The organism is Streptomyces sp. NPDC005181, assembly GCF_040608395.1.
Taxonomy (GTDB): Bacteria; Actinomycetota; Actinomycetes; order Streptomycetales; family Streptomycetaceae; genus Streptomyces.
In genome coordinates this window covers 1-56,879 of the sequence record NZ_JBEXID010000044.1, presented here as the reverse complement: position 1 = coordinate 56,879, position 56,879 = coordinate 1, and the positions used below count along the sequence as shown (strand labels likewise).

45 protein-coding genes and 1 pseudogene are annotated in these 56,879 nt (G+C 70.0%); 19 read left to right on the top strand and 27 right to left on the bottom strand.

Annotation, left to right across the window (positions count from 1 at the left end):
• Nucleotides 1-392 precede the first annotated feature (392 nt).
• The 3 genes from ABZV38_RS25290 to thyX all read right to left on the bottom strand — a co-directional run bounded on the left by ABZV38_RS25290 (nt 393) and on the right by thyX (nt 3,997).
• Nucleotides 393-2,078 (bottom strand): ribonuclease J, encoded by a 1,686-nt coding sequence (locus ABZV38_RS25290; protein WP_356330497.1) that lies wholly within the window; start codon nt 2,076-2,078, stop codon nt 393-395.
• 129 nt (nt 2,079-2,207) lie between these two features.
• The gene (dapA, locus tag ABZV38_RS25285) at nt 2,208-3,107 is read right to left on the bottom strand and encodes a 4-hydroxy-tetrahydrodipicolinate synthase (protein WP_356330495.1); all 900 of its coding nucleotides are present in this window, start codon (nt 3,105-3,107) and stop codon (nt 2,208-2,210) included.
• 152 nt (nt 3,108-3,259) lie between these two features.
• Nucleotides 3,260-3,997, bottom strand: coding sequence for an FAD-dependent thymidylate synthase (thyX, locus tag ABZV38_RS25280; protein ID WP_356330494.1), 738 nt, complete (start codon nt 3,995-3,997; stop codon nt 3,260-3,262).
• A 187-nt stretch (nt 3,998-4,184) separates the two neighbouring features.
• On the opposite strand from thyX, the gene ABZV38_RS25275 reads away from it, so the two are divergent.
• Both ABZV38_RS25275 and ABZV38_RS25270 read left to right on the top strand, forming a co-directional pair.
• Nucleotides 4,185-4,424: a hypothetical protein gene (locus ABZV38_RS25275; protein ID WP_356330492.1), complete on the top strand. Its 240-nt coding sequence runs from the start codon at nt 4,185-4,187 to the stop codon at nt 4,422-4,424.
• 94 nt (nt 4,425-4,518) lie between these two features.
• Complete coding sequence (locus tag ABZV38_RS25270) at nt 4,519-5,070, top strand: hypothetical protein (RefSeq protein WP_356330490.1); 552 nt, start codon at nt 4,519-4,521, stop codon at nt 5,068-5,070.
• Between the two features lie 78 nt (nt 5,071-5,148).
• Here the strand turns inward: ABZV38_RS25270 and ABZV38_RS25265 are convergent, their stop codons facing one another.
• The 6 genes from ABZV38_RS25265 to eccD form a co-directional block, all read right to left on the bottom strand.
• On the bottom strand, nt 5,149-5,643 hold the full coding sequence (locus tag ABZV38_RS25265) for a tetratricopeptide repeat protein (protein ID WP_356330489.1): 495 nt from the start codon (nt 5,641-5,643) through the stop codon (nt 5,149-5,151).
• A 14-nt stretch (nt 5,644-5,657) separates the two neighbouring features.
• A complete protein-coding gene (gene dapB, locus ABZV38_RS25260) occupies nt 5,658-6,410 on the bottom strand; it encodes a 4-hydroxy-tetrahydrodipicolinate reductase (RefSeq protein WP_356330487.1) in 753 nt (250 codons plus the stop codon).
• A 12-nt stretch (nt 6,411-6,422) separates the two neighbouring features.
• Nucleotides 6,423-7,814 (bottom strand): pitrilysin family protein, encoded by a 1,392-nt coding sequence (locus tag ABZV38_RS25255; RefSeq protein WP_356330485.1) that lies wholly within the window; start codon nt 7,812-7,814, stop codon nt 6,423-6,425.
• Nucleotides 7,811-10,024 carry a polyribonucleotide nucleotidyltransferase gene (locus ABZV38_RS25250; protein ID WP_356330483.1) on the bottom strand — a complete coding sequence of 738 codons (2,214 nt, stop codon included), beginning with the start codon at nt 10,022-10,024 and terminating at the stop codon, nt 7,811-7,813. The genes ABZV38_RS25255 and ABZV38_RS25250 overlap by 4 nt, the downstream gene beginning before the upstream one ends.
• A 331-nt stretch (nt 10,025-10,355) precedes the next feature.
• A complete protein-coding gene (rpsO, locus tag ABZV38_RS25245; RefSeq protein WP_030933198.1) occupies nt 10,356-10,646 on the bottom strand; it encodes a 30S ribosomal protein S15 in 291 nt (96 codons plus the stop codon).
• 275 nt (nt 10,647-10,921) lie between these two features.
• Entirely contained in the window at nt 10,922-12,403 is a 1,482-nt protein-coding gene (gene eccD / locus ABZV38_RS25240; protein WP_356330481.1) for a type VII secretion integral membrane protein EccD, read from the bottom strand.
• 187 nt (nt 12,404-12,590) lie between these two features.
• Here eccD and eccCa point away from each other — a divergent pair, with 187 nt between their 5' ends.
• On the top strand, nt 12,591-16,550 hold the full coding sequence (gene eccCa, locus ABZV38_RS25235) for a type VII secretion protein EccCa (RefSeq protein ID WP_356330479.1): 3,960 nt from the start codon (nt 12,591-12,593) through the stop codon (nt 16,548-16,550).
• 281 nt (nt 16,551-16,831) lie between these two features.
• Nucleotides 16,832-17,065 carry a DUF397 domain-containing protein gene (locus ABZV38_RS25230; protein WP_123462661.1) on the top strand — a complete coding sequence of 78 codons (234 nt, stop codon included), beginning with the start codon at nt 16,832-16,834 and terminating at the stop codon, nt 17,063-17,065.
• A 69-nt stretch (nt 17,066-17,134) separates the two neighbouring features.
• On the opposite strand, the gene ABZV38_RS25225 is transcribed toward ABZV38_RS25230, so the two are convergent.
• The 4 genes from ABZV38_RS25225 to eccB form a co-directional block, all read right to left on the bottom strand.
• On the bottom strand, nt 17,135-17,440 hold the full coding sequence (locus tag ABZV38_RS25225) for a WXG100 family type VII secretion target (RefSeq protein ID WP_356330476.1): 306 nt from the start codon (nt 17,438-17,440) through the stop codon (nt 17,135-17,137).
• Nucleotides 17,441-17,493: 53 nt separating this feature from the next.
• A complete protein-coding gene (locus ABZV38_RS25220; protein ID WP_356330474.1) occupies nt 17,494-17,844 on the bottom strand; it encodes a hypothetical protein in 351 nt (116 codons plus the stop codon).
• A 260-nt stretch (nt 17,845-18,104) separates the two neighbouring features.
• Nucleotides 18,105-19,328, bottom strand: a complete 1,224-nt coding sequence (mycP, locus tag ABZV38_RS25215) for a type VII secretion-associated serine protease mycosin (RefSeq protein ID WP_356330473.1) — start codon at nt 19,326-19,328, stop codon at nt 18,105-18,107.
• A 46-nt stretch (nt 19,329-19,374) separates the two neighbouring features.
• Complete coding sequence (eccB, locus tag ABZV38_RS25210; protein ID WP_356330471.1) at nt 19,375-20,925, bottom strand: type VII secretion protein EccB; 1,551 nt, start codon at nt 20,923-20,925, stop codon at nt 19,375-19,377.
• 226 nt (nt 20,926-21,151) lie between these two features.
• Here eccB and eccE point away from each other — a divergent pair, with 226 nt between their 5' ends.
• The 8 genes from eccE to ABZV38_RS25170 all read left to right on the top strand — a co-directional run bounded on the left by eccE (nt 21,152) and on the right by ABZV38_RS25170 (nt 32,521).
• Nucleotides 21,152-22,516, top strand: coding sequence for a type VII secretion protein EccE (gene eccE / locus ABZV38_RS25205; protein WP_356330469.1), 1,365 nt, complete (start codon nt 21,152-21,154; stop codon nt 22,514-22,516).
• Nucleotides 22,516-23,238 (top strand): hypothetical protein, encoded by a 723-nt coding sequence (locus ABZV38_RS25200; RefSeq protein ID WP_356330468.1) that lies wholly within the window; start codon nt 22,516-22,518, stop codon nt 23,236-23,238. Before eccE ends, ABZV38_RS25200 begins: the two co-directional genes overlap by 1 nt.
• Before the next feature lie 335 nt (nt 23,239-23,573).
• Nucleotides 23,574-26,315 carry an SCO5717 family growth-regulating ATPase gene (locus ABZV38_RS25195; RefSeq protein WP_356330466.1) on the top strand — a complete coding sequence of 914 codons (2,742 nt, stop codon included), beginning with the start codon at nt 23,574-23,576 and terminating at the stop codon, nt 26,313-26,315.
• Nucleotides 26,316-26,512: 197 nt separating this feature from the next.
• Nucleotides 26,513-28,393, top strand: coding sequence for an ABC transporter substrate-binding protein (locus ABZV38_RS25190; protein ID WP_356330464.1), 1,881 nt, complete (start codon nt 26,513-26,515; stop codon nt 28,391-28,393).
• Between the two features lie 96 nt (nt 28,394-28,489).
• A complete protein-coding gene (locus ABZV38_RS25185) occupies nt 28,490-29,572 on the top strand; it encodes an ABC transporter permease (protein ID WP_356330462.1) in 1,083 nt (360 codons plus the stop codon).
• Nucleotides 29,569-30,504: an ABC transporter permease gene (locus tag ABZV38_RS25180; RefSeq protein WP_356330460.1), complete on the top strand. Its 936-nt coding sequence runs from the start codon at nt 29,569-29,571 to the stop codon at nt 30,502-30,504. Before ABZV38_RS25185 ends, ABZV38_RS25180 begins: the two co-directional genes overlap by 4 nt.
• Complete coding sequence (locus tag ABZV38_RS25175) at nt 30,501-31,529, top strand: ABC transporter ATP-binding protein (RefSeq protein ID WP_356330459.1); 1,029 nt, start codon at nt 30,501-30,503, stop codon at nt 31,527-31,529. The genes ABZV38_RS25180 and ABZV38_RS25175 overlap by 4 nt, the downstream gene beginning before the upstream one ends.
• Nucleotides 31,526-32,521: an ABC transporter ATP-binding protein gene (locus tag ABZV38_RS25170; RefSeq protein ID WP_356330457.1), complete on the top strand. Its 996-nt coding sequence runs from the start codon at nt 31,526-31,528 to the stop codon at nt 32,519-32,521. Before ABZV38_RS25175 ends, ABZV38_RS25170 begins: the two co-directional genes overlap by 4 nt.
• Before the next feature lie 73 nt (nt 32,522-32,594).
• Here ABZV38_RS25170 and ABZV38_RS25165 read toward each other — a convergent pair whose 3' ends face one another.
• A complete protein-coding gene (locus ABZV38_RS25165) occupies nt 32,595-33,194 on the bottom strand; it encodes a MarR family transcriptional regulator (RefSeq protein ID WP_356330455.1) in 600 nt (199 codons plus the stop codon).
• A gap of 219 nt (nt 33,195-33,413) precedes the next feature.
• Between ABZV38_RS25165 and ABZV38_RS25160 the strand changes: the two genes are divergently transcribed.
• From ABZV38_RS25160 to ABZV38_RS25145, 4 genes are all read left to right on the top strand, one after another.
• Nucleotides 33,414-34,235: an FAD binding domain-containing protein gene (locus ABZV38_RS25160; protein ID WP_356330454.1), complete on the top strand. Its 822-nt coding sequence runs from the start codon at nt 33,414-33,416 to the stop codon at nt 34,233-34,235.
• On the top strand, nt 34,232-34,765 hold the full coding sequence (locus ABZV38_RS25155) for a (2Fe-2S)-binding protein (protein WP_356330452.1): 534 nt from the start codon (nt 34,232-34,234) through the stop codon (nt 34,763-34,765). Before ABZV38_RS25160 ends, ABZV38_RS25155 begins: the two co-directional genes overlap by 4 nt.
• On the top strand, nt 34,762-37,062 hold the full coding sequence (locus tag ABZV38_RS25150) for a xanthine dehydrogenase family protein molybdopterin-binding subunit (RefSeq protein ID WP_356330451.1): 2,301 nt from the start codon (nt 34,762-34,764) through the stop codon (nt 37,060-37,062). The genes ABZV38_RS25155 and ABZV38_RS25150 overlap by 4 nt, the downstream gene beginning before the upstream one ends.
• A gap of 190 nt (nt 37,063-37,252) precedes the next feature.
• Nucleotides 37,253-38,617 carry an MFS transporter gene (locus ABZV38_RS25145; RefSeq protein WP_356330449.1) on the top strand — a complete coding sequence of 455 codons (1,365 nt, stop codon included), beginning with the start codon at nt 37,253-37,255 and terminating at the stop codon, nt 38,615-38,617.
• 77 nt (nt 38,618-38,694) lie between these two features.
• Here ABZV38_RS25145 and ABZV38_RS25140 read toward each other — a convergent pair whose 3' ends face one another.
• The 9 genes from ABZV38_RS25140 to rimP form a co-directional block, all read right to left on the bottom strand.
• Nucleotides 38,695-39,648 (bottom strand): bifunctional riboflavin kinase/FAD synthetase, encoded by a 954-nt coding sequence (locus tag ABZV38_RS25140; RefSeq protein ID WP_356330447.1) that lies wholly within the window; start codon nt 39,646-39,648, stop codon nt 38,695-38,697.
• Nucleotides 39,649-39,691: 43 nt separating this feature from the next.
• Nucleotides 39,692-43,585 (bottom strand): serine protease, encoded by a 3,894-nt coding sequence (locus tag ABZV38_RS25135; protein ID WP_356330445.1) that lies wholly within the window; start codon nt 43,583-43,585, stop codon nt 39,692-39,694.
• Between the two features lie 221 nt (nt 43,586-43,806).
• Complete coding sequence (gene truB, locus ABZV38_RS25130) at nt 43,807-44,706, bottom strand: tRNA pseudouridine(55) synthase TruB (protein WP_356330444.1); 900 nt, start codon at nt 44,704-44,706, stop codon at nt 43,807-43,809.
• Nucleotides 44,703-45,167 (bottom strand): 30S ribosome-binding factor RbfA, encoded by a 465-nt coding sequence (gene rbfA, locus ABZV38_RS25125; RefSeq protein WP_356330442.1) that lies wholly within the window; start codon nt 45,165-45,167, stop codon nt 44,703-44,705. The genes truB and rbfA overlap by 4 nt, the downstream gene beginning before the upstream one ends.
• Before the next feature lie 100 nt (nt 45,168-45,267).
• Nucleotides 45,268-45,561, bottom strand: a complete 294-nt coding sequence (locus ABZV38_RS25120; RefSeq protein WP_356330440.1) for a DUF503 domain-containing protein — start codon at nt 45,559-45,561, stop codon at nt 45,268-45,270.
• 137 nt (nt 45,562-45,698) lie between these two features.
• Nucleotides 45,699-48,818 carry a translation initiation factor IF-2 gene (gene infB, locus ABZV38_RS25115; protein WP_356330438.1) on the bottom strand — a complete coding sequence of 1,040 codons (3,120 nt, stop codon included), beginning with the start codon at nt 48,816-48,818 and terminating at the stop codon, nt 45,699-45,701.
• Between the two features lie 149 nt (nt 48,819-48,967).
• Nucleotides 48,968-49,246, bottom strand: coding sequence for a YlxR family protein (locus ABZV38_RS25110; RefSeq protein WP_356330437.1), 279 nt, complete (start codon nt 49,244-49,246; stop codon nt 48,968-48,970).
• A gap of 223 nt (nt 49,247-49,469) precedes the next feature.
• Complete coding sequence (gene nusA / locus ABZV38_RS25105; RefSeq protein ID WP_356330435.1) at nt 49,470-50,510, bottom strand: transcription termination factor NusA; 1,041 nt, start codon at nt 50,508-50,510, stop codon at nt 49,470-49,472.
• A gap of 2 nt (nt 50,511-50,512) precedes the next feature.
• Nucleotides 50,513-51,019, bottom strand: coding sequence for a ribosome maturation factor RimP (gene rimP / locus ABZV38_RS25100; RefSeq protein WP_356330433.1), 507 nt, complete (start codon nt 51,017-51,019; stop codon nt 50,513-50,515).
• A gap of 177 nt (nt 51,020-51,196) precedes the next feature.
• On the opposite strand from rimP, the gene ABZV38_RS25095 reads away from it, so the two are divergent.
• From ABZV38_RS25095 to ABZV38_RS25085, 3 genes are read left to right on the top strand one after another with little or no spacing between them, the layout of a single operon-like run.
• Nucleotides 51,197-51,715 (top strand): hypothetical protein, encoded by a 519-nt coding sequence (locus ABZV38_RS25095; RefSeq protein ID WP_356330431.1) that lies wholly within the window; start codon nt 51,197-51,199, stop codon nt 51,713-51,715.
• Complete coding sequence (locus ABZV38_RS25090; protein WP_356330430.1) at nt 51,712-52,221, top strand: ferritin-like domain-containing protein; 510 nt, start codon at nt 51,712-51,714, stop codon at nt 52,219-52,221. Before ABZV38_RS25095 ends, ABZV38_RS25090 begins: the two co-directional genes overlap by 4 nt.
• A gap of 29 nt (nt 52,222-52,250) precedes the next feature.
• Nucleotides 52,251-53,156 carry an aminoglycoside phosphotransferase family protein gene (locus tag ABZV38_RS25085; protein WP_356330428.1) on the top strand — a complete coding sequence of 302 codons (906 nt, stop codon included), beginning with the start codon at nt 52,251-52,253 and terminating at the stop codon, nt 53,154-53,156.
• A gap of 88 nt (nt 53,157-53,244) precedes the next feature.
• Here ABZV38_RS25085 and ABZV38_RS25080 read toward each other — a convergent pair whose 3' ends face one another.
• The 4 genes and pseudogenes from ABZV38_RS25080 to ABZV38_RS25065 form a co-directional block, all read right to left on the bottom strand.
• Nucleotides 53,245-54,942 carry a proline--tRNA ligase gene (locus ABZV38_RS25080; protein ID WP_356330426.1) on the bottom strand — a complete coding sequence of 566 codons (1,698 nt, stop codon included), beginning with the start codon at nt 54,940-54,942 and terminating at the stop codon, nt 53,245-53,247.
• A 79-nt stretch (nt 54,943-55,021) separates the two neighbouring features.
• Complete coding sequence (locus ABZV38_RS25075) at nt 55,022-55,591, bottom strand: GNAT family N-acetyltransferase (protein WP_356330424.1); 570 nt, start codon at nt 55,589-55,591, stop codon at nt 55,022-55,024.
• Between the two features lie 119 nt (nt 55,592-55,710).
• The gene (locus tag ABZV38_RS25070; RefSeq protein ID WP_356330423.1) at nt 55,711-56,556 is read right to left on the bottom strand and encodes a GNAT family N-acetyltransferase; all 846 of its coding nucleotides are present in this window, start codon (nt 56,554-56,556) and stop codon (nt 55,711-55,713) included.
• Nucleotides 56,557-56,730: 174 nt separating this feature from the next.
• Nucleotides 56,731-56,879 (bottom strand): annotated as a pseudogene (locus ABZV38_RS25065) (4-hydroxy-3-methylbut-2-en-1-yl diphosphate synthase); the annotation flags it as partial.

Sequence of the window (56,879 nt, the reverse complement as noted above, 5' to 3'; positions counted from 1 at the left end):
TTTCCCTTCGGTCTTGCGTTTCCGACTCTATCAGACTCTTTCGTGTCCGATTCCCGGTCGAAGCGGCCCCCCGCAGAGCAGGAGAATTTTTACTGCGCTTTCCAGTTCTTCGCTTTCGCGTTTCCCTTTCCGGCGGTTCCAACCTTACCAGACTCTTTTTCGTGCCGTTTCCGGTCCGAATTTGATTCCGGCGGCCGCTGGAGTGGCCTTTGCCTTTCGGCGCATCCGACTTTATCAGAAGTTCTGAGCCAGAATTCGCGCCTTGTTCGGGGTGACTTCTGCACACGAGCGCGCAGGCTGCTTCCCGGTCAGGCGGAGCCGTAAACGTACTGGAGCGGGGCGCCCCGACGCAAATCGGGGGCCCCGCTCCGGAGTTCGCACCTGTCGGGGGGTCAGACCTCGACGACGACGGGAAGGATCATCGGGCGCCGACGGTAGGTGTCGGAGACCCACTTGCCCATCGAGCGGCGGACGAGCTGCTGGAGCTGGTGCGGCTCCACCACACCGTCCTGGGCGGACTTATTGAGCGCCTCCTCGATCTTCGGTACGACGGCAGTGAATGCCGCGTCGTCGATACCGGAGCCCCGGGCCTGGATGTAAGGACCGCCCGTGATCTTGCCGGAGGAACTGTCGACCACGATGAAGACCGAGATGATGCCCTCGTCCCCGAGGATGCGACGGTCCTTGAGGGAGGTCTCGGTGACGTCTCCGACCGAGAGGCCGTCGACGTACACATAACCGGCCTGGACCTTGCCGACGATCTTGGCCTTGCCGTCGACGAGGTCGACGACGACGCCGTCCTCGGCGATGACGATGTGGTCCTTGGGTACGCCGGTGAGGGCACCCAGTTCGGCGTTGGCCCGGAGGTGGCGCCATTCGCCATGGACTGGCATCAGGTTCTTCGGCTTGCAGATGTTGTAGAAGTACAGCAGCTCGCCGGCCGAGGCGTGGCCCGAGACGTGGACCTTGGCGTTGCCCTTGTGGACGACGTTGGCACCCCAGCGGGTCAGGCCGTTGATCACGCGGTAGACCGCGTTCTCGTTGCCCGGGATCAGGGACGACGCGAGGATCACCGTGTCGCCCTGGACGATCCGGATCTGGTGGTCGCGGTTGGCCATGCGGGACAGTGCGGCCATCGGCTCGCCCTGGGAACCCGTGCAGACCAGCACGACCTCGTCGTCCGGCAGGTCGTCGAGCGTCTTGACGTCGACGACCAGGCCTGCGGGGACCTTCAGATAGCCGAGGTCACGCGCAATGCCCATGTTGCGGACCATCGAGCGGCCGACGAAGGCGACCCGGCGGCCGTACTCGTGTGCCGCGTCGAGGATCTGCTGAATACGGTGCACGTGGCTGGCGAAGCTCGCCACGATAATGCGCTTCGGGGCGTTCGCGAAGACCGTGCGCAGGACATTGGAGATGTCCCGCTCGGGCGGTACGAAGCCGGGAACCTCTGCGTTCGTCGAGTCGGAGAGGAGAAGGTCGATGCCTTCTTCGCTCAGCCGCGCGAAGGCGTGCAGGTCGGTGAGACGGCCGTCCAGCGGGAGCTGGTCCATCTTGAAGTCACCGGTAGCGACTGCCATGCCCGCGGGCGTGCGGATGGCGACCGCAAGAGCATCCGGGATGGAGTGGTTGACCGCGATGAACTCGCAGTCGAAGACTCCGATGCGCTCGCGCTGGCCCTCTGTGACTTCGAGGGTGTACGGACGGATGCGGTGCTCCTGGAGCTTCGCCTCGATCAGGGCGAGGGTCAGCTTGGAGCCGATGAGCGGGATGTCCGGCTTCAGCCGCAGCAGATACGGGACACCACCGATGTGGTCCTCGTGTCCGTGCGTGAGGACGATGCCCTCGACGTCGTCGAGGCGGTCCCGGATCGTGGTGAAGTCCGGCAGGATCAGGTCGATTCCGGGCTGCTCCTCCTCAGGGAAGAGCACTCCGCAGTCGACGATGAGCAGGCGGCCGCCGTACTCAAAAACCGTCATGTTGCGGCCGATTTCGCCGAGGCCGCCCAGTGGGGTGACGCGGAGGCCACCCTTTGGGAGCTTCGGCGGGGTGCCGAGTTCGGGGTGCGGATGACTCAAAAGACTCTCCTTACCACGCACGCCACGTACCGCTGAGGCACGTGGCGCGCATGTCATTCGTGCACTTGCTGTTGTCTGTGTTGTCGCTCTTGCGAGTGTTCCTCGCGTATTCAGTTGTGAAGTCTGTGGTTACAGCTGTACCCCACCGGCGGCGAGATCGATCTTGAGCTGCGCCGTTTCCTGTGCGGTGAGTTCCACCAGGGGGAGGCGCAGCGGACCGGCGGGCAGGCCCTGGAGAGCGAGCGCGGCCTTGGTGGTGATCACACCCTGGGTGCGGAACATGCCGGTGAAGACCGGCAGGAGCTTCTGGTGGATCTCCGTGGCCTTCTGGACGTCGCCGCCGAGGTACGCCTCGATGAGGGCACGCAGGTCGGGGGTGACGACGTGGCCGACGACGGAGACGAAGCCGATGGCGCCGACCGAGAGCAGCGGCAGGTTCAGCATGTCGTCGCCGGAGTACCAGGCGAGGCCGGACCGGGCGATGGCCCAGCTGGCACGGCCCAGGTCGCCCTTGGCGTCCTTGTTGGCGACGATGCGCGGGTGCTCGGCGAGGCGGACCAGCGTCTCTGTGTCGATCGGCACACCGCTGCGCCCGGGAATGTCGTAGAGCATCACCGGCAGACCGGTGGCGTCCGCGACGGCCGTGAAGTGGCGGCAGAGGCCTTCCTGCGGCGGCTTGTTGTAGTACGGCGTCACCGCGAGGAGGCCATGGGCGCCGGCGCGCTCGGCCGTGCGGGCCAGCTCGATGCTGTGACGGGTGTCGTTGGTGCCGATGCCCGCAATGACATGGGCCCGGTCCCCCACGGCTTCCAGGACAGCCCGTACGAGCTGGTCTTTCTCCGCGTCGCTGGTGGTCGGCGACTCGCCGGTGGTGCCATTGATGATCAGGCCGTCGTTGCCTGCGTCCACCAGATGGGAGGCGAGCCGCTGGGCGCCGTCGAGGTCGAGTCCGCCGTCCGCCGTGAAGGGCGTGACCATAGCGGTGAGGACCCGCCCGAAGGGGGTCTGCGGAGTGGAGATCGGAGCCATGGGTAACACGCTACTCGTTGCTCAGCGCGCGGTGTCCCCTTGGGGGGACAAGGGATAGGAGCCCGGCACTGCCTGCTCGGGGGTTCAAGCAGTGCCGGGTCCGTTTGATCAGCCTAGATGAACTTCACGAAACGCCGCAATACGGACACCGCCTACGGAGCTACGCGTCCATTCTTGTTGAAGGCTGCATGGGTGAGCGGCATGAGCTGTGCCCAGTGCTCCTCCATCTGTTCGCCGACCATTTCGATCTCCCGCTGCGGGTAGGACGGCACCTTCGCCAGCTCGTGCTGGGTGCGCAGGCCGAGGAAGTGCATCAGCGAGCGGGCATTGCACGTGGCGTACATCGACGAGAACAGCCCCACCGGAAGCACGGCGCGGGCGACCTCGCGGGCGACTCCGGCGGCGAGCATCTCCTGGTACGCCTCGTACGCCTGGCGGTACGAGTCCTCCATCACACGGCCCGTGAGCTCCTGCTGGGCCGCGGTGCCCTCGACGAACTCGTACTTGCCGGGGCGGCCCTCCTGGACGAGCTTGCGGGCCTCACCAGGCACGTAGAAAACCGGCTCCAGCTCCCTGTACCGGCCCGATTCCTCGTTGTACGACCAGCCGACCCGGTGACGCATGAACTCGCGGAACACAAAGATCGGGGCGCTGATGAAGAACGTCATCGAGTTGTGCTCGAACGGGGATCCGTGGCGGTCACGCATCAGGAAGTTGATGAGCCCCTTCGAACGCTCCGGGTCCTTGCTGACCTCCTCCAGGGACTGCTCTCCGGCCGTGGAGACACGGGCGGCGAACAGGACGTCGGAGTCGGCTGCGGAGTGCTTCACCAGCTCGACGGTGACATCGCTGCGGAAGCTGGGCTTTGCGGGCTCGGGGGTCTCGGTCACCGGCAGGGGTCCTTCCAATTGCGTCGCTCGGGCGGCGCCCACTCTACGGGCCGCTACTGACAACGAGGCGCGGAAGGCCCATCCGGGGATTTCTTCGGCCAATTCGGTGATTCGGGGCACCTAACGAGCCCACAGTGCGTCTGACTCAATAGCAGCACCCGTAACACAGATCAAGGAGACTTTCCTCATGTTCCGCCGGCGTGAAGCCGTTCCGTTCGCCTTCGTGGCCGAGGCCGACCGATTCCGCAGTAACGTCGCCCCGCCGCCGCGGGAACGCGCCACTGTCGCCCAGCTGGCGGCCCGTTCCCTCGTGGTGCTGACAGTGATCGCCGGCCTTGCCGGATCATTGATCCTCGGCCTTCCCGCTCTTGCCCCGGCCGAAGCTCCTTCGCACACTCAGCAGACCGAGGCCTCCCACGGCCACTGACTCGTACGGGGCCCCTGGGGTGGTAGGGGCAGTGGCGTGGTCGATAGCCTCACCGGGCACAGCAATCGAGCGTGCTTGTGAGTGAGGATCAGTCGTGCCCCTGCCCTTTCTGACGGCCGACCGCGCGTTTGACGCGAGCGTTGAGGACATCGCGCTGCCGTTCGACGACCACGACAGCTGGCGGCGCCCCTACCGCCCCGGGCCGTGGCGGGTCGCAGCGGCGGCCACCCTGTTGTTGCTCGCCTCGTACGTGCTGATCGCAGGCATGATCATCGCGTTCGCCGGGGCGCTGTCCGGGGCCACCGCATGTCTCGGGCTCGCCCTTGTGATGATCCTCTGCGCCCTGCGGATGCTGCGGGTCGGCGCCTGGGTGAGCCGGCGCGGGGTGCGGCGGGTGGGGTTCCTGGTCACGACGACCGTTCCGTGGAACCGGGTCACCGCCATCCGTACGGTGCAGCAGCCAGTGAAGTGGCTCGGTTTCCCGCGCGCGGTGCAGGGGCAGGCCCTGATCGTCGTACGTCAGGCTGGCGATGCCGTTCCGCCGCTGCTCACCGACAGCAACGCGGACTTCCTGGGGCGCGGCGAGGCGTTCGACCGGGCCGCGGACACGATTGAGGCCTGGGGGGACGAGTACCGGCGCAGCTAGCCGGACACCCCCTGGGGCCTCGAGCTCGTCCGGCCACCGGTTCTGTCCTCGGTGGCCGGACGAGCTCGAAGGATGCCCTCAGTCGCCGGACGGGCTCGATGTGGCGGACGAGCTCGATGCGACCGACGGGCTTGATCCTGTCGTGTGGAGGGCGATGGCGCGCTGCATGGCCTTGCGGGCGCGCGGGGTGTCCCGGGCGTCCTGGTAGGCGACGGCGAGCCGGAACCAGCAGCGCCAGTCGTCCGGGGAGTCCTCGGTCTCCTCGCGGCGCCGTTCGAAGACGGCGTCGGCGGAGTCGCGGTCGATACGGCCGGCCGGGGTACGGACCAACTCGTCGACGGGCAGGCCGCCCTCGGCGTCCAGCTCCGTGGCGAGGGCGTTGGCCCTGCGGACGAACTGGGTGTTCTTCCAGAGGAACCAGATGCCGATCACCGGCAGGATCAGCACCGCGACCCCGAAGGTGACCGTGAGCAGCGTGCCGTGCTTGATGAGCAGCAGGCCACGGCTGCCGACCAGGCCGAAGTAGAAGACCAGGACGGCAGCGGTGACAAGGTAAGTGATCTTTGCGCGCATGGCGGTGGGCTCAGTCAGTTCAGGTCGAGGAAGTGTTCCAGGCCGAAGGTGAGGCCCGGAGTGGTCACCACACGGCGTGTGCCCAGCAGGATGCCCGGCATGAAGCTGCTGTGGTGCAGGGAGTCGTGGCGAATGGTGAGGGTCTCACCCTCACCGCCCAGCAGTACTTCCTGGTGGGCGAGGAGGCCACGGAGCCTGATCGCGTGGACCGGGACCCCGTCGACGTTCGCGCCGCGCGCACCGTCGAGCGCCGTGGCCGTGGCGTCGGGCTGCGGGGCGCAGCCCGCCTTCTTCCGGGCTTCGGCGATGAGCTGGGCGGTACGGGTGGCGGTGCCGGAGGGGGCGTCGACCTTGTTGGGATGGTGCAGTTCGATGACCTCGACGGACTCGAAGTAGCGGGCGGCCTGCTCCGCGAACTTCATGGTGAGGACGGCGCCGATGGAGAAGTTCGGCGCGATGAGCACACCGGTCTCCGGGGAGCCGGAGAGCCAGGTGTTCAGCTGCGCGAGCCGTTCGTCGGTCCAGCCGGTGGTGCCGACGACCGCGTTGATTCCGTGCCGGATGCAGAAGTCGAGGTTTCCCATCACCGACGCGGGTGTGGTGAGTTCGACCGCGACCTGGGCACCGGTTTCCGCGAGCGTCTCCAGCTTGTCGCCGCGGCCGAGTGCGGCCACCAGTTCCATGTCGTCGGCGGCCTCGACGGCTCGTACCGCTTCGGATCCGATACGGCCCTTGGCGCCGAGAACGGCCACGCGCAGCTTGCTCATTGCTCTGCTTCCTTACGGGTGGGTTGAGGAGACCGCTTCGTCGAGGCGGTCGGCCTGCTTGTCCTTGAGCGGGCCGATGACGGAGAGCGAGGGGCGCTGTCCGAGTACCTCGCCGGCCACTGCCCGGACGTCGTCCGGGGTCACCTGCGCTATCCGGCTCAGCATGTCGTCGACCGACATCTGCTCGCCCCAGCACAACTCGCTCTTGCCGATCCGGTTCATCAGGGCGCCGGTGTCCTCCAGGCCGAGGACGGTGGAGCCGGACAGCTGGCCGATGGCGCGGCCGATCTCCTCGTCGCTCAGTCCGTCGGACGCTACCCGGTCGAGCTCGTCGCGGCAGATCTTCAGCACATCGTGGACCTGGCTGGGCCGGCACCCCGCGTACACGCCGAAGAGTCCGCAGTCGGCGAAGCCCGAGGTGTACGAGTACACGCTGTAGGCAAGGCCGCGCTTCTCCCGTACCTCCTGGAAGAGGCGGGAGCTCATCCCGCCACCGAGGGCGGTGTTGAGTACGCCGAGTGCCCAGCGGCGGTCGTCGGTACGGGCGAGGCCGGGGACGCCGAGGACGACATGGGCCTGCTCGGTCTTGCGGTTCAGCAGCTCGACCCGGCCCGCGGTGCGCAGGGCGCGGGAGCCTTCGCGCGGTGCGACCGGGACGGCGTCGGTACGGGACAGCGCGCCGGCGCGCTCGAAGGCCTTGCGGACCTGGCGTACGACCGTGGCGTGGTCGACGTTGCCGGCGGCGGCGACGACCAGGTGGGTGGGGTCGTAGTGCTTCTTGTAGAAGCGGGCGATCTGGCCGCGGTTCAGTGCGTTGATCGTGTCGACGGTACCGAGGACCGGGCGGCCCAGGGGCGTGTCGCCGAGCATCGTGTGCGCGAACAGGTCGTGCACGCAGTCGCCCGGGTCGTCCTCGGTCATCGCGATCTCTTCGAGGATGACGCCACGCTCGGCGTCGACGTCCTCGGCGGCGATCAGCGAGCCGGTCAGCATGTCGCAGACGACATCGATGGCCAGCGGCAGGTCGGTGTCGAGGACCCGCGCGTAGTAGCAGGTGTACTCCTTCGCCGTGAAGGCGTTCATCTCGCCGCCGACCGCGTCGATCGCGGACGAGATGTCGAGGGCACTGCGCTTGGCCGTGCCCTTGAAAAGGAGGTGCTCGAGGTAGTGCGTCGCGCCGTTCAGGGCGGGCGTCTCGTCGCGTGATCCGACGTTGGCCCAGATCCCGAAGGTGGCGGAGCGTACGGAGGGCAGGGTCTCGGTGACGATGCGCAGACCGCCGGGGAGCACCGTACGGCGGACGGTTCCGATGCCGTTGGTGCCCTTGAGAAGCGTTTGGGTACGGGCGACGGCCCGCGCCTCCGAGGAGGTGCGGGCCGTCGTCACGGAACTACGGGACGTCACTTGGCAGCGTCGTCCTTCTTCTCGTCCTCTTCGCCCTCGATCACGGGGATGAGGGAGAGCTTGCCGCGGGAGTCGATCTCGGCGATCTCGACCTGGACCTTGGCTCCGACCGCGACCACGTCCTCGACGTTCTCCACGCGCTTGCCACCGGCGAGCTTGCGGATCTGCGAGATGTGCAGCAGGCCGTCCTTGCCCGGCATGAGGGACACGAACGCACCGAAGGTGGTGGTCTTGACGACCGTACCCAGGTAGCGCTCGCCGACCTCCGGCATGGTCGGGTTGGCGATCGCGTTGATCGTGGCGCGGGCGGCCTCGGCCTGCGAGCCCTGCTGGGCACCGATGTAGATGGTGCCGTCGTCCTCGATCGTGATGTCGGCGCCGGTGTCCTCCTGGATCTGGTTGATCATCTTGCCCTTGGGGCCGATGACCTCACCGATCTTGTCCACCGGGATCTTGACGGTGATGATCCGCGGGGCGTTGGGGGACATCTCGTCCGGGACGTCGATGGCCTCGTTCATCACATCGAGGATGTGGAGGCGGGCGTCGCGGGCCTGCTTCAGCGCGGCGGCCAGGACCGAGGCGGGGATGCCGTCGAGCTTGGTGTCGAGCTGGAGCGCGGTGACGAACTGCTTCGTACCGGCGACCTTGAAGTCCATGTCACCGAACGCGTCCTCGGCACCGAGGATGTCGGTCAGGGCGACATAGTGGGTCTTGCCGTCGATCTCCTGGGAGATCAGACCCATGGCGATACCGGCGACGGCGGCCTTGAGCGGCACACCGGCGTTCAGCAGCGACATGGTGGACGCGCAGACCGAGCCCATGGACGTCGAGCCGTTGGAGCCCAGCGCCTCGGAGACCTGGCGGATCGCGTAGGGGAAGTCCTCGCGCGACGGCAGCACCGGCACGATGGCGCGCTCGGCGAGCGCGCCGTGGCCGATCTCGCGGCGCTTGGGCGAGCCCACACGGCCGGTCTCACCGACGGAGTACGGCGGGAAGTTGTAGTTGTGCATGTAGCGCTTGCGGGTCACCGGGGAGAGGGTGTCCAGCTGCTGCTCCATGCGGAGCATGTTCAGGGTGGTGACGCCCAGGATCTGGGTCTCGCCACGCTCGAACAGCGCCGAGCCGTGCACGCGCGGGATGGCCTCGACCTCGGCGGCGAGCGTACGGATGTCCGTGACGCCACGGCCGTCGATGCGGACCTTGTCCTTGATGACGCGCTCGCGGACCAGCTTCTTGGTCAGCGCGCGGTAGGCACCGGAGATCTCCTTCTCGCGGCCCTCGAACTGCGGGAGCAGCTTCTCGCCGGCGATCTCCTTGATGCGGTCCAGCTCGGCCTCGCGCTCCTGCTTGCCGGCGATGGTGAGCGCCTTGGCGAGCTCGGTGCTGACCGCAGCGGTGAGCGCCTCGAGGACGTCATCCTGGTAGTCGAGGAAGACCGGGAACTCGCCGGTGGGCTTGGCAGCCTTGGCGGCGAGGTCCGACTGGGCCTTGCAGAGGGCCTTGATGAACGGCTTCGCGGCCTCGAGACCGGCGGCGACGACCTCTTCGGTCGGAGCCTCGGCACCGTCCTGGACGAGCTGGATGGTCTTCTCGGTGGCCTCGGCCTCGACCATCATGATCGCGACGTCGCCGTCTTCCAGGACGCGACCGGCGACGACCATGTCGAAGACGGCGTCCTCGAGCTCGGTGTGCGTCGGGAAGGCGACCCACTGGCCCTTGATCAGGGCGACACGGGTGCCACCGATCGGGCCGGAGAAGGGCAGGCCGGCCAGCTGCGTGGAGCAGGAGGCGGCGTTGATCGCGACCACGTCGTACAGGTGATCGGGGTTGAGCGCCATGATCGTCTCGACGATCTGGATCTCGTTGCGCAGGCCCTTCTTGAAGGAGGGGCGCAGCGGCCGGTCGATCAGACGGCAGGTGAGGATCGCGTCCTCGGAGGGGCGGCCCTCGCGGCGGAAGAAGGAGCCGGGGATCTTGCCCGCGGCGTACTGCCGCTCCTCGACGTCCACCGTGAGGGGGAAGAAGTCGAGCTGGTCCTTCGGCTTCTTGGAAGCCGTGGTGGCCGACAGCACCATGGTGTCGTCGTCCAGGTACGCAACGGCGGAGCCGGCGGCCTGCTTGGCCAGGCGGCCCGTCTCGAAGCGGATGGTGCGGGTGCCGAAGGTTCCGTTGTCGATAACGGCCTCGGCGTAGTGGGTCTCGTTCTCCACTAGCGTTTTCTCCGATACATATCGTCTTCTCGCCCCCACGCCCGTGTGGCGGGGGACGTGCGGAGAAGCCCTCCATCGGCGGGCCGGTCTTCGATCGAAGCACCCGGGTTGATGTGTCCGGGGGCCACTACCGAGGACCGGCGGCGGGGAGGCTGCTTCTCGCTCGTCTGCAGAACGTTCCGGGACCAGGTTACTGAGATTCGGCTCAGCTTGGCATTCCGGCCGACCGGGCGAGCCGGTCACGTCCCGTTCATGCTGTTGCGCGCACACCTGTACCTACAACAAAGGGAGCGGTTCCCTCAGTCGTGGGAACCGCTCCCTTCACGGCGTCTTACTTGGCGCCGCCGGCCGCACCGCGGCGGATGCCGAGGCGGTCGACCAGGGCACGGAAGCGCTGGATGTCCTTCTTGGCCAAGTACTGCAGGAGGCGGCGACGCTGGCCGACCAGGATCAGCAGACCACGGCGGGAGTGGTGGTCGTGCTTGTGCGTCTTGAGGTGCTCCGTCAGGTCCGAGATCCGACGGGAGAGCATGGCCACCTGGACCTCCGGGGAACCGGTGTCACCCTCCTTGGTGGCGAACTCGGACATGATCTGCTTCTTCGTAGCGGCGTCGAGCGACACGCGGTACTCCTCTTTGATGATTCGATGCGCCCACGAGTGCCCCTGGTCTTGATCTCAGGGGATCTTCCGTTACTCGAGGACGAAGGTCCGATGAGCGCAGCCCTCAGGATGATCCGGGGGCGCGTACACAAACGGCCGTCACACAGCGTACCAGGCCGGCAGAGCCGGGTTGCCGGGGGCTGGTGACCGGGGGCGCCCGGGTGTCTTGTCCGCAATCCGCCGTACGGGCTTGATTGTGCCCGGCCGGGCTGACCCCCTGCCCGGCCGGGGTTGGTTCAGCTGGTGAGGGCTCTGGCTCTGGCGAAGACGTCCAGTACGGCCAGGCAGAGCGGGACCAGGGAGAGGAGGAGGGCGCTCTCCGTGAGGTCGAGGAGGCGGCCCCAGAACGGGGAGAGGCCCTTGCGGGGAATGATCAGGCCGATCGCCGTCAGCAGTGCGGCGCCTGCGGCCACAGCCGCGGAGAGCCAGATCGTACGGATGTCCAGGGAGCCGCTGTCGCCGTACCGGGCCAGCTCCCCCACCAGGTCGGCCGGCGGGTTCAGGGACAGGCCGAGGATCAGCAGGGCGACCGCGCCGATGCCCGCCACCAGGACGCAGGCGACTTGCGAGGTGTAACGGAAGAGGCGCGCGCGCAGCAGCATCGCGAGTCCGGCGGCGAGGGCGAGGAGCCGGCCCCAGACGTTGTCGGAGAAGCCGAGAACGGCGGCGGACCCGACGACGACGGCCGCGCAGCCGCCGACCAGGCCGAGCAGCATCTCGTGACCCCGGCGGGCCTGGGCGGCGATGCGGTCGGCGTCGACGGGAACGCCATCGGGCTCCGGCAAGGCGTTCGGGTCCGCGAAGCTGTCGTCGTAACCCCCCGGGGCGGTGCGTGGCGATGCGTATCCGATGGGCAGGCGGGCGAAGCGGGCGGAGAGGCCCGGCAGGAAGGCGACGAGCCCGAGGCCGACCGGGGCGCAGACCGCGGCGGTCCCGGTGGCGGAGGCCCCGGTGAGGATCGCGAGAAAGCCGGCGAGGGTGCCGACGGTGGCGACGAAGGTCGCTGCGACGAACGGGGCGTCGCCGCTCGGGGTCAGGGCGACCAGAACGACGGACGCGACCAGGACGGCCACGCAGCCGAGCAGGAACTGCAGTCGGCCGGGGCCCTGGCCGGTGTCCGGGCCGATGATGCCGGAGCCCGTGATGAGCAGGAGGGGCAGCGCGCCGAGGCCGAGCGCAACGGCAGTGGCCCGGTCCCCGTAGACCCGGGCGCGTACCCCCGCGAACGCGGTGAGCAGCAGTCCGGCGGAGCCCGCGACGATGCCGGGCAGGCCGTGCATGTCGTGCCGGACGGGGTCGGCGAACCAGAGGACGAAGCCCATCAGTACGAGGAGCAGGACGCCGCCCAGCAGACCGGCCCCGCGCAGCAGTGCGTCGCTCCACAGGTGCCGGTCGCGGGTGACGGCCGAGGCGACGGCGTCCGACACGTCGTCGAAGACCGCGGGCGGCAGTGACTGTGCGAACGGGCGCAGGCTGAGCAGTTCGCCGTCGAGCACCTGCTGGGCGGCGAGCGTGCGCGCACCGTCGAGGACCGTGCCGTCGCGGCGCACGAGGTGATAGCCGGTGGGGTTGCCGACTGCCTGGGTCTGGCCCGTGAGTCGGAGGATCTCCGGGTAGATGTCGGCGACCGCGATGTCCTCCGGCAGAGCGACGTCGATACGGCTGTCGGGCGCCACGACAGTGACGCGGCAGAAGCCCGTCGCTGCAGTCGTACTCACGTGTCTGGTCCCCCTGATTCGCGGTTGCGCACGGTGCGCGCGTCACCCTACCGGGAGGAGGAAAGGTCATCGGCAAGTAGGATCACCGTCGCGCGGAGGGACGTCCGCAAGCAAAGGCAGCCACGGGGGGCTCCGGTGCGGGTTCGACCGGCCTTCCGCCCGTCCGTACCGAGGGATTGATGTTCCGGTGAGCCAGATCGTCGTGAAACGACCTCCGCGGTCCCTGCCGCCCGAAGTGCCCACGGACGCGCTGACGTTGGAGGCCCCTCCCGAACTGCCGCGCGGGCAGCAGGAGGGCATGCTGATGCAGATCCTGCCGGTGCTCGGCATGGGTTCGTCGGTGGTCTTCTTCTTCTCGCCGCAGGCCCCGCCGTTCATGCGCATCATGGGCGTTCTGATGCTGGTCTCGACCGTCGGCATGGTGATCGCGCAGCTGGTCCGCCACCGGCGCGGTACGCAGGGGCAAATGGCAGATGTGCGGCGCGACTACCTCAAATACCTGGCACAGACGCGGCGTACAGTGCGCCGGACCGCGCGCGCCCAGCGTGACGTGCAGCTCTATCTGCAGCCCGCTCCCGAGCAGTTGTGGTCGGTGGTCGCCGAGGGCAGCCGGGTGTGGGAACGGCGGGTCGGGGACCACGACTTCGGGCAGGTGCGGATCGGGCTCGGGGCGCAGCAGCTGTCGACTCCGCTGATTGCCCCCGACACTGCGCCGGTGGATGAGCTGGAGCCGATGTGTGCGGGGGCGATGCAGCAATTCCTCGCGGTGCACGGGTCGTTGGATGGTCTGCCGATGGCCGTGTCGATGCGGGCCTTCTATCACGTGACGGTCTCCGGTCAGCCGGAGGCGGCGCAGTCGGCGGCCCGGGCGCTGGTCGCACAGCTGGTGACGCTGCACTCCCCCGAGGATCTGATGGCCGCCGTGGTGGCGGCGCCGAATGCGGTGGCGCGCTGGGACTGGACGAAGTGGCTTCCGCACGCGCAGGTGCCGGGACAGGTCGACGGGGCCGGTACGAAGCGGTTGTTCGGCGACGATCTGGGTGAGCTGGAGCAGCTGCTGGCGAGCCGGCTCGACGGGCGGCCGCGGTTCGGGCGGGAGAGTCAGCCGCTGCTGGACCAGCCGCACATCGTGGTGGTGCTCGACGGCGGGATGGTGCCGCCGGATTCGCTGTTCGCGGCGGCCGAGGGACTGCAGGGTGTGACGATCGTCGAGGTCGTCCCGGGTGAGCTGGACGAGCCGCGCGGCGGTCTGTCCGTGGTGGTGCGGCCGGGCTTGCTGCGGCTGGAGTCGGGGGCGGGGCTGGCGTACGAGGGTGTGCCGGACGGGATGTCGCTGCCCGCGGCCGAGGCGCTGGCCCGGCAGCTCGCACCGCTGCGCATGGGCGGGGGGGACGACGACGAACCGCTGCTCGCCAACCTGGACTTCACGGATCTGCTGAACCTCGGGGATGCGGGTTCGGTCGATGTGGCGCGCACCTGGCGGCCGCGGTCGGTCTCGGAGCGGCTGCGGGTGCCGATCGGGGTCGGCGAGGACGGTCAGCCGGTGATGCTGGACCTGAAGGAGGCCGCGCAGGAGGGCATGGGGCCGCACGGGCTGTGTGTCGGTGCGACGGGTTCCGGCAAGTCGGAGCTGCTGCGGACGCTGGTGCTGGGGCTCGCGGTCACGCACTCCTCGGAGACGCTCAACTTCGTGCTGGCGGACTTCAAGGGTGGTGCGACGTTCGCCGGGATGTCGCACATGCCGCACGTGGCGGCGGTCATCACCAACCTGGCGGACGATCTGACGCTCGTCGACCGCATGGGCGCTGCCATCCGCGGTGAGCTGCAGCGGCGGCAGGAGCTGCTGCGGTCGGCCGGCAACTACGCCAACATCCACGACTACGAGAAGGCGCGGGCGGCGGGCGCGGCGCTGGAGCCGCTGGCCTCGCTGGTCCTGGTCATCGACGAGTTCTCCGAACTGCTTGCCGCCAAGCCGGACTTCATCGACATGTTCATCCAGATCGGCCGCATCGGCCGCTCGCTGGGTGTGCATCTGCTGCTCGCCTCACAGCGCCTGGAGGAAGGCAAGCTGCGCGGTCTGGACACCTACCTCTCCTACCGCATCGGGCTGCGTACCTTCTCGGCCGCCGAGTCGCGTACGGCACTGGGGGTGCCGGACGCGTATCACCTGCCGTCGGTGCCGGGTTCCGGTTATCTCAAGTTCGGCACGGACGAGATGACCCGGTTCAAGGCGGCGTACGTGTCGGGGACGTACCGCACGGGTGGTCCCGATCTGTCGGTGGGGACGCTGCCGGTCGAGCGGCAGCCCGCGGTGTTCAGCGCACTGCCGGTGCCGGTGGTGTACGCGGCGCCGGACCCGGCACATGTGGTTGCCGCGCGGACGAGTGCGGAGGACGACGCGCTCGCGGACACGGTGCTCGATGTGATCGTGCGGCGCCTCGAGGGACAGGGGGTGCCCGCCCATCAGGTGTGGCTGCCGCCGCTGGACCGGGCGCCGACGCTGGACCACCTGCTGCCGGGGCTCGCGCCGACCGCGGACCGGGGGTTCACGGCGACGGAGTACACGCGGCAGGGCGGGCTGACCGTTCCGCTCGGCCTCATCGACAAGCCGTTCGAGCAGCGGCGTGAGGTGCTGTACCGGGACTTCTCCGGTGCGGCGGGCCACATGATGGTGGTCGGCGGTCCGCAGTCCGGGAAGTCGACGTTGATGCGGACGCTGATCTCGTCGTTCGCGCTCACCCACACCCCGCACGAAGTGCAGTTCTACGGGCTCGACTTCGGTGGTGGCGGGCTGGTCTCGCTGGCGGATCTGCCGCATGTCGGCGGGATGGCGTCTCGGCTGGATCCGGAACGGGTGCGGCGTACGGTCGCCGAGGTCGCGGGGGTGCTGAACCGGCGGGAGGAGTTCTTCCGGGCCCATTCCATCGACTCCGTCGCCACGTACCGGCGCAAGCGCGCCCTCGGTGAACTGCCGGGAGAGCCGTGGGGCGACGTGTTCCTCGTCGTCGACGGCTGGGGCGGCTTCCGGGCCGAGTACGAGACGCTGGAGCAGGTCGTCACGGACATCGCCTCGCGCGGTCTCGGGTACGGCGTCCATGTGGTGATCACGGCTGCCCGGTACATGGAGGTGCGTGCCGCGCTCAAGGACCAGATCCTCGGCCGCCTCGAACTACGTCTCGGCGATGTCATGGACTCCGAGTTCGACCGCAGGGTCGCGGTGAACGTGCCTCAGGGGGTGCCGGGCCGCGGCCAGGTACCGGAGAAGCTGCACTTCATGGGTGCGCTGCCTCGTATCGACTCGGCCGGCAGCGCGGCGGATCTCTCCGACGGTACGGCGGCCTTCGTCGAGACGGTGAAGTCCAACTGGGCGGGCCCTTCGGCACCGGCCGTGCGGCTGCTGCCACGGATACTGCCCGCCGAGCAGCTGCCGAAGGACTTCGAATTCTCGCAGCGCGGCATCGCGATCGGTATCGACGAGACCGATCTGGAGCCGGTGTTCGTCGACTTCGAGACAGATCCGTTCTTCCTGATCTTCGGTGAGAGCGAGTCGGGGAAGACGAATCTGCTGCGCCTGATTGCGAAGCAGATCGCGGAGCGCTACTCCCCCGACGAGGCGAAGCTCGTCGTCGGCGACTACCGGCGGGCCCTGCTGGGTGCACTGCCGGAGAGCCATCTGCTGGAGTACGCGCCGATGGCGAGCTCCATGCAGATGCACATGGAGGCGCTGGCCGGTGTGTTCTCGCGGCGGCAGCCGCCGACGGATGTCACGCCGCAGCAGTTGCGCGACCGCAGTTGGTGGACCGGGCCTCAGATCTTCATCATCGTCGACGACTACGACCTGGTGGCGACGAACGCGGGCAACCCGCTCGCCCCGCTCGCGGAGTATCTGCCGTTCGCCCGGGACACGGGCGTCCGGTTCATCATCGCGCGCAACTCGGCGGGGGCCTCGCGGTCGATGTACGAGTCGTTCATGCAGCGCATCAAGGAGCTCGGGGCGCAGGGCGTGGTGCTGTCCGGCGATCCGTCCGAGGGCGATCTGATCGGGCCGGTACGGGGGCATCCGATGCCGCCGGGGCGCGGGTACTTCGCCTCGCGGCGGCGGGGGAATCCGCTGGTGCAGATCGGGCGGCTGCCGGAGCAGCGCTGAACCGACGAGGCCGGATGTTCCTCCCGATACTGATGTTGTGGGCCGGGGGCGTGGGTGCCGCTCGGGGCAGAGGCGACGCCGGGGTGAACCGGTGCCACAGCAACGCCGCGGGCACCCGCACCCGCGTCGAGCACATGCTCCGATGCGGTTTCCGTGCGGGGCGCGCGGTCTCTACCACCGCGGTGCGGAAGCTGTCCACACCGGGCCTGGGGGGCGCGGGTGCGGGGATAGTCTGCACGCGGGCGACGGACACGCCCCGCCACGGGAGAGGAAGGCACCTGATGGGCACACAGGCGGAGAAGGACGAGCTGTACGCACTCGACATCTCGGGGGTCGAGTGGCTGAGTGCGCCCGGTACGGAAGAGGCCGAGGAGCGCGTCGAGATCGCGCATCTGCCGGGCGGGGCCGTGGCGATGCGGTCCTCGCTGGATCCGGAGACGGTGCTGCGGTACACGGAGGCCGAGTGGCGGGCATTCGTACTGGGCGCGCGGGACGGCGAGTTCGACCTGACGTAGGACGCCGTACGGACGGCAGAAGGGGCGCGCTGCGACGAGCGTGCCCCTTCTGCGTGTGCGGTGCCGAGGTCAGTAGGCCTCGGTGAACAGGCGCGAGGCCTTCACGTCCGTGGCCCGGTAGCTGTCCTTGCCGGACTCGATGATCTTCGCGACGTGCTCCAGGCGGGTCTTCATGTGCTCCGCCTTGCCCTTGTACTTGGACTGGAGGTGCACGTACTCCCCGTGTGCCTCACCGTCCCAGGTGTCGGTGACGACCTTCAGTGCCGCGTCCATCTCCTGGAGGTCCTTGATGATGTTCTGCGAGACCACGCGGATGCGGTTCGCCATCTCCTGGACGCTCTCGTACCTGACCTTGGTGTTCGGGTCGGTCGCCATCTGTCTGCTCCTCGGTGCTCGGCGTGCGTACGGAAGGGGTGCTGCGGCGCGGCTCAGATGCCGTTCAGCCCGGAGGTGTTGCCGGACGACGCCGGCTCCTTCACCGCGTTGAAGGCCGCGCGGACCTCGTCGTCGTTGGCGTTGCTGAGGTTCTTGGTCTGACCCACCGCGTTGAGGAGCACGTGGAGGAGCCGGCGGATCTCGTCGTGGTCCTCGTTGATCACAATCTGTGCGGATGTGAATCCCGAGGCGCCGACACCCGTCCATCCCGCGCTGACCGTCGCGAGGATGTCGGCCAACTCCCTGGACTGCTTGGACACCTGCTCCGCGGTTTCGATGATCTCGTTCTTCGCCTGGACGATCGGATCGTCGGCAAGTCCGAAACCACCTGCGGGATTGGTCATCCGGAGGTCCTATCTCTCAGTTCCCGGTCCCGGCCGCCCATCGCGGCCCGGCTTCCTGCCTGCCCCGTGCGCTCCGGTTGAGGAGTCGGGGAAGTGTGGGGACGGGGAAGGGCGTGGCAGTGCTCCCACGCCCCGAAATCGGATGCGACCACTTCTCGTTCCCCCGTCACACACGTGAAGTCAGCCACCACCCTAGTCACTTCATCATCTCTCCCCAACTGCGCTTTATGGGGTGAGATCCACTTCACCGGGCGGTGCTGTCATCGCACAGCGCGTCGCCGCCGGACATCGCGGACGACCGTAGCGGTGCCGGCGACCACGGAGATCAGCACGGCGGCTATGGCCAGGGCGTAGGTCGCGTACCGCTCGCTGCGTTCCTGCGAGGTCTCCGACAGCGACAGATGCGCGGGCGAAGGGGCCGGGGCCCTGGGCGGGGCCGGGTCGGGGTGCGGGGCGTCCTGTGGGGTGTCGTCGCCGGAGAGTGCGCGGACCGGGTCGACGACGCCCCAGCCGACGAAGTCGTCGTGGCCGGTGACGGAGCGTTCGGCCGTCTGCTCGATCCGGGCGACGATCTGGGGCGCGGTCCATTTCGGGTACTTGGCCCGCATCAGGGCGGCTACCCCGGCGACGTACGGTGCGGAGAAGCTGGTGCCGTTGTCGGTGCACTGGCCGTTGCCGGGGACGGTGGAGACGATGTCGACGCCGGGTGCTGCGACGCCGACGAATGCACCGGCCTGGGAAAAGGCGGCGCGTTCGTTGTTGCGGTCCGACGAGGCGACGGCGAGGACGCCGTCGAAGGCCGCCGGATAGGTGTTCTTCAGCTTGCCGTCCATGCCGTCGTTGCCCGCGGAGGCGACCACGACGACGTTCCTGGCGAGCGCCCTGGCCACCGCCTTCCCCAGCGCGGAGTCCGGAGCCAGCGGCTTCGTCGTGTCCTGGGAGATGTTGATGACCTGGGCGCCCTCGGCGATCGCGTGGTCGATCGCGGTGGCCATCGTGGTGTCCTTGCCGCTGTTCTTTTCGTCGTTCTGGCGGATCGGGATGATCGTGGCCTCGGGCGCCAGGCCGACGAAGCCGGTGCCCTTGCGGGGGCGGGCGGCGATGATGCCGGCAACCTTGGTGCCGTGACCGACCTCGTCGACGGTGCCGTCGCTCCTGCCGCCCTGGAGGTAGTCGGCCCCCGCGGAGGCGTCGACGGCCTCCTGGAGCTGCGGGTTGGTGTCGTCGACGCCGGTGTCGATGACCGCGACGCGGACGCCCTTGCCCTTGGTGTCCTGCCACAGCTCGTCGAGCAGCACCCGCTGCAGCGACCAGGGGCGTCCTTCGTACTGCTGCTTCATCGGAAAGGTGCATTCGCCGCTGCCGTCTATCCCGACGTCGCTCCGGTCGCCGGAGCGTTCGTCGGCGTACGCGGCCTGGGGCGCCGCCAGTGCGGCCAGCGCGGCGGTGGCCGCCGCCAGCAGGGCCGTCCTCCGGTACAACATCTGTTCCTCTCCCCCGAGTTCTACGAGCCCTGCGCGAGTGTTCCGGTCACGATCCCTGGGGCTGGCGAGCGCTGTTGGTGTCGAGCCGCGGGCCCTTGGACAGGAACTCGGACCAGGCGATCGGGACGAGAGAGGGCGTCACCTTCTCGTATCCGAGCCTGATCTGCGCCTGGCTGGGCTCGGGGCGGCCGTCCGTCCCGTTCTGCCGGCCGCCGGCGCCGATGTCGGAACGCTTGGCGTCGCTGTCGCCGTTCGCCTGAACGGCGTACCGCAGTCCGGTGTCGGTCACCAGGAAGAGTGAGCCGTCGGGGCGGGACTGCTGCCCCCGGAACTGGGTGTAGAGGAGGCCGCTGCCGGGGGTGACGTACGTACTGGTGCCACCGGCGCTGATGGAGGCGGGGTACGCGGTACCTGCCCACGTACTGAGCGACCGGCGGCCCTGTTCGTCGACCTTGCGCAGCACGCTGCAGAGGGTGTCCCGGTCGCCGCTGCCACCGTCGGCGGCATTCACCTGGCTGGTCTTCCGCGTGGGCCAGTGTGCGGCCTGGCCGGTGAAGTCAGCAGGGTCGGGGACGAACTTCTGGAGGCCGACGGCACGCGCCTCGCTGTTCAGGTTGAGCCGGGCGGTCTGCGGGGAGTTGATCAGCAGCCAGGCGGTGAACTCGGAGACCGGCTGGACCTTGCCGTCGAGGACCACGTAGTGGGTGGTGCCTTCGCCGGTACGGGTCCGCAGGACCATGCCGACCCTGTTCTCCTCGGCCGAGAGCTGTCCTTGGATGTGCGCGGCCGCGCCGACGGTGCCGGGGATCTGCGGGAAGACGATCGGGCTGCCGTCGTGCAGGGTGGCCAGCCAGTCGTCGGTGACGGACTGCGGCTGCCGGCTGCCGACGAGGGCACCGGTCAGGTGGCCGTTGTCGGCGGCGGTCTCGTCGATGCGGTACTTGGTGCCGCTCGCGTCGACGAGATAGCGGGCTCCGGTCTGGCCCTTGACGTACAGGGCCTCGCCGCCGGTGAGCCTGTTGGCTCCGTCGGTCAGCTTGTTGTCGCGCTCGGCGAAGACGAAGGCGGCCTTCTGCACGGTGTTGCCCTTGCCTCCGGGCTGTTCGCAGACGGCCCACCGCTTGGCCGTGCCCGCGTCGTCCGCCTCGGGCAGCCGGTCGGGGGCGTACGGGATGCCGAGGACCGGTCCGCGCGGCGGCTTGCCCGCGTCGAGGATGTCGTCGGGGACCTGGATGACGTCGTACTGCTGCGGGGTGAGGAGCAGTCGGGCGGAGGCGAGGTTCAGTACGGGATGCAGCAGGGTCTTTTTCCTCTTGCCCTTGCCGGTGGTGAGCACGACATAGCGGGTGGTGGACTGCTTGCCGACGATCACCTTGGTGAAGGGCTTGTCCCAGTCCTTGGGTGCGGTGGGCTTGAACATGCCGTAGGCGCCGAAACCCGCGAGGATCAGCGCCCCGGCCACCATGCTCGGAAGGACGGCGCGCAGCGGGCGCGGCGCGCCCTCCTCGGTGCCGGTGGGCGAGGGTTGGAGGAATGCCGCCACCGTGCGTTTCTTCGCAAAAGTGTACGCGTTGAGTTCATCCCGCCGTGATGCCATGAGTCTGCGTGTCTCCCGTGTCTCCCCGCGTGGCTCCAGGAGTTCACGTCCCCCGGCCCCTGTGCCGGCCCCCCGGATGCCGGACCTCGGTGCCGGACAGGCCCCTACTATGCCTGCTGCCCCCGGGCGGTTGCGGGGCGGGTAGGGTGATCCAGCCGCCAAAGCCCCCGGCGGGACAGGGGTGATCGGGTCAAAACGGGGGCCTTATGAACGGGGGAATGCCGGAATGATGTCTTCCGCGACGCGGACACGTCCGGCCGGGAACGCACCGCCCTCCGCAGCTCGCCCGCCCACCGGAGCGGCGCCCTCCCCGCACCCGTCCCTCGGCCCGGCGCGCGGCTCCTCCGGCCCCGGCGGACAGGCCGCCCCGCGGCTGAACGGACGCCCCGGACGCTTCGGTTCGTTCCGATTGCAACAACTCGTACTGATCGAGATCGCGGCCGCACTGCTGCTCGTGGCCTGGGTGGTCGAGCCTCTGCTGCTGGTTCCGGCCGGCGCGGTCGCCACTGTGCTGGTGCTGCTCGCCGTCCTCCGCAGGCACCGCCGTTCGCTGCCCGAGTGGCTGGGCACCGCGATCGCGCTGCGTGCGCGTAACCGCAGGGCCGCATCGCTGGTGCTGCCCGCGGGTACGGAGCCGGGGATCGCGCCCGCCGTCGAGTGCGACCCGGCGCTGCGCACGTACTCGTTCAGCGACCGTGACCGGCGGCCGGTCGGAATGATCGGCGACGGTACGTTCCTCACGGCCGTACTGCAGATCGAGTCGGATGCCACGGCGCTGCGGCCCGACCGGACCGCACAGCCACTGCCGCTGGCCCTGGTCCGGGATGCGCTCGACGTCGACGGCATCCGCATGGAGTCGGCGCAGATCGTGCAGCACACACAGCCCGCACCCGCCCCGCATCTGCCCCCGCAGTCCGTCGCGACGCGCAACTACGCACCGCTGCAGGCCCGGACGGGATCGCCCGCGGTCCGGATCACCTGGATCGCGCTCAAGCTGGACCCGGAGCTGTGCCCGGAGGCCGTGCAGGCGCGCGGCGGCGGGATCGTGGGGGCGCAGAAGTGTCTCGTACGTGCTGCCGATCAGCTGGCCAGCACACTGACAGGGGCAGGCTTCCGCGCGACGGTGCTGACCGAGCAGGAGTTGACGTCGGCGATCGCGACCTCGGTCTGCGTCAGCCCGTCGGCGATGGAGCAGGCGGGGCGGGCTCACACGCCGGCGCGGCGCACCGAGGAGACCGCGCGGACCTGGCGCTGCGACGACCGGTGGCACACCACCTACTGGGTGGGCCGCTGGCCGCAGTTCGGCGGAACGTCGAGCGGTGGCGGGGCGTCGATGCCGCAGCTGGTCGCGCTGCTCACCTCGCTCCCGGCACTCGCCACGACCTTCAGCCTGACACTGGGACACGGCGACCGGCAGGAGGTCTCGATCGCCGGCCATGTCCGGATAACCGGACGCAGTGACGAGGAACTACTCGTCGCCCGCCACGAGTTGGAGCGCACCGCGCGCGGTGTGAAGACGTCGCTGGTGCGGCTCGACCGCGAGCAGCTGCCCGGTGTGCTCGCCACGCTGCCGCTCGGGGGTACCCGCTGATGTCCGTGCCCACCAGTGCCCGCGCCCGGCTGGGCTTCGGACTGATCGGACCGCGTCGCAGCCGGCACACGGTCTCCGTCGAGCAGCTGGCCTCGATGGCCCTTCCGGTCGGCGACGACGGGATGGTGATCGGCGTGGACGCCGAGGGACGGCCCGCCGTGCTCGGCATCAACCGGCCGACGCCGTACGACGTCGCGCTGATCGGCGGGCTGTGGACGGCGCAGGTGCTGGCCCTGCGGGCGGCCGCGACCGGCGCCCGGATCGTCGTGGAGACCGGCCGGGCCCACGCCTGGACGGCGCTTGCGCAGGCGGCCGGGGGCGGCCAGCCGTGCATGTCGCTGCACGACGTGGGGCGGGTGCCACCGCAGGGCGCCTCGGCAGGCAGCCCGGTGGTCGTGGTGCGGGACTGCGGGATGCGGCCGCCGCGCGGGCGAGTGGTCTCCGGGCCCTGGCAGTCGGTGGTGACACTGCTGCCGTATTTGAGTCCGGTGGCGCCCGGGTTGATGAAGAAGGCATCCCTGGTGGGCATTCAGCGGGTATCTCCCGATGAAGCCGCGCAGATCGGGCGAATCACTCACCTTTCGTCGGTCGAGACGCAGGCACTGTCGACGCTGGCGGACGGAGTCACCCTCTGGTGCACCGAACGGGACCGGCAGTTCGTGATGACGCAGGCCACCGATGCGGAGACCGGACTGCTGGGCGGCGCACGGCGAATGGACTGACTCCTCGCATGCGCGAGGTACGTACCGGCTCGGACGAGTCGCACAGAATGTTCACATATCCGTCTGCAGATGTGCGAGTTTGAGCGCTTCTCCCTTCATACTCTGCCGCACTCGGTTCACTTGGGGGCTGCGGGTGACGTACTGGACAGCTCTTGCGGTGCCTTACGGCCTGCCGGAGGGGGCCCGATGGCGATTAGGGTGGGTGGGGGCGCGGGAGAAGAACCTGCGGGCAGGCAATGCGCGTCCCAAGGGGGAGAGCCGGGCGGTTCGGAATACGGGAACGGTCGCCCCCACCCACCACGGCACAAGGGTGCTCGACCACACCAGGAGGCAAAGTGAACGGCGATCGGGACGAAATCCGAGAGGGCTGGAGCAGGCCCGTCGACGAGTCGTCCGACGCGGAGCCCGCCGAGATGACGGGTGAGTTCACCATCGACTACACCCCGCCCGCCTGGTACACGCAGAACGCGTCCGGGGACTCGTCGGGCGGGGCCGGATCGCACCTGGCGCCACCTCCGCCGCCCAACGGGGCGCCGGTGTCCGTGCCCGGGCTGCCGGCCGGGGGCGGCTTCGAGCCCACCTGGACTCCGGCGCCGCCCGCACCCGCGCCCGCACCCGCGCCCGCACCGCCGGCGGCACCGGTGGAGCCGACGCCCCCTGCCGCTGCCGCTGCCGCCGATTCCTCTTCCTCCCCCGCGCACGGGGCGGGGGAGGCGAGCGGCGCGCCGGATCCGTTCGGAGGTGGAGACGTGGAGAGCGGCGCGACCATGCGGTTCTCGCCGGCCGCGCTGAAGCGGGAGATCGCGGAGCGGGAGGCGGCGGCCTCGGACGCCGCTGCGGCCGCGACTGCGGCCGCGACAGCTGCTCCGGCGGCAGCCGGTGCCGGTGATCGTGACGGTGACGGCGGCGCTGCGGAAACGGGCGCGGCCACCGGATCCGACTCCGTACAGCCTTCCGACGTGGAGACCGGCCACGACAACGGCGATACGGATCCGGTCAGTGACTCCGTTACGGACGAGGCTCCGGCCGACGTTCCGGCCGACGCGGACGAGCCTGTCGGCCCTGCGCCCTCGGACGCCATTTCCGATGCGGCGCCGCAGGACGCCCCGCCGGCCGCCGCGCCGGCCCCTTGGACCCCGGCACCGCCCGCGCAGGGCGGTCTGCCGCCGCTGCCGCCCGCCTTCCAGCCCGCCGCGCCGCAGCCCAACGCGCCCCAGCCCGCGCCGCAGTGGCCTGCAACGGGTCCCGCTCAGGCGAACCAGGCGCACGGCGGTTATGGATTCCCGAACGCCGCGCAGCCGCCGCACGTCCCCCAGCCACCGCACATGCCTCAGGTGCCCGCCCAGCAGAACGCCCCGGCGCCACAGAACGGTTACGGATTTCCGCCGCAGCCGCAGGCACCGGTCCAGGGAGTGCCGCTGCCACCGCAGATCCCGCAGCAGCCCGCTCCCCCTGCGCCGCCCGTGCAGGCACAGGGCGCATACGGGTTCCCCCAACCGCCTCAGGTACCGCAGGCCCCGCAGTGGCCCGCACAGCAGAGCGCCCCGCAGCCGCCCCAGGCACCCCAGCCACCGGTCCAGGGCGCACCCAACCTGCCCGCGCCGGTCGCGCCGCAGCCGCCTGCCCACCAGCAACACCCGCAACACCCGCAACAGCATCCGCCGCAGGCACCCCCCGTCGACCCGCGCACCGGTGCGGCCTGGCCCACCCCGGTCACCCATGACCAGCGCGAGCGTTCCGTGCCCGGCGCGCCCCTCGGTTACACGGCGGCCGTGGAGCTGTCCTCCGACCGTCTGGTCCGGGGCAAGCAGAAGGCCAAGAGCAGCCGTACGCCGTCCGCCGCGTCCCGCTTCAAACTGGGCAGCAAGAAGGAGGAGGTCGAGCGGCAGCGCAAGCTCGACCTGATCCGTACGCCCGTGCTGTCCTGCTACCGGATCGCGGTCATCAGCCTCAAGGGCGGTGTCGGCAAGACCACGACGACCACCGCGCTCGGCGCGACTCTGGCCACCGAACGCCAGGACAAGATCCTCGCCATCGACGCCAACCCGGACGCCGGTACGCTCGGCCGCCGCGTGCGCCGCGAGACCGGGGCCACCATCCGTGACCTGGTCCAGGCGATCCCGTACCTCAACTCGTACATGGACATCCGCCGCTTCACCTCGCAGGCGCCCTCCGGTCTGGAGATCATCGCCAACGACGTGGACCCGGCGGTCTCGACGGCCTTCAACGACGAGGACTACCGGCGCGCGATCGATGTCCTCGGCAAGCAGTACCCGATCATCCTCACCGACTCGGGTACCGGTCTGCTCTACAGCGCGATGCGCGGAGTGCTGGACCTCGCCGACCAGTTGATCATCATCTCGACGCCGTCGGTCGACGGTGCCTCCAGCGCCTCCACGACGCTGGACTGGCTGTCGGCGCACGGGTACGCGGATCTGGTGCAGCGCTCGCTCACGGTCATCTCCGGCGTCCGCGAGACCGGAAAGATGATCAAGGTCGATGACATCGTGCAGCACTTCGAGACGCGCTGCCGGGGCGTGATCGTCGTACCGTTCGACGAGCATCTGTCGGCCGGCGCCGAGGTCGACCTGGACATGATGCGTCCGAAGACCCGCGAGGCGTACTTCAACCTCTCCGCGATGGTCGCCGAGGACTTCGCGCGCGCCCAGCAGCAGCAGGGGCTGTGGACGTCGGACGGCAACAACCCGCCGCCGCAGTTCGCCCCGCCGATGCCCGGACACCAGATGCCCGGTCAGCAGCCGTACGTGCCGCAGCAGCCGGGGCAGCCGTATCCGCCTCAGCAACCGCAGCAGCCCTACCCGCCCCATCAGCCGTACGGGGGACAGCAGCCGCATCCCCCGCACCCCGGTCCCGGCGTGCAACAGAACGGCTGGCAGCAGTCGCTGCCGTCCCAGGCCCAGTCCGCGGCGAGCCCGGCGGGCCCGCCATCACCGCAGCAGCACGGCGGTCAGCCCGGGTTGCCGGGACAGCAGGACCACCCCGAACTGCAAGGTCCCGTCCCGCCCGCCGGCTGGCAACAGCACCCTCCGCAGCCGCCGTCAGCGCCTCAGCAGTAAGGCATCAGAGGTCTAAACCAATGAGGGCCCGCACCGTCCCGACGGTGCGGGCCCTCTGTGCATTCCTGCAGCCCACACGCCGTTTGGGACACCGTTGACGCGACTCGACCAGCGCTGATAAACCTTCGCTTCACCAACTGGCGAACCAGAGATCAACCCGCCTTCTCCGTGCGAGTCATGACGCGAGGTCCCTGTCCATGGTCACAAGAGTCCCACCACCCTCCGCTCAGCCACGCTCACGTATGCGTATCCTCCTGGCATCCGGTGCCGCCGCCCTCGCGTTGGCGGCCGGATCGATCGTCCCCGGGATGCCCCTCGGCGCCGCCCCGCAGCAGGCGCAGGCCGCCGACAGCGGCAAGACGACGCTGACCGTCGCAGTCGCGCAGAGTGTCGACTCGCTGAGCCCGTTCCTCGCTCAGCGGCTGATGAGCACCAGCGTGCACCGGCTCATGTACGACTTCCTCACCAACTACGACGCCAAGGACAACCACACGATCCCTGGGCTCGCCACCAAGTGGGAGCCGTCCGCCGACAAGCTGACCTGGACGTACACCATACGGTCCAACTCCAAGTGGTCGGACGGGCAGCAGGCCACCGCCGAGGACGCGGCGTGGACCTTCAACAAGATGATGACCGACGACGGCGCCGCCACTGCGAACGGCAGCTTCGTCGCGAACTTCAAGAAGGTGACGGCGCCCAGCCCGGAGGAGCTGGTCATCGAGCTGAAGCAGCCTCAGGCCACCATGGCCGCCCTCGATGTGCCGATCGTGCCGAAGCATGTCTGGGAGAAGGTCGGGGACTTCTCGAAGTTCAACAACGACACCTCGTTCCCGATCGTGGGCAACGGGCCGTACATCCTGACCGACTACAAGGTCGACCAGTATGTGAAGCTCAAGGCCAACAAGAGCTTCTGGCGCGGCGCGCCCAAGTTCGACGAGCTGGTCTTCAAGACGTACAAGGACCAGGACGCCGCGGTCGCCGCCCTGCGCAAGGGTGAGGTCTCGTTCGTCGCGGGCGCCCCCGCGCTCACGCCTGCCCAGGCCGCGTCCCTCAAGGGCGACAAGAACATCAAGGTCAACGAGGGTCCGGGCCGCCGCTTCTTCGCGCTGGCCACCAACCCGGGCGCGCAGACCAAGGACGGCAAGAAGTTCGGCGACGGCAACAAGGCCCTGCTCGACCAGAAGGTCCGCCAGGCGCTCTTCCTGTCGATCGACCGCAAGACCATCATCGACAAGGTCTTCCAGGGCCACGCCGTCGAGGGCCAGGGTTACATTCCGCCGCGCTTCTCGGACTACTTCTGGCAGCCGTCCGACAGCCAGAAGCTGTCGTACGACCCCGACCGGGCGGGCCGGCTCCTCGACCAGGCGGGGTACAAGCTCAAGGGCGACCAGCGCGTCGGCAAGGACGGCAAGCCGCTCGACCTGCGCATCCTGTGCCACGCCACGGACCCGAACGACAAGGCGATCGGCAAGTACCTCAAGGAGTGGTGGGGCAAGCTCGGCATCGGCCTGAAGGTCGACTGCCGCGACGACGTCTCGGTGCCCTGGTACGCCGGTGAGTACGACCTCGCCTTCGACGGCTGGTCCGTCAACCCGGACCCGGACTTCGTCCTGGGCATCCACACCTGCGCGGCCCTGCCCGGCAAGGCCAAGGAGAGCGCGGCCACGGACAACTTCATCTGCGACAAGACGTACGACGAGCTGTACAAGAAGCAGCTCGCCGAGTATGACCCGGCCAAGCGGGCGGACATCGTCAAGCAGATGGAGTCGTGGATGTACGACTCCGGGTACATGAACATCATCGCGTACCCGAACGCGGTCGAGGCGTACCGCACCGACCAGATCAAGTCCATCACCACCATGCCCGAGTCGGCCGGCAACATCTACGGCCAGGACGGGTACTGGAGTTGGTGGTCGGCCGTTCCGGTGGCCGCCGACGGCAAGAACGGCTCGGTCGGTGACAGCGGTGGCAGCTCCACCGGTGTCGTCATCGGCATCGTCGTCGCCGTGGTGGTGGTCGCCGGTGGCGGGTTCCTCCTCGCGCGGCGCCGCCGCAGCACGGCGGAGGAACGCGAATAATCACGCGAACGGGATGAGAGGGACCGGCAGGGGGGCCACGGCATCGCGTCCCCCGGCCGGTCCCTCCAAGTGCAGCACGAGTAACGAGAGTTCCCCATGACAGCTGACAGCACTCCGGCGCTCGTGCAGAACGCGGATGCGGACACCGACGGCCTGGCTCCGGCCGGCCCGTCGGTCGCCCGCGACGCACGGGCGCGCAACACCAAGGCCTATCTCCAGTACGTGGCGGCAAAGATCGCGGGAGCGGTCATCTCCCTGTTCGCCGTTCTGGTCACCAGCTTCTTCCTCTTCCGGCTCATCCCCAGCGACCCCGTGAAGCAGATGACCGGCGGCCGCCGCGTCTCCGCCGAGCAGCTCCAGTCGCTCAGACACCAGTTCGGCCTCGACCAGCCGCTCTGGAAGCAGTTCACGAGCTACGTGGGTGATGCGCTGACCGGGGACTTCGGTACCTCGTTCCAGTTCCACACCCCCGTCATCGACAAGATCACCGAGGCGCTCCCGGCGACACTTCTGCTCACCGGCACGGCGTACGTCCTCTACACGGCGCTCGGCATCTGGCTCGGGACCCGTACCGCCTGGCGCAACGGGTCCCGCAGCGACCGCTTCAACACTGCGTTCGCGCTCACGCTCTACTCGGTGCCGTCGTTCTGGCTGGGTCTGCTCCTGATCATTGTCTTCTCGGTGGGCATCGGCCCGATCCCCGGCATGTTCCCGACGGGCGGCCTGGAGTCGGGCGGCGAGACAGGCTTCGCCTACGTCCTCGATGTCGCCCATCACCTGGTGCTTCCCGTGATCACACTGGTCGCGGTCGGCTATGCGCAGACGCTGCTCGTGATGCGTTCCTCGCTCCTCGACGAAATGGGCAGCGACTATCTGACGACGGCCCGCGCCAAGGGGCTCCGTGACGATGTCGTACGACGCAAGCACGCCGTCCCGAACGCGATGCTGCCGACGTTCACCCTGATGTTCGTGAACCTCGGGCATGTGGTGGCGGGCCAGATCCTGGTCGAGACGGTGTTCTCCTGGCCGGGCCTCGGCGGTCTCTTCTACCAGGGGCTGAGCGTGCCCGACCTTCCTCTCGTCCAAGGACTGTTCTTCGTCTTCGCCACCGCGGTGATCCTGGCGAACACCCTCGCCGACGTGCTGTATCCGCTGCTCGATCCCCGGGTGGGCCGATGACGACCGAACCGTTGCCCGTGCAGAACGAAGCGGGCGTGACCAAGAACCCGCGCGCCCTGGCCCGGGCCCGTAAACGCCAGTCCCTGGCCCGCTTCTGGCGGGAGTACCGGACACACCGGGGCGGCCTGTGGGGGCTGGCCGGGCTGATCCTGATCGCGCTGATCGCGGTGTTCGCGCCCACACTGGTCGGCGCCGACTCCCAGAGCGTCACCGCCGCACCGGGCGGCGCCCTCGAATCACCCAGCGGAGAATTCCCGCTCGGTACGGACCAGTTCGGACGCAGCGTCCTGGCACTGCTGGTGTGGGGTGCGCGTGTCTCGCTCACGGTGGGAATGCTCGCCGCGTTCCTGTGCGTGGCGATCGGTACGGTCGTCGGGATCGTCGCGGGCCACTTCCACGGCTGGTACTCGACGGTTCTGATGCGCGTCACCGACTGGTTCCTGGTGATGCCGACCCTCGTTCTCGCGATCGCGCTCGCCACGGTGATGGACCGCTCCCTCTGGACGGTCATCCTTGCCATCGGCGTGACGACCTGGCCGACCACGGCCCGTCTGGTCCGCGCCCAGACGCTCGCCGTGGAGTCCCGTCCCTATATCGAGCGCGCCCGCGCCCTGGGCGGCGGCCACGGGCACATCATGGCCCGTCACGTCCTGCCGAACGTGATGCCGCTGGTGCTCGCGCAGACCACGCTCGTGATCTCCAGCGCGATTCTCACCGAGGCCACGCTCGCCTTCCTCGGCCTCGGCGACCCGACCATCACCTCCTGGGGCGGCATGCTTCAGGACGCGCGCGAGGCGGGCGCCGTGAGCGCCGGCGACTGGTGGTACCTGGCACCGCCCGGCATCGCCATCGCCCTGGTGGCGCTGTCGTTCACACTGTGCGGGCGTGCCATCGAGTCCGTCCTCAATCCCAAGCTGGGGGTGGCCCGTTGAGTACACCGAGCACACAGAAGACCCCCCTGCTGGAGGTACGCGACCTCTCGGTGACGTACGCCGGCGGAGCGCAGGCGGTCCGGGGCGTCAACCTCACGGTCGACGCGGGCCAGAAGCTCGGCATCGCCGGTGAGTCCGGGTGCGGCAAGTCGACGCTGGCGCTCGCGCTGCTGCGACTGCTGCCGGCCCGGACGAAGGTCACCGGCGAGATCCTGCTGAACGGCGAGGACGTCCTCACCATGAAGTGGGGTCAGGTCAGGGCCGTGCGCTGGGCAGGTGCCTCGATCGTGTTCCAGGGCGCGATGCACTCGCTCAACGCCGTGCACCGCATCGGGGACCAGATCGCCGAGCCGATCCTCCTGCACAAGAAGGCGACCCCGTCCGGGGCCAAGCGGAAGGTCGGCGAACTCCTGGAGCAGGTCGGGCTGCCGGCCGCGCGTGCGGACGCGTATCCGCACGAACTCTCCGGCGGGCAGCGGCAGCGCGTGATGATCGCGATGGCGCTCGCCTGCGACCCGGGCCTGATCATCGCGGACGAGCCGACGACGGCCCTCGATGTGATGATCCAGGCCCAGATCCTTCGGCTGATCGAACAGCTGGTGTCCGAGCAGGACCTCGGCCTGATCATGATCAGCCATGACCTGGCGGTGCTCGCGGACACCTGCGACCGGCTCGCGGTGATGTACGCGGGCCGGGTCGTGGAGGAGGGACCCGCCGCCGCGGTCTTCGAGAGCGCGCAACACCCGTACAGCAAGGCCCTGTCGGGCGCCTTCCCCCGGATCGGCGACCGGTCCTCCCGGTTCGCGCCCCGCGGGCTGCCCGGTGACCCGCCGGACCCGTCGGCGCTGCCGGCCGGCTGCACGTTCCACCCGCGCTGTCCGGTGGCACTGGACTCCTGCACCACGCAGGACCAGGAGCTGCGGGACGCCGGCGCGGCACGGCGGGCAGCCTGCGTGCTGGTGGAGCCGGAGGCGGCCGCGGCCTCGCTGGGGCAGGGCGCCGAGGAAGCAAGGAGTACATCATGACCACCACCACTCCCCTGCTCAGCGCGGAGGGACTGAAGGTCACCTTCCCCGGCCGGCGCGGTGCGGCCGCGGCGCGCGCGGTGGACGGCGTCGACCTGGACATCCGGCCCGGCGAGATCGTCGCCCTGGTCGGCGAGTCCGGGTGCGGCAAGACGACGCTGGCACGCTCCCTGCTGGGGCTGGTTCCTCCGACGTCCGGGGCGGTCACCTTCGACGGCAAGCCGCTCGACTACGCGGGCCGCGCACTGAAGGCGTACCGCAAGCGGGTGCAGCTGGTGCTCCAGGACCCCAGCGGCTCGCTCAACCCGCGGCACACGGTGTACGAGGCGGTGGCGGAGGGCCTGCGGATCCACGGCTACGCGGGGGACGAACGGGCCGCCGTCGCGGAGGCCCTGTCGCGGGCCGGGCTGCGGCCCCCCGAGCGGTTCTTCCTGCGCTACCCGCACGAGCTGTCGGGCGGCCAGCGCCAGCGCATCGTGATCGCGGGCGCACTCGTCCTGGAACCGGAACTCATCGTGGCCGACGAGCCGGTGGCCTCACTGGACGCGTCGGTGCGCGGCGAGATCCTGGCCCTGCTGCTGCGGCTGAGGGATGAACTGGGCCTGTCGGCGCTGGTGGTCACGCACGACCTCGGTCTGGCGTGGAACATCGCCGACCGGGTCGCGGTGATGTATCTCGGCCGGATCGTCGAGACGGGCGAGGTCGAGCAGATCCTGACGGCACCGCAGCATCCGTACACCAAGGCACTGCTGTCGGTGCTGCCGGAGGCCGAGGGCGATCCGGTGATCCTCACGGGTGAACCGCCGGACCCGTCGAAGGTGCCGTCCGGCTGCCGCTTCCACGCGCGCTGCCAGATCCTCGCCTCGGGCGAGGCGGAGCGGGCAGGGGTGGCGGACGCGTGCCGTACGCAGGATCTTCCGTTGCTCGCGGGGGGCGGGGAGACGCAGGTGGCGTGCCACTGGGCGCATGCGGTGGTGGGCGTGCAGTCGTAGGGAAGTGGCCCCGGTCGGCCGGGCGTCCGGCCGATCGCTCCGGGCCGGACGCGGCCCCGCCCCGATCAATGCCTCAGCGCTCAGACACTGACCGCCGGTGGCTTTCTGCCCTGTCCGGCCGCCCGGCCCCGGTGACCGTCCCGGGGTCGGGCGGCGTCCGTTCCGCCGTCTCCAGGGAGCGTTCCAGCTTGCCGAGGAGCCGGCTCAGCTGACGCCGCTCGGCCCCGGTCAGCTCGGCCAGCATCCGCTCCTCGTTGGCGAAGTGCGCGACCGCGACCACATCGGCGATCTCGATTCCCCGGTCGGTGAGCCGCGCGTACACGACCCTGCGGTCGCCGGGATCGCGCTCCCGGGTCACCAGGCCGGCCTTCTCCAGCCGGTCCAGACGCAGTGTGATGCCGCCGGTGGTGACCAGCGATATGTCGGCGAGTTCACCGGCGGTCCGCCGGTAGGGTGGTCCTGACCTGCGCAGAGTCGCGAGGACATCGAAGGACGCCATGTTCAGGTCGAAGCAGTCGAAGAGGTCGGACAGCAGTCCCTGGTAGCGCAGGAAGCTGCGGTGGAGCCGGCCGAGCACCTCCATCGGGGAGGCGTCGAGACCGGGCAGCTCCCGCTTCCACTGCCCCAGAATGAGGTCGACCGCGTCGGGACTGCTGGAAGCTCTACGAGTCATGTGCGGTGGGAGGACGGCGCCGGCGCCGGGACCCCGCGCCTCCTTCCGGGAGTGGAGCATGCGGTGCGGTCACGATACAGCCGGTGCCCGGCGCCGGACCCTTGTGGTGACTATCTCCAAGTGCTAGAAATCTCAGCATTAGCTGTTTCAGTTCTTAGATAACTCTCCGTGGTGCCCTTGGTGACCAACCGCTGCACCGCTCCAGGAGGCACAGTCCGCATGCTCCTGCTCCCCACCGGGATGGTGGCGCCCACCCAGCGCACCATCCCCGATTTCGCCCTGGAACGACCCGTGACGGTGGCCGAAGCCGTGGCGGCGGGGGCAACCCGCGGTGCGGTCTACGCACAGGGTTGCAGCGACCTCTTCGCGCAGTTCCGCGAGGGTCTCGACTGCCGGACCCTCGTATCGCTGGAGCGCGTGCCCGAGCTGGGCGTGGTCGAGTGGGACGGCTCGACGCTGGAGATCGGCGCCGGGGTCGACCATCACGCCGGCTCGCGCGACGCCGGGGTGCGAGCCGCCCTGCCGGGTCTGGCCTCGGGATGGGGCAGCATCGCCACCCAGCGGATCCGGCGGCGGGCCACCCTCGGCGGGAATCTGATGGCGCGACGTACCCGGTACGAGATGTCGGTGATGCTGAGCGCGCTCGACGCGGAGCTGGACTTCCTGACGGTCGACGGCACGGTCACCGTCTCGCCGGCCGCGCTGTGGGACCGCGCGGAGCCACTGGGCGGCCTGCTGCGGGCGGTCAGGATCACGGACGTAAGTCAGGTGTGGTTCGGCTACGAGCGCTCGATGCGTCCGCTGATGACGGTGGCCGCGGCAGTCCGCGCGGGCACCGTCACGATGACGGTGGGCTCCGAGTACACCCGTCCGTACACCGTCGGCGCCCCGCTGGGCACCCATCCCGTCGAGATCGCGGCCGCGCTGCCCGAGGCGGTCGGCGACGCGGCCGGGAGCGCCCGCTACCGGCGTCATGTCGCGGCCGTGCTGCTCGGACGGCTGCTGGAACGGCGCACCACCGAAGAGGGGACCCCCCGATGAACAGCGACATGACCGGCGACACGGGGGGCCGGCTCACGATCGACTTCGCCGTCGACGGCCGGCCGCGCACCGAACGGATCACGCCCAACACCGTCCTGCTCGATCTGCTCCGCGACCGCTACGGCATGACCGGCGTCAAGGCGTCCTGCGAGCGCGGCGTCTGCGGCGCCTGCACCACGCTGATCGACGGGACCCCCTCCGCCTCCTGCAGCGTCTTCGCGTTCAGCGTCGACGGCCGCGCGGTGGAGACCATCGCGGGACAGGCCACGGGTGGAGAACTGAGCCCGGTACAGCGCGCCTTCGCCGAGTGCGGCGGCTTCCAGTGCGGCTACTGCACCCCCGGCATGATCATGCTGACCACGGCCCTGCTGAGGGAGGACCCGGAGCCGGACGACGAGACGATCCGCTCCTGGATCTCCTCCAATGTGTGCCGCTGCACCGGCTATCAGATGATCATCGACTCGGTACGCAGGGCAGCCGAGCTGATCCGTGACGCCGGACCGGCCCGGGACACCGAGGACGCCCGATGACCACCTCCCGCATCGGCACCCACGACCGCCGCACCGACGCGACTCTCAAGGTCACCGGCGCCGCGCAGTACACCGCCGACATCCGGCTCCCCGGCATGCTGCACGCCAAGGTGCTCCGCAGCCCGCACGCCCACGCCCGCCTGGTGTCGGTCGACAGCGCCAAGGCCCGCGTGCTGCCGGGGGTGCACGCCGTGCTGACCCGCGACAAGCTCGACGGACTCGACCCCACCTACGGCTACTTCATCAAGGACCAGCCGGTCGTCGCCCTGGACCGGGTGCGGTACGCGGGCGATGTGGTGGCGGCCGTCGCCGCCGAGTCCGAGGCGGTGGCGCTGCACGCGCTGGAGCTGATCGAGGTGGTGTACGAGCCGCTGCCCGCCGTCCCCGGCATCGAGGCCGCTCTCGCGCCGGACGCCCCGGAGCTGTTCGAACAGGCTCCCCCGGGCATCGTCCCTCCCTATGGAACAGGGGCCTCCGGTCAGCTCCGGCCCCGGCCCAACGTCTGTTACGAGTTCCGGTACGAGACCGGCCCGGACTCCGTCTGGGACGACTGCGACCACGTCTTCGAGGACTCCTTCACCTTCTCCAGGATGAACCACTTCCATCTGGAGCCGTTCGTCACGGTCGCGGATGTGCGCGGCGAGGAGATCGAGATCTGGACCTCGACCCAGAACCCGTTCCCGCTGCGCAAGGAGCTGGCCCGGGTGCTGCGTGCCCCGGAGAGCCGGATCCATGTCCATGTGCCGTTTGTGGGCGGTGGGTTCGGCTCGAAACACAACTGCAAGACCGAGCCGATCGCCATCCTGCTGTCGCGGGCGGCCGGCCGGCCGGTGCGCTACTGCCTGACGACAGAGGAAGGTTTCCTCACGCTCAGCCAGCACGCCGCCATCCTGAAGGTGAGGACGGGGGTCATGGCGGACGGGACGTTCGTCGCGCGCGAGAGCGAGGTGCTGCTGGACGCGGGCGCGTACTCCGACGGCAGCCCGCTGGTCGCGGAGAAGGCCTGCTACCGGATGCCGGGGCCGTACCGCTGGCAGCACATCCGTTCCTCCTCCTCGTGCGTGATGACGACGACCACACCCGCCGGCCCGTTCCGTGGCTTCGGGGCGACACAGGCCACGTGGGCGTCCGAGAGCCAGGTCGACATGATCGCCGAGCGGCTCGGGATGGATCCGTACGAGCTGCGCATGAAGAACCTCAAGCGGCTCGGGGAACCGTTCGTGCCCGGCGAGAGCGGGATCGACAGCGATCTCGCCGAGGGCCTGGACGCGGTCGCCGATGCGCTCGGCTATCACGGGCGCGAACGCGTACCCCATCGAGGCATGGGGTTGGCCATCGGTTTCAAGGACGGCGGAGGGGTGAACAAGCCCGCGCAGGCCCGGGTGAAGATCACGGCCACCGGCTCGGTCTATGTCAGCTCCGGCACGGTCGAGATCGGCCAGGGCGCCTCGACCTCGCTCTGCCAGGTCGCCGCCGAGGTGCTCGGCACGGATCTCGAGCGGGTGCGCTACGCGCCGGTCGACACCGATGTCACCCCTTACGACCAGGGCACCAACGCCTCGTCCGGGATGACGGTGATGGGCACCGCGGTACTCAGGGCCGCCCGGGACGCCAGGTCGAAGGTGCTCGCGTTCGCAGCCGAGCAGCTCGGCTGCGACCCGACCGAACTGACTCTGCAGGACTGGGCGGTACGGCGCGGGGAAGACGCGCCGGTTCCGCTGCCGGGCCTTGTGGCAAGGGTCTTCGGCGGTACGGGGTACGAGTTCCACGGCGAGGGCTTCTTCAAGGCGCCGCTCTCCTCCGACGCCCCGCTGGAGTCCCCCTGCCTGTTCTGGGAGATCGGCTGGGCGGGCGCCGAGGTCGAGGTCGACCCGGACACCGGAAAGGTGACGGTCCTGCAGCTGGTGGCGAGCGGCGACGTCGGCCGGGCCGTCAACAAGTTGCTCTGCCGCGGTCAGGATGAGGGAGCCGCCGTGATGGGGCTGGCGCAGGCGATGTTCGAGGAGATGCGGTACGAGGACGGCGCGCTGCTCAACGGTGAGGCGCTGGACTACCGGGTGCCGATGGCCGAGGACCTCCCCGAGCGCTTCGTGTCGATCACCCAGGAGCAGGGCCACGGGCCCGGCCCGTTCGGCGCCAAGGGGGCCGGCGAGGGCGCCATGGTCCCGGTCGCGGCGGCCGTCGCCAATGCGGTGCAGGACGCCACAGGTGCGCGGGTGACCACGCTGCCGCTCTCCCCCGAGCGGGTCTTCGACGCACTGTGTGCACGGCCACGGGAGCGCACTCAGCCGCGCTGATCCGTACCGCCCCAGCCGGCCCATGGCTCATCCGCCCTGGGCCGGTGAGTCATGTCCGCACCTCACCCACCATCAAAATGCCTGGTCAGGCCAGATTCACTTCGTTATGAAATCTAAGTGCTTAGTTGTTGACCCCTAAGACACTTCTTTCTAGGGTCGCCGCAACTCCTCTGTTCGCGGAAGGATTCCCATGTCAATCGTGGCCACCGGCCCCACCATGAGCTCCATCTCGGCCAGGCTCGAACGCCTGCCGAGCTCCCGCTGGCACATCAAGGTCCGCACCCTCATCGGCGCCGTCACGTTCTTCGAGGCGTTCGACCAGCTGCTGACCGCCTCCGCACTGCCCGTCCTGACCGAACAGTGGAAGCTGAGCACCGGCCAGGGCACGCTGATCGTCACCAGCGGTTCTGTCGGCATGCTGCTCGGCGCCCTCGTCGCCGGCTGGCTCGGCGACCGCATCGGCCGGGTCCATACCGTCGCGCTCGGCGTGGCCGTGACCGCGCTGGCCAGCCTCGCCGTCGCCGTCTCGCCCGGCTTCGCCCTTTTCGCCGCCTTCCGGTTCGTCCAGGGGCTCGGCATCGGCGGCGTCGTGCCCGTCGCCGCCACATACATCAATGAGATAGCGCGCGCCGACCACCGCGGTCGGTTCGTGCTGCTGTACGAGCTCATCTTCCCGGCCGGTCTCGCCTCGGCGACCCTGGTCGCCAGCTGGGTGGTGCCCAGCTTCGGCTGGCGTGTGATGTTCCTGATCGGTGCCCTGCCCGTGCTGCTGGTGGTCGTCCTGCGCCGCCAGGTCCCCGAGTCGCCCCGCTGGCTGCTCTCCCGCGGCCGGGTCGAGGAGGCCGAACAGGTCATCGCCCGGATCGAGCGGGACGTCGAGAAGTCCACCGGCACGCAGCTGCCGGAGGCCGGCCCCGCGACAGCCGTCGAGACGGCCCGCGGCGGCCTGCGCGACCTGTTCACCGGCCGCTATCTGCGGCGCACGGTGGTCGTCTCGGGTCTGTGGTTCGTCGCGTACTACGTCAACCACGGCATCGCGACCTGGCTGCCCTCGCTCTACACCAAGACGTTCGGCCTCGATCTGCGCACCGCGCTGAACTACTCACTGCTGAGCAATGTGACCGGGCTGATCGGCTGTCTCCTCGTGGCCCTGATCATCGACCGGGTGGGACGCCGGATCTCGCTCACCATCGGGCTCGGCGGCGCGGCCGTCGCCCTGCTCTCGCTGGCCGTCTCCGGTGCCACCTCGGGCGGACAGGTCGCGGTCTGGGCGTCGGTCGCGACGCTCTTCGTATTCGCGACCAATGTCAGCCTGTACCTCTACACACCGGAGCTGTACCCGACGCGCAGCCGTGCGCGCGGGGCGTCGTTCGGCGGGGTGTGGAACAGGCTCGGTGTCATCCTCGGACCGATCGTGGTCGGCGCGATCATCGGCTCGGGCGGCAGCCTGACGATGGTCTTCGCCCAGCTGGGCTGCATGGCGGTGGTCGGCGCGGTGATCGCACTGTTCGCGGTGGAGACCAAGGGGAAGACGCTGGAGGAGCTCAACTCCTGAGCCGCCTCCCGGTGGCCTACGGCTCCGGCCGGGACCGCGCACGGTGGTCCCGGCCGGAGCCGTAGGTGAGAGAAGGATCAGCTGCGGTCGTACGCCGCGACCAGCTCGCTCGCCCGCTTCACATCGGCGGCGATCGCCACCAGCAGGTCGTCGATCGAGTCGAACTTCTGCATCCCTCGGACGTACGCGAGGAAGTCGACGGAGACATGGAGCCCGTACAGGTCAAGACCCACGCGGTCGATCGCGTACGCCTCCACCGTCCGCTCCGTGCCGTCGAACTGCGGGTTCGTGCCGACCGAGATCGCGGCGGGCATCGCCTCGCCGTTCGCGTTCAGCCAGCCCGCGTACACGCCGTCGGCGGGGATCGCGGTGTGCGGCAGGGTCTCCACGTTCGCCGTCGGGAAACCCATGTCGCGGCCGCGCTGTGCGCCGCGGACCACGATGCCCTCGACACGGTGCGGGCGGCCCAGGATCTCGGCGGCGCCCGCCACATCGCCCTCGGCGACGAGCCGGCGGGTGAGGGTGGACGAGAACGGCTCGCCGCCGCCCGCCTGGCCGCTCACATACAGGTCGATGACCTCGACGCTGTAGTCGTACGTCGCGCCGAACTCGGTGAGAAGCTGCACGTTCCCCGCGGCCTTGTGGCCGAAACGGAAGTTGGGACCCTCGATGACGAGCTGCGCGTGCAACTTGTCGACCAGCACCTTCACGATGAAGTCGGCCGGCGCCAGCTTCGAGAACTCGGTCGTGAACGGCAGGATCAGCAGCGCGTCCACTCCCAGCTCGGCCATCAGCTCTGCGCGCCGGTGGTGCGGGGCCAGCAGCGGCGGGTGGCTGCCGGGCCGTACGACCTCGCTGGGGTGCGGGTCGAAGGTCACGACGACCGACGGCACGCCCAGCTCGCGCGCACGGTCCACCGCCCTGCCGATGATCAGCTGGTGCCCGCGGTGCACCCCGTCGTAGGAGCCGATGGTGACGACGCTGCGTCCCCAGTCCTGGGGGATGTCCTCCAAGCCACGCCAGCGCTGCACTGTGACCGCTCCTCGCCCGAACCTGTGTACGTGGGTTTACCTCTTATGCAGGTCTAAGACTGCCATGCTCCCGACCTGCGGCCTGCATCGGCATCGTCATCCCGCTGGACAGGGCCTCCACGGTCCGCCGCGCACTGGGGCCCACGACGGCCGCCCACTCCTGCGGCGCACCGGCCAGCCACCCGGTGACCAGCTGGGCGAATCCGGGCACGTCACGGGCCAGTTCGACCAGCCTGCGGTCGAAGCGGGCCGCGCCTTCGGGGGTGCGCACCAGCAGCATCCCGGTGCGATGGACCAGGGCCCGGGTACGGACCGGCGCCCGCCGGGCGGATCCGGTCGCCGCTGCACCGAGCAGTGCTTCGAGCACGACCGGGTCACGGTGGGCGCGCTGCTCGAACTCCAGCAGGACCTCCAGCAGCTCGGCGCGCAGCGCCCCGGAAGCCGGGGTGCCGGGCGCGGCCAGCACCCGGGCGAGTGCGCCCCGCACGGGTGCGGGAGGCGGACGGTCCCGCAGCAGGCCGCTCATCAGGGGCAGCAGCAGGGCGCGGGCGGCGGGTCCGTGCTCCAGCCTGCGGTCGATGTACGCGGCAGTATGCGCGCCGCCCTCCGGATGGCTGTCGACGTAGGCCCGCACCAGGCCGGCCGCGTGCAGGGCCAGCGCCGGGGCGTCGATCCCGGCGAGCGAGCGCAGCACCTCGCCCGCACCGTCCCCGGGCCGGGTGAGCGCCTCCCGGAACGCGTCGATCACCGGCTCGCGATGGGTCGGCAGGGCGACGACGAAGTCGGCCGCGGACAGCTGCGGATCTCCCTGCGCGAAGACCCGCAGGGCCTGCGGCAGATAGCGGTCCCGGGTGTGCGGATCGCGTACGAGGAGCGTCAGCGCGGCTCCGTGCAGGTCGGTGTCGGCGGGGTGGGCCAGCAGGGCGAGCGCGGAGCGGCGCAGCAGTGCGCGGTCGGCTTCGGCAGTGACGTGCGGTGCGGTGACGAGCCCGTACGAGGCGGCGGCGACCCGCAGGGCCCGCCGCTCGTCGTCGCGGGCCCAGCGCTCGACGGCCCGGCACAGCGCGGCCGGCTCGTCCTCGGACAGCGCGGCGAGCAGTTCGTCGGCGCGCGGGTGGACGGTCGTGACGAGGGCGTCGATCAGATCGTCGACGGCGAGGTCACGACGGGCGTGGAGGAGCGCCTGCGCGGCGGCGGCGACGGTCGGCCGCAGCACCACAGCGTCCTCGGCACCGTCCCCGACGGGCAGTGGGCGCTCATCGGTGAACCAGAGGCAGAGCAGGGGCTGCACGGTCCGGGGCTGGGCGACGAGCCGCCTGGCCACCAGATCCAGGAACCGCTCCTCGCCGCTGTCCCCGCCCGTGTCACCACACACGGCGGACCGGCCCCGTCGGCCGTCGCGGTCGCTGTCCCAGCCGTCGCCGCGCGGCGGGCCGTCCACGGGCACCAGCCGCCGCAGCAGGTCGATCCGGTCCGCCTCGGGCAGCCGTAGCCGCAGCCAGAACCATGGTCCGAACTCGGCATACGCCCCCAAGGGACGTCCCCGGTGTACCGGGCCGGGCGGGACTTCGCAGGGACCGCCTGGCTCCCCTGGTCCTCCCTCGACGCCGGACCGGCGGACGATACGCCCGGCGAGAAGCCGCAGCACTCCCAGGTGCGGCCTGGCATCAGGCACCCGGAGCAGTGTCTGCGACAGGAGGTGAGCGGCCCACCAGGAGGCATCACGCAGCGGTCCGGTGTCCTCGGCCCCGCGGGGCCCGGCAGCGCCCTCGTCCGGACCTGCCGCAGCCTTCGGGATCACGGCGGCCTGCCGCCGGGCGGCTGTGGCCGGTCCGTCCGTCCTCGTGGACAGCCGGTCCATGGCCTCGATCAGATCGGCCAGCCGACGGGAGAGCGCGGCGGCGCCGTGCCTGCGGCCCAGGAGCAGGAGGGCCTGGACCACCGGGCCGATCCGATGGCGCGGTACGGGGAGCGTGTGGGGTTCGCGCGACGCCGTCGGCGCCCTTCCCGGTGTCGGCCCTGAAGCCGCCTCGGCCGCCGGCACATGTCCCCGCCGGGAGGCAGCCGACGCCCGGCGGCTCGTCTGCGGGCTCCTCGGGGCCGGAACACGCTCCTCCGCCGCCGCTCCGGCCCCACCGCCCGGCTCCTCCTCGTGCCATCGGTGCACCAGCGACCGCAGCGCCACGTCCAGGTCCAGGTGGGCGCCCTGCACCCAGTCACCCAGCTCCTCGTGCGCGAAGCGGTAGCCCGCGCCCGCGGGGACCAGCAGGCCCTCGGTGAGAACCGCCGGCGCCCAGCCCGTGCGCCAGGGGAAGACCTCCTCGAACGCCGCCCGGTCCAGCTCCCCCTGCCCCGGTCCCAGACAGCGCCGCGCCGCCTCGTGGACCTGTCCTGTCACCCGGGCGGCCAGCCGCCGCACCGCCGTGCCCCTGAGCGCCGGACGGGATGCCGCGGCGATCCGGACCGCGATGCGCAGGCACATCAGGTCCAGATGGGCGCCGAAGACGTCGTCCGTGTCCGGCTGCCCGGCTACGTCTCCGGGAAGCGCCGCGCGTACCTCGGCGAGCAGGCGCAGGGTGAGCGGATGCCGGTCGTGGCCTGGGGCCAGGGCGTCGGCCGGGACGGCGTACCGCTCCCGGGCGCGCTCGGCCTGGCTCGCGGTGAGGTCGCCGAGCCGGACGGCGGCCGGCAGCCGCCGGGCCGGCCTGGCGGGGCGGTGCAGCGCTCCGGGCGGGCAGAACGCGCCGGCAGCCTCCCAGTGTTCGGGCCGGCAGGCGATCACCATCCGTGCCCCGTTGCTCCGCAGCCAGTCGACCGTTCCCGCCGTCCACCGGTCCAGCCGGTGGGCGAGTACGGGCGGCATCTCCTCGGGGCCGTCCAGCAGAACGAGCAGTGGGCTCCCGGAGTCGGCGGCGAGCCGGGCCACCCGCTCGGGGGTGGCCGTCGCCATGTCGCCGCAGGCCCCGGCCGCGGTGACGATCCGCCCGGCCTGCCCGAGTGTGCGGGCGATCGCGTCGGCGACCGAGGCGTCGTCGGCCAGCAGATCGGCGCCGCGCAGCCAGAGCGTGAGGGCGGGGTCGCAGCCGTGGGCCCGCCGGGCGGCGAGCGCGGCGAGTTCGGTGGTGCGGCCCGTGCCGGGTTCCGCGACGAGGCCGAGCACAACCTCGGGACGTTCCCCGGCGGCCGTGAACTCCGTGAACTCCGCTGTGATGTCCGGGCGTTCGACCGGGTCTGGCCAGGCGCCCGGACCGCCCGCGGATCCGATGGACATCGCGGCGAGCTGCAGGGCACCGGCAAGGTTGAGGTCGCGTCCGTAACCGGGGACGGTCGTCGCATTGCGCCGCAGCAGCGCGCCCAGCGGCTCGTCGGCGCCCGCGCCCACGAGCGGCACGGCGAACCCGGCGGCAGTGTGTTCGCTGCGCAGGGCGGTGCCGACCACGGCGATGACCGCACCGCTCTCCGGATCGAGCACGGGCCCGCCGACTGCCGCCCCGCGCAGCCGCAGCGCGTCTCTGCCGTCCGTGCCGAGCGCCAGCTCCATCGCGACGCCGACCCGGTAGGAGCCGTCGGTCGCGGTGTATGTCACCGGGGCCACGCCCAGCACGCGCGCCTCACGCCAGCCGTGGGCGGCGATGCGTACGTACGTACCGGCCTCGATCCGGTCCCGCAGGACGATCGGCAGCGGCCCCACGCCGAGCACGTCGAGTCCCCCGGTGCGCACCAGCGCCAGGTCCAGCTCGGGGAGCGCGGTGATCGCATCTTCATCGACGCGGCAGCAACGATCACCTGTCCCATACAGAACAAGTCGCGGGAGCCCGTCGACCGCTTCGTGACTGGTGACGACCGTGCCACGGTCATCCGCGACGAATCCCGTCCCCCGCGGCCGGCCGGCCGGATCGCAGATACGTACCAGCGTCGACCGGTCCCCGCTTCCCATGGTCCGACGTTAGGTCGGCAGTGATCAGCGCGAGAACCACTCGGAGCAAACGCGCCCCCAAGTGCACCCCTGAATCACTCCGAGCGCCTGCTCGTGGGGGTGAATTCGCGGGTTCCGGTGGACAGACACCCGAGGGGGATCGTGGAGCGGGCACGGGGGGCTGCCCGCTCCACGATGGGGATCCGGCGTCCGGTGGCGATCCCGGCGCCGACGGCCGGCCGTCAGCCGAAGACAGCGAGGCTCTTGGCCTTGCCCTTCTGCTCCTCGACCAGCACCAGGAAGGTTCCGTCGGGCCCGAAGACCGCGACCGGTCCCGGCGGGTACGAGGGCATGTCCAGCCGCACCCCGTTCAGCAGCAGCTTGGCCCGCTTCTCGTCGACGTCCCAGCGCGGGAACGCGGCGGCGGCGGCCTCCGCGACCGGCATCACGGTCAGCTCCTCCTGGTGCTGATCCAGCGTCCGCGCCGCATCGATACCGTACGGACCGACTCGGGTGCGCCGCAGTGCGGTCAGATGCCCGCCGACGCCCAGCCCGGCGCCGAGATCACGGGCAAGGGCGCGGATGTACGTACCGGAGGAGCAGACGACGGAGACGACCAGGTCGACGACCGGGGTCCCGTCCTCCGCGACCGCCTCGCGGACGTCGTGGACGTTGAAGGACGAGATCGTCACCGGCCGGGCCGGGATCTCGAACTCCTCGCCGCCGCGCACCCGCGCGTACGACCGCTTGCCGTCGATCTTGATGGCGCTGACCTTGGACGGCACCTGCATGATGGCCCCGGTCAGCGCCGCGACACCGGCGTCGATGCCCTCACGCGTGACACCCGACGCATCGGTGGACGAGGTGATCTCGCCCTCGGCGTCGTCCGTGACGGTGTCCTGGCCGAGCCGGATCGTGCCGAGGTATTCCTTCTCGGTCAGTGCGAGATGGCCGAGGAGCTTCGTGGCCTTCTCGACACCGAGCACGAGAACACCGGTCGCCATCGGGTCCAGCGTGCCGGCGTGTCCGACGCGGCGGGTGCGGGCGATGCCGCGCATCTTGGCGACCACGTCGTGCGAAGTGAAGCCGGACGGCTTGTCGACAATGACAAGGCCGTCCGGCGTCCTGTTCTGCTGTGTCATTCGGAGGCTGAGCCCTCGTTCTCGCCGGACTCGTCCGTTTCGTCCTCAGGCTTGCGGTACGGGTCGGCGTCGCCCGCGTACTTCGCACCGGTGGACACCTCGCGGACCTCCGCGTCCTTGGCCCGCGCCTTGTCGAGGAGGTCCTCGATGGTACGGGCGTTGTCCGGCAGGGCGTCCGGGACGAAGGCCAGGGTCGGCGTGAACCGGACCCCGGTCTGCCGGCCGACCTCGGAGCGGAGCACGCCCTTGGCGCTCTCCAGCGCGGCGGCGGAGGCCACCCGCTCCTCGTCGTCGCCGTAGACCGTGTAGAAGACCGTGGCCTCCCGCAGGTCGCCGGTGACCCGTGCGTCCGTGATGGTCACGAATCCGAGCCGCGGATCCTTGATACGCCGGTCCAGGGTCTCCGCGACCACGACCTGGATGCGATCGGCCAGCTTGCGGGCCCGCGCGTTGTCGGTCACCGGTCCGTCACTCTTCCTTCTGGGTTGCTTACGGTCCGACGCTTCCGGCGTCCGACGCTTGCGCGTGGGACGGTGTCGCGTCGAACAGTTCTGACGTTGTTCAGTCTTCGTCGTTGTGCAGCCGCCGTCGAACCGACAGCAGCTCCACCTCGGGCCGGGCGGCAACCAGCCGCTCGCACCGGTCCAGCACGTCTGTGAGGTGTCCGGTGTCCCCGGAGACCACGGCAAGGCCGATCTCTGCCCTGCGATGGAGATCCTGTCCGCCCGTCTCCGCCGCACTCACCGCGTATTTGCGCTGCAGCTCGGCGACGATCGGCCGGACGATGGAGCGTTTCTCCTTCAACGACCGTACGTCGCCGAGGAGCAGATCGAAGGACAGTGTCCCCACATACATGTATGTCCGGATGTCCCGCCGGTTCGGGTTCGCGCCCTGCCAGTGCTTGGCAGGGACACAAGAACCGTACACGGAACGGCCGGGGCCGATCGACGGAAATACGACCCGTCGACCGGCCCCGACTGTTGAGGTACGGGTCAGCCTCGCGGCTTCTCGCGCATCTCGTACGTCGCGATGACGTCGTCGATCTTGATGTCGTTGAAGTTTCCGAGGTTGATACCGCCCTCGAAGCCTTCGCGGATCTCGGTGACGTCGTCCTTGAAGCGGCGCAGACCGGAGATGTTGAGGTTCTCCGCGATGACCTTGCCATCGCGCAGCAGGCGCGCCTTGGTGTTGCGCTTGACCTCGCCGGACCGGACCAGCACACCGGCGATGTTGCCCAGCTTGGACGAGCGGAAGATCTCGCGGATCTCCGCCGTACCGAGCTCGACCTCTTCGTACTCCGGCTTGAGCATGCCCTTGAGGGCCGCTTCGATCTCTTCGATCGCCTGGTAGATGACCGAGTAGTACCGGACGTCCACACCTTCGCGCTCGGCCATCTGCTGCGCACGCCCTGCGGCACGCACATTGAAGCCGATCACGATGGCGTCGGAGCCGGTCGCCAGGTCGATGTCCGACTCGGTGACCGCACCCACACCGCGGTGCAGGACCCGGATGTCGACCTCTTCACCGACGTCGAGCTGGAGCAGCGAGGACTCGAGAGCCTCCACCGAACCGGACGCGTCGCCCTTGATGATGAGGTTGAGTTCCTGGACCAGACCGGCCTTGAGCGCCTCGTCCAGGTTCTCCAGGGAGAACCGGACACCCTTGCGGGCGAAGTTGGCGTTGCGCTCACGGGCGGCACGCTTCTCGGCGATCTGACGGGCCGTACGGTCCTCGTCGACCACCAGGAAGTTGTCGCCGGCGCCCGGGACATTGGTGAGACCGAGGACGAGGACGGGGGTCGACGGACCCGCTTCCTCGACGTTCTCGCCCTTGTCGTCGAGCATCGCGCGGACTCGGCCGTACGCGTCGCCGACCACCATCGTGTCGCCGACCCGCAGGGTGCCTCGCTGGACCAGGACGGTCGCAACGGCACCGCGGCCGCGGTCGAGGTGGGACTCGATCGCAATACCCTGCGCGTCCTGCTCCGGGTTGGCCCGCAGGTCGAGCGAAGCGTCGGCGGTGAGGACGACGGCCTCCAGAAGAGCCTCGATGTTGAGGCCCTGCTTGGCGGAGATGTCGACGAACATCGTGTCGCCGCCGTACTCCTCGGCCACCAGACCGAACTCGGTGAGCTGACCGCGCACCTTGGTCGGGTCGGCACCCTCGACGTCGATCTTGTTGACCGCGACCACGATCGGCACGTCGGCCGCCTTGGCGTGGTTCAGCGCCTCGATCGTCTGGGGCATCACACCGTCGTTCGCCGCCACCACGAGGATCGCGATGTCGGTGGACTTCGCACCACGGGCACGCATGGCGGTGAACGCCTCGTGACCCGGGGTGTCGATGAAGGTGATCCTGCGGTCCTCACCGTTGACCTCGGAGGAGACCTGGTACGCACCGATGTGCTGCGTGATGCCGCCGGCCTCGCCCGCAACGACGTTCGTCTTGCGGATCGCGTCCAGCAGTCGGGTCTTACCGTGGTCGACGTGACCCATGACGGTCACGACCGGCGGACGCGAGACCAGAGCCTCTTCGCCGCCCTCGTCCTCGCCGAACTCGATGTCGAAGGACTCGAGCAGCTCGCGGTCCTCCTCCTCCGGGCTGACGATCTCGAGGATGTAGTTCATCTCGTCGGCCAGCAGCTTCAGAGTCTCGTCGGAGACGGACTGCGTGGCAGTGACCATCTCGCCGAGGTTCATCATCACGGCGACGAGCGACGCCGGGTTGGCGTTGATCTTCTCCGCGAAGTCGGTGAGGGAGGCACCGCGCGACAGCCGGACAGCCTGTCCGTTGCCGCGAGGCAGCATGACGCCGCCCACCGACGGGGCCTGCATGGCCTCGTACTCCTGGCGCCTCTGCCGCTTCGACTTGCGACCACGACGCGCGGGACCGCCGGGACGGCCGAACGCACCCTGTGTGCCACCACGGCCACCGGGGCCGCCGGGACGTCCACCGAAGCCGGGACGACCGCCGAAGCCGCCGCCACCACCACCACCGGGACGACCTGCGCCGCCACCGCCACCGCCGCCACCGGGACGACCGGCGAAACCGCCGCCACCGCCACCGGGACCGGCCGGACGACCGGCGAAGCCGCCGCCGCCACCACCGGGACGGCCTGCGCCGCCACCGCCACCGGGACGGCCTGCGCCGCCACCGGGACCACGGCCACCGCCGGGGCCACCACCGGGACGCGGGCTGGCAGCGGGACGCTGCGGCATCATGCCGGGGTTCGGACGGTTACCACCGGGCGCACCGCCCGGACGCGGAGCCTGCGGACGGGGCATGCCGCCCGGAGTCGGACGGGCACCACCCTGACCCTGCGGACGCGGGGCGCCACCGGGGCCGCCCTGCGGGCGCGGGGCACCCGAACGCTCCTGGCCGCCACCGGGACGCGGGGCGCCACCGGGACGGGGTGTCTGCGGACGGGCCATGCCCGTCGAGCCACCGGAGGTGAAGGGGTTGTTGCCCGGACGGGGACCCGCCGGACGGGCGCCGCCGGGGCGCGGGGCGCCCTGGCCTGCGGGACGGGCCGGACGGTCGCCGCCACGGCCACCGTCGCGCTCGCCACCACGGCCGCCGTCACGCTGACCGCCGGCCGGAGCCGGACGGGCGGGGCGAGGACCGGGGGTGGCACCCGCGGGACGCGGGGCCTGCTGCGGCGCGGCCGGCTGGGCCGGGGCCGGAGCGGAGAACTCTGCTGCGGGCACCGGGGTGACCGGAGCGGGCTTCGGCGCGGGCTTCGGACCCGGACGCGGGCCCGCCGACGGCGCGGAAGGCGCGGCAGCGGAAGGGGTGCTGCTGGGAGCCTCGGCTACGGCCGGCTTGGGGGCCGGGGTGCCGGGCTTCGGGGCAGCGGGACGTGCCGCAGCGGCCGGGGAGGGCGCTGCGGGCTTTGCGGGCGCGGCCTTGCGGGGCGCGCCAGGCTTCGCAGCGGACTTGCCGGCGTTGCCGCCGGGCCCCTGCAGTGCGTCAGTCAACTTGCGTACAACCGGCGCCTCGATCGTCGAGGACGCCGAACGGACGAATTCACCGAGTTCTTGGAGCTTGGCCATGACGACCTTGCTCTCGACGCCGAACTCCTTGGCGAGTTCGTATACCCGGACCTTAGCCACTTCGCTCCTTTTAGGTCCGGGTTACCGCCGGACCGTCGCTACTTCATGGGCGTACTCATCGCGTACTCATCGAGTGCTCATCGCAATCTCGACCTACTTCCAACTCGCGAGGTACCTGACCGCACGGGGTCCCGTGCCGTTCTCATTTCTTACGGTGTCACCCGCTCGACGTACCGCTGCACTTCCGCGGAATCGAGCGGCCCCTTGGCCTTGAAGGCCCGGGGGAATGCCCGGCGGCGAACCGCCAGGTCCAGACAGACAGTGACGGGGTGCACATATGCACCCCGGCCGGGCAGCGTACCGCGAGGATCAGGGACGCAAGCATCCTCGTCCACCGCGATGCGCAGCAGCTCGCTCTTTGCCACCCGCTCCCGGCATCCCACACAGGTTCGCTCAGGGCAAGCGCGGGCGCTCGTCCGGCCAGACACGTTTAAGTCTACCTCCCCGCACCGACCTCACCCCTTTGGGGCAAAAATCGAACGGATGTTGTCGTGTTCTCAGCGTCACGGAGCGTGGATCCATTCCTCAGGACCTATGTGGGTCCCGCGCTCCGTGACCGTTTTCGGGTCCATTTCCCGGACTCGACAGGTCCACTGTCCGGACGGGCGCCGGTCCACCCCTCGGACCGGCACCGGCCGATTCCGTACCGGATCAGCGCCGGTCGGCCCGGTCGCGGGCGCGCTCGGCCCGCTCCCGGTCGGCGATGTCCCGCTCGGCGTCGGTCTCGGTGTCCGGGCGGATGTCGATGCGCCAGCCGGTGAGGCGGGCGGCGAGGCGGGCGTTCTGCCCCTCCTTGCCGATGGCCAGGGACAGCTGGTAGTCGGGAACGGTGACCCGGGCGGACCGCGCTCCGAGGTCCACGACCTCGACCTTGCTCACCCGGGCGGGCGACAGCGCGTTGGCGACCATCTCGGCCGGGTCGTCCGACCAGTCCACAATGTCGATCTTCTCGCCGTGCAGTTCAGCCATGACATTGCGGACACGGCCGCCCATCGGGCCGATGCAGGCGCCCTTGGCGTTCAGGCCGGAGCGGGTCGAGCGCACCGCGATCTTGGTGCGGTGGCCGGCCTCGCGAGCGATCGCGCAGATCTCGACGGAACCGTCGGCGATCTCCGGGACCTCCAGCGCAAAGAGCTTCTTGACCAGGCTGGGGTGGGTCCGGGACAGGGTCACGGACGGACCGCGCACACCCTTGGCGACCCGCACGACATACGAACGAAGCCGCAGACCGTGGGTGTACTCCTCGCCGGGCACCTGCTCCTGCACCGGCAGGATCGCTTCCAGCTTGCCGATGTCGACCAGCACGTTCTTCGGGTCCTTGCCCTGCTGGACCACGCCGGTGACGACATCGCCCTCGTGGCCCGCGTACTCGCCGAACGTCCTGTCGTCCTCGGCGTCACGCAGCCGCTGCAGGATGACCTGCTTGGCGGTCGTCGCGGCGATCCGGCCGAAGCCGGACGGGGTGTCGTCGAACTCCTCGGGCTGCTGGCCCTCTTCGAGGTCGGCCGGGTCCTCCTTCGCCCACACCGTCACATGGCCGCGCTCGTCGAGCTCCACGCGCGCGCGGCGGTAGCTCCCGTCGGTGCGGTGGTAGGCGATGAGGAGGGCCGACTCGATCGCCTCGACGAGCACGTCGAAGGGGATCTCCTTGTCCTGTGCCAAGCCCCTCAAGAGCTTCACATCGATGTCCACGGCTACGCCTCCTCTTCCTTCTTGTCCTTGCGGTTGAATTCGATCTCGACGCGTGCCTTGGCGATCTCGTCGAAGGCGACCCGGCGGGACGTGGGCCTGCGGCCCTTGACGCCCGGCACTTCGAGGTCGAGCCCGTCGTCGTCGATCGCGATGATGCGGGCCACCAGCTCGCCGGCGGCTCCCCCCGTGGTCAGCTGCAGCTTGACCAGGCGGCCGGTGGCGCGTACGTAGTGGCGGTGCTCCGTCAGCGGACGGTCGGCACCGGGAGAACTCACTTCGAGGACATACTCGTCCTCGCCCATCGCGTCGGTCTCGTCGAGCTTCTCGGAGATCGCGCGGCTCAGCTCGGCGCAGGCGTCGAGCTCCACGCCCTCGTCGGAATCCACGATGATGCGCAGCACACGCCGACGGCCGGCCCGGGACACCTCGATCTCCTCGAGATCCAGCTCCTTGGCGCTGACGAGCGGTTCGAGCAGCCCTCGCAGCCTCTCGCTCTGGGTGGTGCTCATCCGGGTGACTCCTCGGCCGCGTGTGCTGTTGTGTGGTTCGTCGCGTGTCAGGTCAAAGGGTATCCGGTCCCAAGGGGTGTTGCCGTCCGTCGGCCGCTGGGCCGCGGGTACGCTCGCCTGCGGTGATCACTTCAGGACAGATCCTGTCAGGACAGATCGACACCCGAAGGAGAACAGGTGCGGCGCACGGGGACGACGCGCAGGGGTGCGCTCACCGCGACGGGGGCGATCGCCCTGGGGGTGACGCTGGCCGGCTGCGGGGTCGGTGACGGCGGCGAAGGCCGGGAGAACACCACGATCGCCGACGCGCAGGCCGCTGCGGCCCAGGTGGAGAACACCCTGCGGATGACGGCCGCGCGCACGAGCCGGAGCCTGCTCGTCCAGTACGACCAGGTCGTCAAGGCGCATCCGAAGACCGAGGCGGGACTCGCACCGCTGCGGGACGCGGTACAGGCACACACGAAGGCGCTGTCGCCGGGCGAGGGCGGGGCGCCCGCCCTCTCACGCCCGCCCGCCGCCGACGCGAAGGCCGCCGTCAGGGAACTGGCTGCGGCGGAGCGCCGTACCGCCGACGCCCACACAGCGACGCTCCTGAAGGCCCCGCCCGAGCTGGCCCGGCTGCTCGCGTCGATCGCCGCGGCGGGCGCCGCCCATGCCTACCTGCTGACCGAGCTGGCCAAGGAGACCTCGTCATGAGCGCGCAGACGCTGCAGGCGGCGCAGGCATCGCTGGCCGCCGAACATGCGGCGGTGTACGGGTACGGGGTGGTCGGCGGCCGGGTCACCGGCGGCCGCCGGGCGGAGGCCACGGCCGCCTACCACGCGCACCGGGCCCGGCGCGACGCGCTGGCGCGGACCGTGCGGGACCTGGGCGGTGAGCCGGTCGCTGCGGATTCCGCGTACGCTCTGCCGTTCGCGGTGCCGGACTCGGCGGCGGCGGTGAAGCTCGCCGCACTGCTGGAGGACCGGATCGCGGGCGTCTACTCCGATCTCGTGCGGGCTGCCGGAGGGCTGCTCAGGCGAGAGGCCGCGGATGCGCTGCGGGACGCCGCGGTGCGTGCGGCCCGCTGGCGGGGCAGCGGCGTACCCTTTCCCGGGCTTGCCGAGCGGTCCGCCGACGGAACCACCGGGACGGACCGGCCGACGGGGGCCGATGCGACGGCAGGGACCACTGCGACGGCCGGGGCAGGTCCGACGCACTGAAGAAGGCTCTGAAAGGGAACACAGCACGTATGGGTTTCGAACCGCCGCAGCGTCTGGTGCGAGCGCTCGGCGAGGTGTACGGGGATCCGGCCGCCGCCGACTGGCTCGCGCGGCTTCCCGCACTGACCGCCGAAGCGCTGGCCGCGAACGGGCCGGAGCTGACCGTGGAGCGGGTGGCCGCCCCCGGTGGGCGCAGCAGCCTGGTTCTGCTGGTGCGGCGCCCTGACGGCACCCCGGCGGCGCTGAAGATCGCTCCGTCCGGGGCCGCGCCCGAGCTGGAGAGGGCGGCGCTGGCGCACTGGAACGGCTGGGGTGCGGTGCAGCTCGTCGGCTCCGGTGACGGCGCGTTGTTGCTGGAGCGGCTGCATCCCGAGGTCTCGCTGCGTTCGCTGCCGGAGGCGAAGGCGCTGCTGGAGGCAGCGGGAACGGTGCGGCGGCTGTGGGTCGAGCCGCCTGCCGGACACTCCTTCGAGTCGGTCGAGGAGCGGACGGGCCGCCGGACGGAACCGATGCGGGCTGCCGCGAAGGCCGACCCGATGCTGGAACCACTGGTTTCCGCGGCTCTGGCGGCGCGCGCGGAGCTCGTCGCCCACTCCCCCGAAGTCCTGCTGCTGCATGGCAACTTCCGCCAGAGCAAGGTGCTGGCGAGCGAACGCGCGCCCTGGCTGACGGTCGGGCCGGAGCCGCTGGTCGGCGAGCGGGCCTACGACCTGGCGCGGCTGGTACGTGACCGGGTGGAGGACCTGATCGCGTCCCCCGGCGGCGCGGCGACCGCCCGTCGCCGGGTCAACAAGCTCGCGGATTCTCTGGATGTGGACCGGGAACGGCTCCATGGCTGGACGCTGTTCCGTGCGGTGGAGTCGGGCACCCGCGCGCTGGCCGTCGGCCGTCGCCGGGAAGGCGAGCTGACCCTGGAGTTCGCGGGCTGGCTGTAGCCGTCACGGCGAAGCCGCCCTGTTACGCACGGGCGAGGGCCCCCGCGCTGTCGGACAGCGCGGGGGCCCTCGTCGGTCTGGGCGGGCGTCAGCCCTGCACGAGACGGGCGATCGCCTCGTCGACCGTGAGCTCCTCGCGCTCGCCCGTACGACGGTCCTTGAGCTCGAGGACGCCCTCGGCCGAGCGGCGGCCCGCGACCAGAATCTTCGGCACACCGATCAGCTCGGCGTCGGTGAACTTCACACCGGGCGAGACACCGGCGCGGTCGTCGACCAGGACCCGGACGCCTGCGGCGCCGAGCTTCTCCGCGACATCGAGGGCCAGCTCGGTCTGGAGCGCCTTGCCCGCGGCGACGAGGTGGACGTCGGCCGGGGCGATCTCGCGCGGCCAGCACAGACCCTGCTCGTCGGCGGTCTGCTCGGCGAGTGCGGCGACAGCGCGGGAGACGCCGATGCCGTACGAGCCCATGGTGACGCGGACGGGCTTGCCGTTCTGGCCGAGCACATCGAGCTGGAAGGCGTCCGCGAACTTGCGGCCCAGCTGGAAGATGTGGCCGATCTCGATGGCGCGGTCCAGCTTGAGGCCGGTGCCGCACTTGGGACACGGGTCGCCCGCCTCGACAACGACGACGTCGAGGTAGTCGTCGACCTCGAAGTCGCGGCCGCAGACGACGTTCTTGGCGTGGGTGTCGGGCTTGTTGGCGCCGGTGACCCAGGCGGTGCCGGGAGCGATGCGCGGGTCGGCGATGTAGCGGACCTTCTCCAGGCCCTGCGGGCCGACGTAGCCGCGCACCAGGTCGGGACGGCCCACGAAGTCCTCGGCGGTGACCAGCTCGACGACGGCCGGGGCCAGGTGCTCGCCGAGCTTGCCGAGGTCGACCTCACGGTCGCCGGGGACGCCCACGGCGACAATCTCGCCGTCGACCTTGACCAGAAGGTTCTTCAGCGTCGCGGAGGCCGGGATCCCGAGGTGGGCGGCAAGCGTCTCGATGGTCGGGGTGTCCGGAGTGTCCAGCTCCTCGACGAGGCCGTGCGCCGAGCCGTCCACGGGGGTGGCCTTGAAGGTCACGGCCTCCGTGTTGGCCGCGTAGTCGCAGGCGGGGCAGTCGGCGAAGGTGTCCTCGCCGGCCGGGGCGGGCGCCAGGAACTCCTCGGACGCCGAGCCGCCCATCGCGCCGGACACCGCGGAGACGATGCGGTGGTCGAGGCCGAGCCGCTCGAAGATGCGGATGTAGGCGGCGCGGTGCAGCTGGTAGGCCTCGATGAGGCCCTCGTCGGTGGTGTCGAAGGAGTACGAGTCCTTCATCTGGAACTCGCGGCCGCGCAGCACACCGGCGCGGGGGCGGGCCTCGTCACGGTACTTGGTCTGGATCTGGTAGAGGATCACGGGCAGGTCCTTGTAGGACGTGATCTGATCCTTGACGACCTGGGTGAAGATCTCTTCGTGGGTGGGGCCGAGGAGGTACTCGGCACCCTTGCGGTCCTTGAGCCTGAAGAGCAGATCGCCGTACTCGTCGTAGCGGCCGCTCGCGTCGTACGACTCCTTGGGGAGCAGCGCCGGCAGCAGGACTTCCTGGCCGCCGATGGCGTCCATCTCCTCGCGCACGACGCGGGTGATGTTCTCCAGGACTTTCTTGCCCAGGGGCAGCCAGGTCCAGATTCCGGCCGCGGTGCGGCGTACGTAACCGGCCCGGACGAGCAGCTTGTGGTTGAGCGTCTCGGCGTCCGCCGGGTCGTCGCGCAGTGTCTTGATCATCAATCGGGACATGCGCTGGACCTGGGCCATGATGAACTCCTGCTCGGAAGGGTGATGTGCAGGAGGTTAGCCGGGTGGTACGGGCGGGCGGAAATCGATTGGCTCCGCCCTAGGCCCGGCGGCGCAGCGGAAGAGGCGCTCCCATCACCGCGTACGGCCTGGGAGCGCTGGGAAACAGCACCTGTCGGGCCAGGTCCCGGTAGCCGAGCGTGCGATACAGACCACGTGCCGGGCTCTCCGTGTCGATGGCGGAGAGGATGGAGCGGGGCTGGTCGACGGCGTCCGTGATGGTGGTGATCAGCGAGCGGCCGATGCCCTGGTTCTGGAACTCCGGGTGGACATGCAGTTCGGTGATCACGAACGAGTCGTCGAGCCACTCCTCGGAGCCGGTGGCGCGCAGATAGGGCTCGACGACGGTGGACCACCAGTGACCGCGCTCGTTCGGCATCCCGTACACGAACCCGATGAGCCGGCCGGTCGCGGTGGTCGCTCCGAGGGCGCGGGCACACCGGTGCTCGAGGTGTCTGAGGACGATGTGGCGGCGTACGTCGACCTCATTCCGCCCGAGTCCGAAGGCGACGGCCTGCACGGCAAGCGCCTCGTCCACGCGTGCGGCGAGATCGATCGGCCCGACCAGGACACTCGGAGTGTGGGCACCGCCCCCGGAAACTGCTGCCATGTGCCGAACCCTACTGTCCGGGCCGGGCTGCAGGATACGTGCCCGGGACGGCCGGGAGAACCTTCGAACGGGCCGGAACGGTGCGCGGGGCCCGGCCGGAGCGGTTCCCTTCGGCGAGGTCAGAACAGCACACTCATGAACGTGCCGACCTCACGGAAGCCGACCCGGGTGTACGCCTTGCGGGCCGCGGTGTTGTAGTCGTTCACGTACAGGCTGACGACGGGTGCGACATCGGCGAGTGCGTGGCGCAGGACCGCCGCCATACCGGTCTCGGACAAGCCGCGGCCACGGTGTTCGGGGGCGACCCAGACACCCTGGATCTGGCAGGCCTGCGAGGTGGCCGCGCCGATCTCCGCCTTGAAGACGACCTTGCCGTCCTCGATACGGGCGAAGGAGCGGCCGGCCCCGATGAGCTCTGCGACGCGTGCCTGGTAGAGGAGTCCGCCGTCACCGGCCAGCGGGGAGATGCCCACCTCCTCGGTGAACATCGCGACACAGGCCGGCATCAGGACCTCTATCTCGTCCTTGCGGATGCGGCGTACCAGAGGGTCGGGCGTCACATCGGCGGCGGGGCTCTCGGTGACCATGAGCGGCTGGTTGGCCCTGACTTCGCGGGCGGGACCCCAGCCGGGTTCGAGAAGCCGCCACAGCTGTGTGGTCTGTTCGGCGGGACCGACGATGGAGGAGCAGCGACGACCCGCCCGGCGGGCCCGGTCGGCGAAGGCCCTGACGGCCTCGGGGGTGGCGCAGATGGGGACGAGATTGGCGCCGGAGTAGCAGAGCGACCGCAGTCGGCCGTCGGCGTACCAGCCCCACATTTCGCCGCCGAGGCGCCATGGGTCGAGTCCTGCGATCTGAACCCGGGACGTCACAAATGCGTTGGCAACGGGCTCGCTCTCCAGGATGGCGAGCGCTGCGCCGAGGTCGCTGGGTTCGAGGACCCGGGTGGTGGTCTGCGTCAACACGAGGGGGCCTCACCATGCAGTCTGCTGATTTCCGCACTGTACCCAAAGAGGCTGGGAGGCGCCGCCCCATGCCTGTCACCGGTGTCTTCGGCCCACCGTGAGCTCGCTCACGACTGTGCCCCGCCGGGCGGTTCGTTCGCCGGGCGGGGCACAGCATGGGAGCGGGGGTCGGCCTCAGCTGATGGAGACCTCGGGCTCGCCGGAGCCGATGCCGTCCTTCTCCATCTGCTCGGCGATCTTCAGGGCTTCCTCGATGAGCGTCTCGACGATCTTCGACTCGGGAACCGTCTTGATGATCTCGCCCTTGACGAAGATCTGCCCCT

Excerpts from the sequence above, each read along its gene's own strand:
- ABZV38_RS25150 (WP_356330451.1), top strand. The coding sequence starts at position 34,762 with ATGACCACCTCCCGCATCGGCACCCACGACCGCCGCACCGACGCGACT.
- ABZV38_RS25180 (WP_356330460.1), top strand. The coding sequence starts at position 29,569 with ATGACGACCGAACCGTTGCCCGTGCAGAACGAAGCGGGCGTGACCAAG.
- eccB (WP_356330471.1), bottom strand. The coding sequence starts at position 20,925 with ATGGCATCACGGCGGGATGAACTCAACGCGTACACTTTTGCGAAGAAA.
- ABZV38_RS25085 (WP_356330428.1), top strand. The coding sequence starts at position 52,251 with ATGGGTTTCGAACCGCCGCAGCGTCTGGTGCGAGCGCTCGGCGAGGTG.
- dapA (WP_356330495.1), bottom strand. The coding sequence starts at position 3,107 with ATGGCTCCGATCTCCACTCCGCAGACCCCCTTCGGGCGGGTCCTCACC.
- ABZV38_RS25090 (WP_356330430.1), top strand. The coding sequence starts at position 51,712 with ATGAGCGCGCAGACGCTGCAGGCGGCGCAGGCATCGCTGGCCGCCGAA.
- ABZV38_RS25190 (WP_356330464.1), top strand. The coding sequence starts at position 26,513 with ATGGTCACAAGAGTCCCACCACCCTCCGCTCAGCCACGCTCACGTATG.
- mycP (WP_356330473.1), bottom strand. The coding sequence starts at position 19,328 with ATGTTGTACCGGAGGACGGCCCTGCTGGCGGCGGCCACCGCCGCGCTG.
- ABZV38_RS25225 (WP_356330476.1), bottom strand. The coding sequence starts at position 17,440 with ATGGCGACCGACCCGAACACCAAGGTCAGGTACGAGAGCGTCCAGGAG.
- ABZV38_RS25170 (WP_356330457.1), top strand. The coding sequence starts at position 31,526 with ATGACCACCACCACTCCCCTGCTCAGCGCGGAGGGACTGAAGGTCACC.
- ABZV38_RS25075 (WP_356330424.1), bottom strand. The coding sequence starts at position 55,591 with ATGGCAGCAGTTTCCGGGGGCGGTGCCCACACTCCGAGTGTCCTGGTC.
- ABZV38_RS25275 (WP_356330492.1), top strand. The coding sequence starts at position 4,185 with ATGTTCCGCCGGCGTGAAGCCGTTCCGTTCGCCTTCGTGGCCGAGGCC.
- ABZV38_RS25080 (WP_356330426.1), bottom strand. The coding sequence starts at position 54,942 with ATGGCCCAGGTCCAGCGCATGTCCCGATTGATGATCAAGACACTGCGC.
- ABZV38_RS25185 (WP_356330462.1), top strand. The coding sequence starts at position 28,490 with ATGACAGCTGACAGCACTCCGGCGCTCGTGCAGAACGCGGATGCGGAC.
- truB (WP_356330444.1), bottom strand. The coding sequence starts at position 44,706 with ATGACACAGCAGAACAGGACGCCGGACGGCCTTGTCATTGTCGACAAG.
- rimP (WP_356330433.1), bottom strand. The coding sequence starts at position 51,019 with ATGAGCACCACCCAGAGCGAGAGGCTGCGAGGGCTGCTCGAACCGCTC.
- ABZV38_RS25135 (WP_356330445.1), bottom strand. The coding sequence starts at position 43,585 with ATGGGAAGCGGGGACCGGTCGACGCTGGTACGTATCTGCGATCCGGCC.
- ABZV38_RS25120 (WP_356330440.1), bottom strand. The coding sequence starts at position 45,561 with ATGTATGTGGGGACACTGTCCTTCGATCTGCTCCTCGGCGACGTACGG.
- ABZV38_RS25220 (WP_356330474.1), bottom strand. The coding sequence starts at position 17,844 with ATGACCAATCCCGCAGGTGGTTTCGGACTTGCCGACGATCCGATCGTC.
- ABZV38_RS25160 (WP_356330454.1), top strand. The coding sequence starts at position 33,414 with ATGCTCCTGCTCCCCACCGGGATGGTGGCGCCCACCCAGCGCACCATC.
- eccE (WP_356330469.1), top strand. The coding sequence starts at position 21,152 with ATGATGTCTTCCGCGACGCGGACACGTCCGGCCGGGAACGCACCGCCC.
- ABZV38_RS25145 (WP_356330449.1), top strand. The coding sequence starts at position 37,253 with ATGTCAATCGTGGCCACCGGCCCCACCATGAGCTCCATCTCGGCCAGG.
- ABZV38_RS25165 (WP_356330455.1), bottom strand. The coding sequence starts at position 33,194 with ATGACTCGTAGAGCTTCCAGCAGTCCCGACGCGGTCGACCTCATTCTG.
- dapB (WP_356330487.1), bottom strand. The coding sequence starts at position 6,410 with ATGAGCAAGCTGCGCGTGGCCGTTCTCGGCGCCAAGGGCCGTATCGGA.
- ABZV38_RS25155 (WP_356330452.1), top strand. The coding sequence starts at position 34,232 with ATGAACAGCGACATGACCGGCGACACGGGGGGCCGGCTCACGATCGAC.
- ABZV38_RS25265 (WP_356330489.1), bottom strand. The coding sequence starts at position 5,643 with ATGCGCGCAAAGATCACTTACCTTGTCACCGCTGCCGTCCTGGTCTTC.
- ABZV38_RS25200 (WP_356330468.1), top strand. The coding sequence starts at position 22,516 with ATGTCCGTGCCCACCAGTGCCCGCGCCCGGCTGGGCTTCGGACTGATC.
- ABZV38_RS25230 (WP_123462661.1), top strand. The coding sequence starts at position 16,832 with ATGGGCACACAGGCGGAGAAGGACGAGCTGTACGCACTCGACATCTCG.